The following is a 57,671-nucleotide window of genomic DNA, read 5'->3' as shown; positions in this document are numbered from 1 at the left end:
AGTACTGATTCCAGACGTCTTTCAGCTGGCTGGCGTAGACGCTCACAGTCCAGTTGTCGTTGATCGAGTAGTCACCGCCACCGTAACCGATCCATGGCGAGTTGACCGGGCCGCCGTAGAACGTCACGAAGTTGTCGTTCAGGTTGCTTGAGACCGGCTGGCTCATCGCATGCAGACGACCACCCTGCAGGGTGAGGCCTTGGATGCTGGTGTTCTCAACGGTCACGCCGCGGAAGCTTTCTGGCAGCAGGCGAGAGTCGCCGGATGCAACGACCGGAGTCGATGGGAAAACATCACCTACTTTCACGATGGTATCGAACAAGCGGACTTTGGCTGCGCCGCCGACCTTGGTGTATTCGTCGCGAGCTTCGCCCTTGTTATCAACGGGTAGCACGTCGAAGGAGCTACGGCCGCCGTTGCGCCCATCACCGGTGTCGAGCTTGAGGCCGATCATGGCGAAGGCATCAACGCCAAAGCCAACGGTTCCCTGGGTAAACCCAGAGTTGAATTTGCTGATGATCGCGTGCGCCCAGGCTTCGGAGTAGCCGTTGGTGTTGCCCTTGCCACTGTTATAAGTGGGGGCAGTGCTGTCGCGGTTATCACGGTTGAAGTAGAAGTTACGGTTCAGCACTGTAAGGCTGCTGCCTTCAATGAAGCCTTCTGGCTTGTCTTCTGCCTGTGCCGAAATAGCATAGCTTCCAGACAGCGCAGAAACTGCCGCCAAATACAGTGGTACTTTGATTTTCATCCGATGCTCCTTTGATTCACGGCAGTTTTTATTATGTTTACCGGCGCGGGTGTCGTTAATTGTTCTGACCAGGCGGCGCGCCTAGCGTAGCGCGAGCTCATATTTGCAGGCCGAAGATAACGGGGGGGTGATAGGAAAATTACAATTTCGTCATCTACCTGTTGTTCGGGCCTTCGCACCGCGTGTTTGCCATCTCCGTTGCTTGTAACGAAATCATCGTGTCGGGTTTGGTTTCCCAGTATTTTCGGGCATTACAGGACATTCTTACGGAATTGTAATTTTCTAGCCACCCCTCTGATAGCTACCGCTCATTAGAGTGCCATCACCTAATCAAGTGGGGCTTGGCAGCTGTTTCGGCGTTCTCGCCAAGCTTTATCGAAGTTTGTGCACGAGGACCATCAAAGTGCCCCGGTATAACCGCAATGTCTTACCCAAGACCCCCGTCTCGCCCTGGAAGATCGCTGCACTCTGTGCAGTCATCTCTGGGTTGATGGCGCCTGCAGCCCTTGCCCAAAGCATCAGCTTGCCCCAGGCGCTTTCGACGGCCATGGATGCCAACCCAGACCTGGCCGCGGCCAGGCAAGAAATTGGGATCGCTGATGGTGCTCGCAAGCAGGCCGGGCTTATCCCCAACCCCACAATCTCGTATGACGTGGAAGACACCCGTCGTAACACCAGCCAGACGACTGTCTCTCTCAGCCAGACCCTTGAGCTGGGCGGTAAGCGGGGGGCTCGTGTTGACGTCGCCACATACGGGCAGACCGCCGCACAGCTTGAGTTAGACCGTCGCGTTAACGGCCTGCGTGCAGATGTCGTCCAAGCCTTTTACGCCGCGTTGCGGGCCCAGACAGGTCTCGACCTGGCCAAGCAATCTCTCGAACTGACTGAGCGCGGTCTTCGCATCGTCGATGGCCGTGTTCGCGCAGGTAAGTCGTCCCCAGTGGAGGCGACCCGCGCTCAAGTGCAACTGGCCGAAGCCCAGCTGCAAGTTCGACGTGCAGAAACGGAAAAAGCGACCGCTTACCAACAGCTCGCTCAAATTACCGGGAGCTCAGTCACCGTGTTTGATCGACTCGAATCGCCAACCCTCTCCCCGGGCTTGCCACCTCGCACTGAAGATCTGCTGGCTAAGCTCGACCAAACAGCAGAAATGCGTCAGGCCGTGGTGCAGATAGACAAGAGCGATGCCTCGCTCGGCTCAGAGAAAGCTCAGCGTATCCCGAACCTTACTGTCAGTGTAGGTAGCCAGTACGACCGCTCTGTGCGCGAGCGGGTCAACACTGTGGGCCTGTCTATGCCTTTGCCGCTGTTCGATCGTAACCAGGGCAACATTCTTTCCGCTTCTCGTCGTGCAGATCAGGCCCGGGACCAGCGCAATGCTGTTGAGCTGCGCCTGCGCACCGAAACCCAAACCGCGTTGAACCAATGGTCCACCGCCATGCAGGAGGTCGAGTCCTACGACAAGACCATTCTGCCTTCAGCCCAACAAGCCGTAGAGACCGCAACCCGCGGCTTCGAGATGGGCAAATTCGGTTTCATCGAAGTGCTGGATGCCCAGCGCACCTTGATCGTCGCTCGTGGCCAATACCTCGAATCGTTGGCAGCGGCGACCAATGCGCGTGCGCAGGTGGAAAGGGTTTATGGCGAAGTCGGCTCAACCGCCGGCACTCGCTGAACGGGCCAAACATTTTCTTCGGCACACAGCCTTGAACAAGCCGGTGCCTACGATCAGCAGGAGTAGCAATGGATAACAAACGCAAGATCGCCCTCGCGGTAGCCGCTGTGGCAGCCCTCGGATTTGGCAGCCTTGCCTGGAACAACAGTTCCGGACAGCAGGCCGCCAGTACTGCCGAGCATGGCGCTAACGATGGCCATGGCGACGAAAAGAAAGCCGCATCTGCCGCCAAAGAGGAAGGTGATGAGGGCCATGGTGAAGAAGGCCACAGCGAAGAGGGCGGTGAAGAAGAGGGCAAGCTGACGCTCAGCGCTGAACAGATCAAGGCCGCTGGTGTTGCCCTGGAAGCTGCAGCGCCTCGTGACCTCGGTACCGTCGTGAGCTTCCCTGGCGAAATTCGCTTCGACGAAGATCGTACTGCCCACGTGGTTCCTCGTGTTCCTGGCGTTGTTGAGGCTGTCCAGGCCAACCTGGGCGAGACGGTCAAGAAAGGGCAAGTCCTCGCGGTAATCGCCAGCCAGCAGATCTCTGACCTGCGCAGCGAACAACAGGCCGCACAGCGTCGCGTCGAACTGGCGCGTGTGACCTTCGAACGTGAGAAGCAACTGTGGCAGGACAAGATCTCTGCAGAGCAAGACTACCTCCAAGCACGCCAAGCGCTGCAAGAAGCGGAGATCTCCTTGGCCAACGCCAAGCAGAAGGTCGGCGCAATCGGTGCCTCGGTTAACTCCGTTGGCGGTAATCGTTACGAGCTCCGCGCTCCCTTCGACGCCGTGGTAGTGGAGAAACACCTGACCGTCGGCGAAGTCGTCAGCGAGGCGACCAACGCCTTCATCCTTTCCGACCTGAATCAGGTCTGGGCGACCTTCGCAGTTCCGCCGACAGATCTGGGCAAGGTCACGACTGGCCGTGCAGTGAAAGTCTCTTCGCCTGACATGAACGTCGAGGTCGAAGGGAAGGTGGGTTATGTCGGCAGCCTGCTGGGCGAGCAAAACCGTGCAGCTACTGTCCGCGTCACCTTGACCAACCCCAACGGCGCCTGGCGTCCAGGCCTGTTCGTAAACATTGCGGTCACCTCCCAGACCGATCGAGTTGCCGTAGCGGTCCCTGAGCACGCTGTGCAGACCGTTGAAGACAAACCTTCGGTATTCGTACGCACCCCAGATGGCTTTGACACCCGCCCGGTAAAACTGGGTCGCCGCGACAATGGGTACGTGGAAATCATCGACGGTATTGAAGCCGGCGCCCAGGTAGCAACCAGTGGCAGCTTCACACTCAAGTCCGAGCTCGGCAAAGCTTCTGCCGAACACGGTCACTGATGCGAACTGACAGGATGATTTCTCATGTTTGAACGTATCATCAGATTCGCCATCGAGCAGCGCATCGTAGTAATGATCGCCGTTCTGATCATGGCGGGTATCGGTATCTACAGCTATCAAAAGCTGCCCATCGATGCGGTACCCGATATCACCAACGTCCAGGTGCAGATCAACACTGCAGCGCCTGGTTACTCGCCCTTGGAAACCGAACAACGGATCACGTTTCCAGTTGAAACGGCCATGGCCGGTCTCCCGGGCCTTCAGCAGACCCGTTCCCTGTCTCGCTCTGGCCTGTCTCAGGTCACCGTGATCTTCAAGGATGGCACTGACATCTTCTTTGCCCGCCAGTTGATCAACGAGCGGCTGCAGGTTGCGAAGGAACAGCTGCCAGAAGGTGTAGAGGCCGTCATGGGTCCGGTATCTACCGGCCTCGGCGAGATCTTCCTGTGGACTGTTGAAGCCGAAGATGGCGCGGTCAAAGAGGACGGTACGCCGTACACCCCGACCGACCTGCGCGTGATCCAGGACTGGATCATCAAGCCTCAGCTGCGTAACGTCCCGGGTGTGGCCGAGATCAATACCATCGGCGGTTATGCCAAGCAGTTCCTGGTTGCGCCGGATCCAAAGCGCCTGGCTACCTACAAGCTGACACTCAATGACCTGGTCGCAGCGTTGGAAAGTAACAACGCCAACGTCGGTGCCGGCTACATCGAGCGTAATGGTGAACAGTTGCTCATCCGTGCACCGGGTCAGGTAGGCAATATCGAAGACATCGCCAACATCGTGATCACCAGTGTGGATGGTGCACCGATTCGCATCAGCAGCGTTGCTGACGTCAGCATCGGTAAAGAGCTCCGTACAGGTGCTGCTACTGAGAACGGCCGCGAAGTCGTGCTCGGTACCGTGTTCATGCTGATTGGTGAAAACAGCCGCACCGTATCTCAAGCTGTCGCCGCCAAATTGGCGGACATCAACCGCACCCTGCCAAAGGGCGTGGTGGCTGTGACTGTTTACGACCGTACCAACCTGGTTGAAAAAGCCATCGCGACGGTGAAGAAGAACCTGGTGGAAGGCGCGATCCTGGTTATCGCCATTCTGTTCCTGTTCCTCGGCAACATCCGTGCGGCTCTGATCACCGCGATGGTGATTCCGCTGTCCATGCTGTTCACCTTCACAGGCATGTTCAACAACAAGGTCAGTGCCAACTTAATGAGTTTGGGGGCACTCGACTTCGGCATCATCGTCGACGGTGCCGTGGTTATTGTAGAAAACGCGATCCGTCGACTGGCTCATGCGCAACATAAGCATGGCCGCATGCTCACCAAAACCGAACGCTTCCACGAGGTCTTTGCCGCGGCGCGAGAAGCTCGCCGGCCGCTGATCTTCGGTCAGCTGATCATCATGGTGGTGTACCTGCCGATCTTCGCCCTCACCGGCGTCGAAGGCAAAATGTTCCACCCGATGGCCTTCACCGTTGTGATGGCGCTGCTGGGTGCAATGGTCCTGTCCGTTACCTTTGTTCCTGCAGCTATTGCCATGTTCGTCACTGGCAAGGTGAAGGAAGAGGAAGGCGTGGTCATGCGCACAGCTCGACTGCGCTATGAACCGGTTCTGCAATGGGTGCTGGGACATCGGAACATCGCTTTCTCGGCCGCAGTAGCCTTGGTCGTGCTCAGTGGTTTGCTGGCAAGTCGTATGGGTAGCGAGTTCATCCCAAGCCTCAGTGAGGGTGACTTTGCGATGCAGGCCATGCGTGTGCCTGGAACGAGCCTCACTCAATCTGTCGAGATGCAGCAGCGTCTGGAGAAAGCGGTGATTGCGCAGGTGCCTGAAGTTGAGCGGATGTTCGCACGCTCGGGTACCGCAGAAATTGCATCTGACCCGATGCCGCCGAACGCCTCTGACGCCTACATCATGCTCAAGCCTCAGGATCAGTGGCCTAACCCGAAGAAGCCTCGTGATGAGCTGATTGCTGAAGTGCAGAAGGCCGCAGCGGGTGTTCCAGGAAGCAACTACGAGTTGTCGCAGCCAATCCAACTGCGTTTCAACGAGCTGATTTCGGGCGTGCGTAGTGACGTCGCTGTGAAAGTCTTCGGCGATGACATGGACGTGCTCAACAACACCGCCAACAAGATCGCGGCAGCGCTCAAAGCGGTCCCGGGCTCATCGGAAGTGAAAGTTGAGCAGACATCCGGCCTGCCGGTGCTGACCATCAACATTGACCGCGAAAAAGCAGCACGCTACGGCCTGAACATCGCGGATGTTCAGAACTCGATCGCTATCGCCGTGGGTGGCCGTCAGGCCGGCACGCTGTATGAGGGCGACCGTCGGTTCGACATGGTAGTACGCCTACCAGAGACCGTTCGCACCGACGTAGCGGGTATGTCCAGCTTGCTGATCCCGGTACCTGCCAATGCGGCACAGGGTGCCAATCAGATCGGCTTCATCCCGCTGTCCCAGGTCGCCAATCTGGACCTGCAACTGGGCCCGAACCAAATCAGCCGCGAGAACGGCAAACGTCTGGTTATCGTCAGCGCCAACGTTCGAGGCCGCGATCTGGGGTCCTTCGTTGAGGAGGCGACCGCATCGCTGGACAAGAAGGTGCAAATCCCTGCGGGCTACTGGACGACTTGGGGGGGCCAGTTCGAGCAGCTGCAGTCGGCTGCCAAACGCCTGCAGATCGTTGTTCCAGTCGCCTTGCTGCTGGTCATGACCTTGTTGTTCCTGATGTTCAACAACCTGAAGGACGGCATGCTGGTCTTCACCGGTATTCCATTCGCACTCACCGGTGGTGTTGTGGCGTTGTGGCTGCGGGACATCCCACTGTCGATCTCGGCAGGTGTCGGCTTCATTGCACTGTCCGGCGTTGCAGTACTGAACGGCCTGGTGATGATTGCCTTCATCCGCGGGCTAAGGGAGGAGGGACGAACGCTCAGACAGGCAGTCGATGAAGGTGCATTGACCCGTCTGCGACCTGTTCTGATGACAGCCTTGGTAGCGTCCCTGGGCTTCATCCCGATGGCTTTGGCCACCGGCACCGGTGCCGAAGTTCAGCGGCCATTGGCGACGGTGGTGATTGGCGGGATCCTGTCCTCCACCGCACTGACCTTGCTGGTACTGCCTGCCCTGTATCACTGGGCACACCGCAAGGATGAAGACGGCGACGAGGCCGAAGTGGTTAGCTAACAGCCTCCGCTAAAGAGAAGCCCACAACACGTGTTGTGGGCTTTTTTGTTTAAAGTGAAGTAGATGCACTTACCTTTCAAAATTGTAAGTTTCTCGTCATGCCGGTGATGCCTATGCATTGCTAAGGTTACGCCCGAGAAGTTTTGAAATTGAGAGGGTTTTATGAAAAAGCTAATTATCGCTGCTGCACTTGTTGTTTTCTCGGTGGCTTCGCAGGCCAACACTTTCTCCGAGAGCAAGCAGCTTCAATACACCAAGGAACACCAGACCGCAGTGGCCAAGTACGCGGAGAAAAATGGCAAGCCAATGCCAGAGATTCAGGATTACAAATATGGCATGAAGATAGACGTTGCGAAATTCGTACGTCAGTCGCAGGACCCCCGTACCTGCCAGGTCTATCCACGGTTGATGACCTTCGAGGACTCCCAGGGCACGCTCAAGACTGTTCGTTACTCGATGTATTCGCAATGCATCAACAACAAGTAGTAAACGATTTGAACAGAACAATTAGAGAATTCATAAATGCCAGGCAGTGCCTGGCATTTTTTATTACGCCCGATACCCCATAGCTTCGAAATGTTAACGCCTGGGCTCGGGCAAACCGTGCAATAGATCTTAGCCAACCAACAGAGACGGCTCCCCAACTGCAGAGGGCAATTGGAAGCCTTGACCCCAGAAGGGACGAGTTATGAAGAGTTTGCTTGAACGCCCTGATGACCAAGCCGGGCATGAAGGTCATAGCCATGAGCATGGCGGCATTTTTGGAATGAACACAGAGCTGATTTTCGCGCTGATCTGTGGTGCTCTCCTGGGTGCCGGAGCTCTCGCAGGAAAACTTGGCCTGATTGATCGTCTGCCTCTGATTCTGTACGTGTCGGCCTACGTGTTCGGTGGATGGTTCACCACTAAGGAAGCGGTTACCAACATCCGTCAGAAACGCTTCGAGATCGACTCGCTGATGCTTCTCGCCGCAGTCGGTGCCGCGAGCATCGGCGCCTGGGCGGAGGGGGCTCTGCTGCTGTTCCTGTTCAGTCTGGGGCATTCCCTTGAAAGCTACGCGATGGGGCGGGCCAAGAAAGCGATTGAGGCACTGTCCAAGCTCGCACCAGCCACCGCGATCGTACGCAGAGCAAATGGCACGGTGGAGATGCCCGTGGAGCTGCTGGTTCCCGGTGACGTTGTCATCGTGCGCCCCAATGACCGCCTGCCGGCCGATGGTTTTGTAGTCGTAGGCTCCTCAAGTATCAACCAGGCGCCAGTAACCGGTGAGAGCGTCCCCGTGGACAAGCAACCTGTTCCTGATGCCGAACTCGCACGCAGCAAGCCAGATGCAGTGGATGCAGCCTCGAAAGTCTTCGCCGGTACCATCAATGGCGAAACGCTCATCGAGGTTGAGGTAACACGGCGCTCTACGGAGAGTACCTTGGCGCGGGTCATCAAGATGGTCAGTGAAGCCGAAGTCAGGAAGTCACCGACCCAGCGATTCACGGACCGCTTCCAACGCATATTCGTCCCGTTGGTTTTACTGCTGGTAGTCGGGCTGCTATTTGCCGGCATTTTCCTTGACGAGCCGTTCCGTGACTCGTTCTACCGGGCGATGGCCGTACTGGTTGCAGCCAGCCCCTGCGCGCTCGCGATCGCTACACCAAGCGCCATTCTCTCTGGCATCGCCAGGGCAGCCCGAGGTGGCGTGCTGATCAAGGGCGGTGCGCCACTTGAAGAGCTTGGATCATTGAATGCCATGGCATTCGACAAGACCGGTACCCTGACCGAAGGGCGCCCACGTATCACCGATGTAATACCCATAGGCGGCACGCAGATCGAGGATCTGCTAAACGTCGCCATCGCTGTGGAGTCGATGAGCGACCATCCGCTGGCTGCGGCAATTGTGCGTGACGGTGAAGAGATGATTGGCACACGGCGCCGATTCCAAGCCAAGAACATGAGCAACATGATTGGCCGCGGCGTGCGTGCTGAGCTTGATGGGCAGTTCGTCTGGATTGGCAAGGTCGAGATGTTCGGTACCAATGGTATTCCCGCACTCAGCAAGGCAGCCCTGGAGGCTGCGGAGCGTCTACGTCAGTCAGGCCGTACCACCATGGTGGTACGGCGTGCTGACAAGGATCTGGGCGCTATCGGGCTATTGGACACACCCCGGGAGGGGGCCAAAGAGGCACTCCAGAAGCTTAGAGAGATGGGCATCGAACGCATGGTCATGATTTCTGGAGACCACAACCGCGTTGCAGAGGCTGTAGCCAAACAAGTTGGCTTAGATGAAGCGTGGGGAGACCTGATGCCGGAAGACAAGGTCAAGGCCATCAAAAACCTGCGCCTTAGCGCCAAGGTGGCCATGGTGGGTGACGGCGTCAATGATGCCCCTGCCATGGCCAGTTCGAGCGTTGGTATCGCAATGGGGGCTGCTGGATCTGATGTTGCCCTGGAAACGGCTGATATCGCGCTTATGGCTGACGACATCAGGCAACTCCCATTTGCGGTGGGGCTGAGCCGTCACACGCGATCGATCATCCACCAGAATCTGTTCGTCAGCTTGGGGATTGTGGCCATCCTGGTTCCGTCCACCATCATGGGCTTGAGCATTGGTGCCGCTGTTGCGATCCATGAGGGCTCCACACTGTTGGTCGTCTTCAACGCCTTGCGCCTGTTGGCCTACCGCAGAAGCACCTGATCCCTGAGCTTCAATCATGAAGCTAAGCAGGGAAATGACCTGAAGTAGAAGTACGGGTCGTGCGCGATCAGCGCACGACCCGTACTTTTCTCTCACTCGTCGATCCCGATGCGCTTGAGGCTTTCAAGGGCCTTTCCGCACTCAGGTGAGCCATGCCGTAAGCCGCAGGCCAATGCAGCTTTGAGGCTCATGACACCGGCTACGAAACCGACTTGATTGCCGACTCCGTGTCCGTCCGCAAATCCCTGATCATACGCAATCTCGACAAGCGCATTGATCGCCGCCAGGGTGTCCTGTTTGTTTTTACTCTTTTGCATATCTACTCCGCGAGCATTCAGCTCATATCGCTCGGTTAGGTGGCGGCGCCTTCAGGTTTGGGGTGAGCGAATCCCGCTCCCATAGCCAATCCCTAACGGGGGGCTCAGCCCGCCACCGTAAGGAAAATCAGCTATTGAGAGCAGATGACTCGTTTTGGTCACCCGTGCTGCTCGCCTCACCGCATTGGCACTGAGTGGGTACATCCGGGTAGTCGCTGTGATTCTCAATGAACAGCGTTCGGCAGGTTTCGCACCCATAGATCCGGGGCAGGGATTTAAGGCCGCTCGGAAGCACGTCACTCAGAGGCTCGTTATGCCAAGGAGCCCCGTCAAGGATTCTTGAACGCAGGATGTTTCCCAGGCGCCAGGTGTCACTTTGTGCGCGCCAGGACCACATCGGCGCAGAAAGCGAATACTGGATGAAGGTCTCTTGTGACTGCCTGGATAGCGGGTACTTGGGGCGGGTCCAGCCGGAATCGATGATGCTGAACCCCATGCCCATTTCTGCGCTCGGGTGGGTCTTTTCACCAAAGAAACGGTCATGCGTCGCTGGAGCCGTCGCATGATGGTCAGTCGGTGGGAATACCCACAGATAACACTCATCCCGGTTGACCATGCTGATGAGCTCGCTTGGCCCCCGCATGGGGGAATTTGCAGCCAGGGCGAAGCGATCCTTCCACGACATTTTGGGAGGCGGCGCAATACCAGCAGCGATGGCCAACGTGGCAGTCTTGGGGACGAAGCGATCGCCTAGCTCGTTCAGATCCAGGTTCTTGCAGAGAGCCTTGAAGGCCTTTTTGCGAGTCTTCGAGCTGAAGGAGGGGTCAAGGAGCAGGCGAACCTGGTTCACGCCGATTCCCGCAGTTCGTAGCACCTCAATGACTTCTTCAGCCACACCGACTGCTTGAAGATCGGTCAATCCTAAGCACGTTTTCGCCCGCTCGACCGCCGCGTAGAGGTTGTACTGCCGTGTCTCGTTGTCACGACAGACCTGAATTGGCAGCTTGTCTTGGATGGCAACTTGCGGTGCAACGGAGCCGATGGCCGCGTGGAACAGCTGGTGGAGGTGCAGATGAGAGTACGGGCGGCCAGAAGCCGAGAACGAGGCGTGCAGCTGAGCAGCGAGAGGTTGAAGCAGCTTTTTTGCAGACATGACTATCCCCTAATGAGCGACGTTGGGGTAGCTGCGCTTGTAGGGCCGTTAGACGCGAAGCTGGACGTCGAATCAGGTTCAATCATGAATAGGAGTCAGGTTTGATTTGCTTGCACGGCCACCATGCAAAGCCCGACGCGGCAATCACATCAGATTCGCCGAGCTTTGGCAAGAGCGGTCATCGGTAAGCGAAAGCAGGTAGGAGGAGGGCGCTCCATGCTTGATCACCTCCAGAAACAGGAAAGCCGGAAGCACGTTGAGCGCTTCCGGCTTTCTCACGTCAGACTGATGAGAGGGATCAGAAGACGTATTGCAGGCGGGTCACGATGGCATTGCCGCTGTCGTCGCCCACGGTGTTCTCGTTGTTGTCGGTGCGCACGTTGATGTAGTTGGCACTGACTTTCACCGCCTCGTTGACGTACCAGTTCACACCCACCGTGTGGCTCTTGGCCTTGCGCTCGTTCGATTGGTCCGCCGCGGTGACCAGGTTGCCGTCTTCGACCTTGATATCGTCAAAGCGGTAGAAGACTTCCCAGGCCCCCAGTTCCTTGTTCTCTGGTTTGATAGTGTCGAACTTGGCACCATCGAGCTTGTAGATACGCGGCTCGCCGGTCAGGGTGTAAGCCATCTGGGCGTAGTAACCGGAGGCCTTCATGTCGTTGTTGGCCTGGTCAGCTTTCAGCTTGCGGCGAAGGTATTCCGCTTGAACCGAGAACGGGCCGGTGGCCCAGGCACCTTCGAGACCCCAGACCGAGTCGTCCTTCCACAGGCCATCTTGTGCAGCAGCACCGCCAAACAGCATGCGGTTGCCGTTGGTGCCGGCATCGCCGCCGCCATTGGTATCTACACCGCGGACGCCCAGACGCGAACGAATCCGGGTATCGACCGCACTGTTTTTGAGGTCGCGGTAAGCGTACTGAGCACCGACGTGCAGGACGTTGCCATCACTGTGCAGCGGTGCGAACACGCCACGTACGTTGTAGCGCTTGGTGCTGTCGCCATCCGAGTTGTTATTGGTTTCGCTGAAAACGCTACCGGAAACATAAGCCATGTCAGCGATGGTGCTGGTGGCTTGAACACCCATGCCGGCGTTGTCGTTGATCCAGTCCGCCAGGTCGTACGAGAGGTTCCGCTCCATGGCGGTGGTCCACTTCGAACTGGTGGCTTTCTCAAGACCGAAGTCGGTGTAGAAACGGCCAAAGCGCAGTTGCACCGGCTTGAAACCCGTGTAGGTCAGGCTGGCTTCGTCGAAGTAGCCGTCGGAGTCGTTGCCCGTGTTGCGGGAAAGGTCGTAGTTGAGCTGATACTTCCAGTCGCGGTACAGCACGCCACCGAGCTCAAGGTAGGCGCGACGGAAGTAGCCTGCGTCAGCGGTATCGCCATTCTTGGTGAAGACACCATCGAAACGGCCGTAGTCGGCCTGAACTCGGCCGCCCAGTTTGAAACTGAATTCCTTGTCAGAAGTCGATACTTCAAGACCGCCCTTGGTCTTCAGAACGATGTCAGCTCCGTCAGTGGTTACTGTTCCGGAGAATGCTTGCGAGGAAAATGTGCCTATTATTGCGGCAGCCAACAGCTTTTCCCGCATGTTCGAAGAACGGATCATTGCTTGCCTCTCGTATGTTAAGTGCTTAGCTACCGACGTTATATTTCGCCCTGCGCCGGCCTAAATTTATCTTGCAGATGGGAGCAGGCCACGGTTGTCACCCGCTGTAACAAGATGCCTTTGTTCTAAGCACTCTGACTAGGTTGCAAGCGAATATGACAGTTGTGTTTCTGTAGTGTTAACGGAGGAGTTTGAAACCTAACAAAACTGTTACCGAACAAGCCAGTCCTTCTTATCAAAGAAGCTCTTCTTGATCAATCTTCGAATTTCCAAAACCTGCGGATTGCGGACAAGCTTCGTTTTGATAACAAGATAGACATCTTTCTCCTCCAGGTCGTCCAGGAAACCCGGCACGGGTAGGATATTTCTCTCCAGTTTTCGGCTGTAGTCGGGCAGCACTCCAATACACGCACCGCCAACGACAAGGCCTCGTGATAGGTTGTAGCTCTTGACCCGAGTGGTACCGCCCTGATGCTCAGCCATTATCGATGCCCACTTTCGTGAGCCCGCCAAGATCTCTTCATCCCAAGGGACAACGAGCATGAAGTTGTGCAAATCCAAGCTCTCCACTGGAAGGGTGACGCTTCTTGAATAGCGGCTGGAAATGAACAGGGCGTGCCCAATCCGGCCAAGCCTTTCAAACCTATACGTAGGATGGCGATCAAGCGCGCCTTTATCATCTGGGCTCACCAAAGCGATACCCACATCGACTTCACACTCAGAAAGCATCTGCGTTGTGCATTCTGAATGGATTTCCAGCTGCATTTCGGCATGATCACGCACGTAGGCGACTAGATCGCGGTTTACGATGTCGTTCAGCACTGGCTCTGTGATCGCGATGGTAAGCCTGGGGACTTCCTTTTCACCGGACTTGCCAAGGCCGTCTGGGCCGAAGAGCTGGCACAGGTAATGGCTGACCCTCTCGCCTGTGCGGGTCAGGGCAAGCTTGTTGTGTTTGTAGACAAACACGGGAGCACCAATGTGCTCTTCCAGTTTCTCCAAGCGTTTCCGCAGGCCTACCACTGGCACATTGAGCCCTCGGGCAGCCTGTTTGAAACTGGCACAACGTGCTGTTGCGAAAAACTCTACGGCCAGCTGATCATCAATTGGCAAATCATCCAATATGTCAGGGCTGTAAGGAACAACGCTGCTTGTATATGTTTCATTTTGTGTAACCATTAGGTCCCCCTTAATTCGGGGAATCTATCTCAATGCCACCCGGTGTTTCCTTATCTTGTCAACATTGTAATCCACGGGTCATGCATGCGTTATCGGAAGGCTTTTATTTCGAAAGCGTAATTTTCAGGCAATCCCTCTGATATTGTAGCGTGCTAGCCTAGTGCGCCGACTTGTTACTTACCATATATAGATTCGGCTAATTACGCATTTACATTTAGTTCACTATTTTTTCACCTTTGCCTCCATAGGCTTTGGGCATGGAAAATCAAACCCCACCTCTTACTACCTTACTGATTCGTTATCTGGGGATCGGCTTCATAGCAACGGGAGTCCATTATGCGGTGTTCCTATTGCTGGTTACGACAGAATTCGTTACTCCGTTACTGGCCAGTATCTGTGGCGGCATGGTTGGCGCAATCGCGAGCTTCATTGGAAATAGGGCGCTCTGTTTTGTGGCAGATGGCTCTCGTAAGTTTCAGCCTGTCAGGTTTGCACTGGTCGCGTTAACCACAAACTTCGGCAATGGCGTGGGTATGTGGTTCCTCATCAAGTCGAATCTGTCACCGCTCATCTCCCAAGTCGTAGTGACCTTAAGCCTCACTGCACTTGGATTCATTGCACATCGTTTTTGGACATTCAATCATGCAGACATTACATCGCTTTCCCGAGCGCCCTGATCCCTTGTTAACCATCGTGGTCCCTTGCTTCCAGGAAGAGGAAACCATCCCCGAGTTCCACCAGCGAATCACCCGCGTGGTGAAGCGCTTACCCGTCTCCTGCGAAATCCTCTATGTCGACGACGGCAGTAATGACCGGACGGCCGACATTCTTCGCCACTATCAGGATGGGTCATCTGTACGTTGCCTGTCCCTGAGTCGCAACTTCGGCAAAGAGGCTGCACTGAGCGCCGGGATAGACCATGCCCGTGGCAGTGCGCTGATCTTCATTGATGTCGACCTGCAGGATCCACCAGAGCTCATCGCGGCCATGGTGGACTACTGGCAACGCGGCTACGACGTGGTGAACATGCAGCGCAACCTGAGAATCGGTGATTCGTGGTTCAAGCGCATGAGTGCCCGGGCTTACTACTGGGTCATGCAGCGCCTGGTGGAGAAGGTGGACATGCCGGCCGATGTCAGCGATTTCCGATTGATTGGGCCTGCGCCGCTGGCAGCCCTGCGGGCCCTGGATGAACGCTCCAGGATTCTCAAAGGCATGATCGGCTGGGTAGGCTTTCGTACCATCGAACTGCCCTACAATCGCACTGTTCGCCATGCCGGGAGCACCAAATGGAATGCAGCTGGCCTGTTCAATCTGGCCATCGAGAGCATCGTCAGCTTCTCTCGCAAACCACTGCGCATTTTCAGCCTCATCAGTTTCGGTCTTTTCGTCTCCAGCATCTGCTACATGCTTGCGTCGCTTGTGGCAGGCAGTTTCGACATCCATCACCTGATCGTCGGAATGGCTTCATTCATGTGCGTCGGTGTCGCCATGGTGGGGGAGTACCTGGGCGTGACACTCGCGGAAGTGAAGCGCCGGCCTCTCTATTTCCTGAAGCACAGCAACAAGGCAGATCCCGTGTCACTCCACCCTTCGATGGCTTCGATCGAGGGTAAGAAATGCTGAACCTGAAGAACGAGAGGACGCTGTGGTGGGTCCTGGGTTCGATTTTGCTATTGCGTTTGGTGGGGCTGGGCATCTACCCGCTGATGGACACATCTGAGGCCCGTTACGCTGAAATGGCTCGCAAGATGGTCGAGTTGAATGACTGGATCACGCCCATGTTCGACTACGGGGTACCGTTCTGGGGCAAGCCTCCGTTGTCCTTCTGGACCCAGGCCGCGAGCATGACGGTCTTCGGCGTTAACGAGTTCGCTGCGCGCTTCCCAGCGTGGCTACTCCACCTGGCAAGCTGTTTCATCATCATCAAACTCGGCACGCAGCAGATTTCTCGTAACGCCGGCATCTGGGCTGCCATTATTTTTTCCAGCACCACACTTGGCCTGGTCTCCAGCGGTGTTGTGCTGACTGACCCTGTTTTGTCGTTCTCGATTCTGCTGGCCAGCTACGGTTTCTGGCGTTGGATGAAGTGCGCCAGCAAGGCGGATGCCTACCTGATGTTCGCAGGTCTCGGGCTGGGCTTGCTTGCCAAAGGGCCGCTGACCCTGGTGCTTATGGGGGCGCCGGCATTCGCCTGGTTCGTTATCTACAAGGAATGGGGACGGGTACTGAGGCTTCCCTGGATTAGCGGCCTTGTACTCATGTTCGGTATATCCGTGCCATGGTATGTCGCGGCCGAGATGAAAACGCCCGGCTTCATGGAGTACTTCTTCGTTGGTGAGCACTGGAGCCGCTACGTCGTCAGTAACTGGGCAGGGGACCTCTATGGTAGTGCTCATGCCAAGCCGTACGGCAGCATCTGGATCCAGCTCGGATTGTCGCTACTGCCATGGGCCTTGTTTCTACCACTGTTGATCCGCAAGCGTGGATCGATGCAGCGCTTCAAAGCCTACCTCTGGCTGTGGGCCTTGGCGACACCGGTCTTCTTCACATTTGCAGGCAACATTCTGTGGACCTACCTGCTACCCGCGCTGCCAGCGTGGGCATTGCTGCTGTCTGCACGGGTCAGCGAAGTTGGCCCGAAGACCACCTGGGCTGCCGCTGCGAGCGCATTGGTGTTGCCAATCATCGGTGCGGGCATCATCTACGCCGGGGTACTAGAGGAGCGCCCTCAGAATCAGCGGGATGTGGTTCAAGCCTGGCTCAATGTGCAGTCTGCTCATTCCGCTCCCCTGATCTATCCTGGCCGCCGCTCATACTCGTCGGAGTTTTACAGCAGCGGGAAGTCCGAGAACATCAAGGATCCTGCCAAGTGGCCGCGGGATGGCTCGTTCTATCTGTCCAGGCGCTTGCGAGACAGCAAGGATGGTCTGCCCGCTGATCTAGCTTGCACATCGATCACCGAAGCGAACGCCAGCCAGCTCCTGCTGTGCCATTGGAAACGCCCCGCACAAGGTGCCGAGGGTCTGGCCGGAGAAAGCAATGCGGAAACGCCTCGCAAGAACGAAGGCTAAATTCCAAGCACAAAAAAGCCAGGTTTTACCCTGGCTTTTTTGTCGATTTCTTTCGTCATTTGAAGTCCTATTTAACCGCCGATTAATTGTCGGCTTGTTCCTTACCATCCTTGCTTTCTTTCTTTTGCTCTTGAGCGACTTGTTGTTTGTTCTGGTCCGAAGAGTCATCGCTCCATAGGCGAGCCTGTTCGGTTCGGAAGTTCTCGTTGAACTGTTTCGTTCGCTCGAAGCCGCCTTCAGCGTAAGCGGTACCCATGAGACCCAGCAGCAGGCTGCCAATAGCGATAGATTTGACAAATTTCATTGTGAACCTCGGTTCATACTAGGCCAACCTGATTAGCGGCCTTTGTTGGTTTGTAGTTTAGGAACGCGAAGCTAACGACAAGGTGAGTCAATAATTACAATTCCGTAATTTTGGCTGCAGATAGGATGCGTTAAATCTTCAAATCTGGAAGGATCATGTCTATCTCGGCACTGTCGAGGGCGACTTCGAATTTTCTCTTAAATTACAATTTTGATATCTAGCGCGTTAATTCAGCGCGGCGTTGTTGGCCGCCCTAGGAGATAGCCATGAATGACATAGAGCCCTGGGCAGTTGCTATCGGTGACTTTCGCCGCTGCACTGAAAAACTCACTGTCCAGCTCGATGAGCTGACCTCGCAGACGCGCACCTCCAGCGCTGTTCTGGAGAGGTCGAACGAACTGGTGGAGCAGGTGGACGCTGTCGGCCGGCAGATTCAGGAGGAGGTGCGAAAGGCGGAGAAGGCTTGGTCGAACGCGGAGGAGGTTGCCTTGCGCGCCGCTGCATCAGCGTATTCAGCTGCATGCCGCGGAGTCGACACCGCCATCCAGCCACTGATCTCGGAGCTTACAGCAGCGACAAAGGCGGCGGACGCCTCTATCCAGGAGCTCAAGCGGGCACCGGTGCTGGCCAAGCGTTATGTGATGGTGGTCGCCACGGCGTTCTTCATTCTGGCGCTGATCTGTGTCTACTCGACCATGCGCCTGATCGATGCCGCCGGCAGCGTAAGTGCTCAAGAGAAAGTGAATGCTCAGTACTTCTCACACCTGTGGAAAAACGCCAATCCTGACGAACAGAAGATTATTAAGTCGGTGATTCTGCGGTCGCCCATGGACCCTGTGGTCCTTCGGCACTGATGCATTGAGGCAAACAAAAGGCCCGTCGATTGACGGGCCTAATCGTGTCTGCGCAATTTAAGCGGCGGTCATTGCCGGCTGCATTTGCTGGGCTTCCGGAAAGTGAAGGTGGAACCAGGTGAAGTTTTCTTCGGTCACCTCCACGCTCGCCGATCCCTGGTGCAGACTCATGATCGACTGCACAATGGCCAAGCCAAGACCGGTACCGCCTTCGCTCCGTGCTCGGCTCTTGTCCACACGGTAGAACCGCTCAAACAAGTGCGCGTGGTGTTCCTTGGCAATACCACGGCCGGGGTTGCCGACACTCAACGTCGTACCGCTCGCACTATGCTGCACCTTAACGTAGACCGTGCGGCCGCGAGGGCAGTAACGGATCGCGTTCGAGACCAGATTCGAGACGGCACGTTGAACCATCAGGCGATTCCCGCGCACCACGTCATCACTGCCGGAGATCTGCAGCTGAATCTCGCCTTCTTCTGCTGAAATGCTGAAGAGCTCGCACACTCGCTGAACCTCGTCGACCAAGGAGACGGATTCGAACTCCACCATTGATGCTGGATGACTGACCTGGGCCAAGAACAGCATGTCGGAAACCATGCGGCTCATGCGGTCCAGCTCTTCTGTGCACGACTCCAGAACCTCCCGGTACTCGGAAAGCGATCGTTCTCTGGTCAAGGCAACCTGGGCCTTGCCCATCAGGTTGGAAAGCGGTGCTCGAAGTTCGTGAGCAAGGTCGTCAGAAAACTGCGAGAGCTGCTGAACCCCATCATCCAGGCGAGCCAGCATGATGTTGATGCCGTCGGCGAGCATTTTGAGTTCTGCCGGCATCCCATCAGTTGGAAGGCGATGGTCGAGGCTCTCGGTTGAGATTTTCGAGGCGATCTTGAGGAACTTGGTCAGTGGTAGCAGGCCTCTGCGCACAGTCCACCAGCCAATGGCCAAGATCAGTGCGAGGATGACGGGGGACATCATCAAGGCCCAGGTCAGCAACGCATCGAGCAGCGCCTCACTGGATGACTGGTCCATGGTCATATAGACGCTGACCTCTGTTCCATCGCCCAAACGCATGATTCGAGAAGCACTCAGCAGAGGACGGTCCTGCGTATCACGCCATTCGTGCTCTTTGGGCTGGGCCGCCGGCTGAAACTTGTGCACCTCCAGATTGACCTGTTTCGAGCCAATCGAGAGCAGGGGAGTCTGATTCTGTGAGGTATCGAATATGCTCACATACAGGTTGTTGTGGCCCATGACCAAATCGACAAGCTGATGCGCATCCGCGTTGACGCCGGAGATGTCCGGGATGGTGGACAGGTTGTGAGCCATCCCCGCCATCTTTACTTCCAGGTCTGCTCTGGCATTTCTTTCCAGAGCCTTGCCTACCATCAGATAGCCAAAGGTGGCGAACAGAAGCAGCAACGCTGCGCTCATCAACCCAACTTTTAACCCTAGCTTTGCAGCCAGGCTGAATGGCCTCATGCGCGTTCCTCAAAAACGTACCCAACGCCACGAAGCGTGTGAATGAGCTTGGTTTCAAACGGCTCATCGATCTTCGAGCGCAAGCGCCGGATGGCTACATCGATGACATTGGTGTCGCAATCGAAATTCATATCCCAGACCAACGAGATGATCTGAGAGCGAGTCAGCGCTTCGCCCGTTCGGCTCATGAGCAGGTGCAGAAGCGCAAATTCCTTGGTGGTGAGATCGATGCGTGTGCCACCGCGGAAGACGCGATGGCGGACGGAGTCGAGTTCCAGATCGGCAATTTTCAGCGAGCTCTTCTCGACTAACTCATCACCACGGCGTTGCAGCGAACGGATGCGAGCAAGCAGCTCAGGGAATTCGAATGGCTTCACAAGGTAGTCATCCGCGCCGCCGTCCAAGCCCTTGAGCTTGTCATTGATGCGTCCGCGGGCGGTCAGCATGATGATGCGGACCCGGCTGGTCTTACGGATGGTTTCCAGCAGGTCCCAGCCGTCGATACCCGGGAGGTTCACGTCCAGGAGGACCAACGAATAGACATTAGTGTTGAACAAGTGCAGAGCATCTACACCGTTGTGCACGATATCTACGACATACCCGCTTTCGGATAGGCCCTGCTGAAGATATTCGGCAGTTTTAATTTCGTCTTCCACAACTAGAACGCGCATAACTTATCTCAAGGTGTGAGGAAGGAGTTGGCCTAATCCGCCAAGATTATGGTTGCAGGCTGTTCGAAAGTTTGGCTGAGGGTATGGCATGTGGTAGTCGCTACCTCTGTCCATACGCCGGGTCACCTGAGGACGCTTGAATCTTAACGCGAAGAAGCTGGCCGCGGCGAAATCCTACAAATTTGTAATGTAGCCGCAAGATTTCTGACAGTCATGCAGGCTCCACCCCTAAGCATAGCGGATTCTGGGGCCTGCGGCGGTGTATGACAGATTCGCCTGGCAGGTGGAATCGGCCAGGACAGGCAGCATTTCGGTCGTTAGCTTGCAAGGACTGGTACTGGCCTTGGATCGAGGGCGCCACGCAGGCAGACCCCATGCACGGCCGCAAACCGCAGCGCCTTTCTGCAAATTAGTTCACGTGGCGGCTCGATATTCTCTCGAATAATTATCTTACAATCTATTACATGTCCAAATTGTAATTGCCCGATCATCTTGGTGTTAGCCTCCTTTGCTAGTTTAAGGGCAGCGGAAGAGGCATCGCTGCTTTGGAAATTGTCTCATTTCAAAGCAGCTTGGCAAGAGCACCGAGCAGTTGTTCGCGCCAGTGCATTCACCTGTAAACCATACGCTCCTTTGGTAGGTGAATTTTAGCGCCCCCCTACGGGCGCTTTTTTATTAAGGGACTTCTTATGAACACTACTGTATCAGCGATCGCCGTGTTTTTGCTCTTTACATCACTAACAGCCAATGCCCAAAGCGGTATGGAGATCAATAAACGCATCGAGCGTACTGCTAGAGAGGCTACAGCGGATTATGCTCAACGCGTAAAAAAGCCCATGCCTCAACTAGAAGACTACGCCTATGGCATGGACCTGGACGTTGGTAAGTTGGTGTATGTATCACCCAGTGTGCGGTACTGCGGTAATGTAAGAAGCATGATGACCTACGAAGACTCGAAAGGCGAACTGCACATGGTTCGCTACCTGGTGAAGGGCGAGTGTGTTAATAGCCGTTAAGACTCATCAAGATGATCCCTGCGGCCACCGGATCATAGAAGCTCAATGCCGAACCGGCGCAGCAGTATGGCGAAGCCTCCGAAGCTGGCCATTGTGATGAGGATGCTGCTGATCAGTGTCGGCCAAAAGCCGAGCTTAGGTAGCAGCAATGGAAAAGCAATAAACATCGGTAGGGTCGGAAGCACGTACCAGAACGTGTACCAAGCATGGTTGGAGATCTTCTCCATGCTCTGGTTCTCTAAATAGAGCCAGACCAACGTCACGACCGTGACCAAGGGTAGGGCGGCGACCAAGCCGCCCAGCTTGTCGCTGCGTTTCGCCAGCTCTGACACGAGAATCACTATACCGGCAGTGAGTAGGTACTTCGTGATGATCCAGGCCATCGCTGAGCCTTCTGGAGGTTGTTGACGAGGGCAGGCGAAGCCATTCACCAACCCCCTTGAAGCGCTCCTGCCGTTTACGGCATCCCTCACCGCATTTTTTTTGCAACATCACCCTCAGCCAGGAGGGTGATGTGTTTGCATGGTGTTTACCGATCGGTCAGTGCGAGGGTGAGGGAACGCTCTCGTGGAAAGCTGCCCGCTCGATCTGGATGGTGCAGTGATGGATTTCGAATGCATCGCTGACAGCATCCACGACGGCCGCCAACACAGCATCCCCATCTGCAGAATCCCGAACCACTACGTGCGACGTCATCACGTTACTGCCACTGCTGACAGCCCACACGTGCAAGTCATGAACGTCCGTCACGCCATCTACTCCGAGGATGGTGGCCTCGATTGCCGTAACGTCGAGCCCCCTCGGGACACCCTCCATGAGGATCCCCAGGCTTTCGCGAAGCAACTGCCACGTCCGCGGCAGAACCCAAAGGCCGATCGCCACAGCGACAATCGTGTCGACCCAGGTCCAGCCGGTGAAGCGGATGATAAGTGCCGCGATGATTACGCCAAGCGAGCCGAGCATGTCGCTCCAAACTTCGAGGTAGGCTCCTTTGACGTTGAGGCTTTCGTTGCTCGCAGATGCCAGAAGGCGCATCGAAATTAGGTTGATGATCAGGCCGGCGATTGCGATCCACATCATCGCTCCGGTAGCGATCTCCGCCGGCATGAAGAAGCGCTGGTAGGCCTCATACAAGATGTACATCGCCACCAGGAAGAGCAGCACGGCGTTGAACGTCGAAGCCAGAATTTCCAGGCGCGCATAGCCGAAGGTTCTTTTCTGATCCGCCGGCCGCTTGGCTATCTGAAGTGCAATCAGTGAGATCGCCAAGGCGGCAGTATCTGTGAACATGTGAGATGCGTCCGACAGCAGCGCCAGGCTGCCGGTAATCCACGCACCGATCACTTCTGCAATCATGAAGCTGCCAGTCAAGCCGAGCGCCATGATTAGCTTCTTCTGATGCCCCTCGCGTACTGCAGCGCTGCCATGGTCATGATTTGAACCCACGTATTTCTCCTTGCGCAGGGTTGTGGTCTCGTTGGCCTTCCTGTCTACCTAGCCTTAGAGCGTCGCTTGGCCACAGTGACTGCAAAATCTTGCTCCTGCACTCAGCAGCGAGCCGCAGGCGGTGCAACCACTCGATAGCGGTGTTCCGCAGTTTAGACAAAAGCGTGCTGACGGATCGTTGGCCGTCCGGCACTGCCTGCAGCCCTGCAGATCTTTGATGGGGGCAGGAGTGGGAGGGCGCCCGCCGTCATACACCTGATTACCGCCGTCGCAGCCCTGCTGCCGGCCATGGCGATCATATTGCTCGGCCCCATGTCCCCCGCTGTGGTGCTTGCCTCCACCGTGGTTTCCACGGCCATGGTGCCCGCCCAGGATGTTTTTGAAAAAGCTCATGGTATTCGCCCCTCATTGATGGGTGACATATTAACGAGCAAAAGTTGAAAATAATATTCTGCTCGCGAGAAAGACTTGTAAGTTGAATTGAAAGTTCAAAATTAGCCTACGACAAAACGAAACCGTTTTGTTTGTGAAATTAAATTTATCTAGCTGAGCGGAGCATTGCTTTTGGTGGGTAGTATCCCCCTAATTTTGATCATAGCGTGATCAATGACAATCAAAACAGCAGTAATTGGATTTCTGTCAGCATTGTAATCCCGAGGTCATCGTGTCGTTATCAGGTCCCGGAAATAATGCGCTCAGCGAGATTCATTTCTCTTTTTATCCCTATGCCTCACACATACTAAGCGTCCCCAACGCCTAGGGGCCTAAGGCCTCTGACGCTCCGCACATTGCGCAATCGCTCAGCATCTGTCGACGGTTTGCCTTGTAGCTCCCGCTAACTCCATAGCTACCGCCATGGATAAGCAGCTTCCAGAGTTTGATAATGACACCTTCCAAATCCATTGTTCACACCCTGTTAAGCAAATGGATCTTTGCTATTCGCAATGCGCGGCAGAAAGGCATCAGTACTAATTTGCTAATCGGCCTGGTGACTTTTTGGTTACTGCTATTCGCGAACGCTGAGCTCTGGAACGTGCTCTGGAAGCTGGTATTCAAAACCGATGAAGTGAACTGGCAGCTAGCGGCTAGCCTCCCAGTCATAGTATTCGCATGGGTGTTTACCGTTCTGAGCTTGCTGTCATGGGGGCGGCTGGCCAAACCCATACTGTGCCTGGTACTGATCAGCGCGTCTTTTGCGAGTTACTTCATGAATGCCTACGGCATCGTGATCGATTACACAATGTTCACCAACGTTGTGGAGACCGACGTCGCTGAGGCAACCGAGCTGCTGAATTGGAAGCTCGGTCTTTGGGTCGCAATGGTTGGGGTGTTGCCCGTCTACCTGATTGCCCGGGTTCCCCTCCGGCGCAAGCCTTGGGCCAAAGCTTTGGTCAGCAGGTTCATTGCTCTGTCGCTCGCTCTGTTGACCTTATCTGGCATCGCGTTGAGTCAGTACCAGTCGTATGCCTCCTTGCTGCGCAACAATCGGGAGATCCGGCTGATTCTGGTACCTACCAACTTGTTTGCGGCTGGCCATGGGTACCTGAAGCGTCAGCTGGCCTCACCTAAAACGCTGACGGCCATTGGTACTGATGCGGTAGTTAATCGACAGGGTGCGGCTCGTAAACCCAGGCTGCTGGTACTGGCAGTAGGAGAGACCGCTCGCTCCGCCAACTTCTCCCTCAACGGCTACTCCCGTGAAACGAATCCGGAACTAGAAAAGCGAAATGTCATTAGCTTCACGAACGTGAGCTCCTGCGGTACCGCTACCGCGGTCTCGCTGCCATGCATGTTCCTGGACGTGGGTAAGGCCCAGTACAAAGATGGCTTGGCCAAGAGCCGAGAAGGGCTGCTCGACGTGCTTCAACGCGCTGGCATCAGTGTCATGTGGACTGACAACAACTCGGGGTGCAAAGGGGTCTGCGACAGGGTTCCCAACCACAAGGCTGCCTCTCACGCGGATTCCCAACTGTGCACCAGCGAGGAGTGTAAGGACGGGGTGCTGCTCACGGAGATGCAAGACTTCATCAAGCGCCAGGAAGGCGATGCTGTCCTGGTGCTCCACTACAAAGGCAGTCACGGCCCGGCCTACTACAAGCGCTACCCCTCGCAATTCAAGAAATTCGCACCGGTGTGCGAGACCAACGAGCTCGACAAATGTAAGCAGGAGGAGGTGGTCAATGCCTACGACAACTCAATCCTCTACACCGATTATGTGACTGCAAATCTCATCGATATCCTGGCGGCCAACACCAAGTTCGACACTGCGCTGATGTACGTTTCGGACCACGGCGAATCGCTGGGGGAGGGTGGGCTCTATCTACACGGGCTGCCTTACGCGATGGCTCCTGACGAGCAAACAAAGGTGCCGTTGGTACTTTGGATGTCTGACTCGCTCGCGAAGAGCGAAAAGGTCAACGTGGGTTGTTTGAAAGCTCAAACCACGTCACCGCTGAGCCACGACAACCTGTTCCACACCGTGCTCGGCATGATGAACGTCCAGACGTCTTCGTATCGCTCAGCGCTGGATTTCACTGCCCCTTGTAAGCCCTTTGTCGGAGGCTCTTATTCTGGCCTCTGAATGTTCGATGTGGACCGGATCATCGGCCAGGCGGTTCTGCACCAGCCTGCTTTGACAGCTGAGAGAAGCTGGACTAATTACATAGCTGCATTCAACAACCCAAGCGGAAAAGGAAGTTTTGCATGAGCATCAAGCCAGGCCCAAAGCGCACCAATGAAGATGGCACTCCGGACAAAAGGCAGCGAGTCACCCCTGAAAAGCAGAAGGACCATCCGGACCTGAAACCCCACAAGCACAAAAAGGGGGAGTAAGAAAAAAGCAGCTCTCGGGAGCTGCTTTTTTTTTGGGGCTGTGTGCAAACCCTCCCGACCGTCTCGCTGATCAATCGGACCGCGTCGTGAGTCTTCCGCTTGGCTTGATGGATTCTGAAGCTACCTCCGGATCGGTTATCCCTTCAGTGCGGACGACGAGACTGATATCCCAGAGCGTTGAGCTGATACTCGCTGACAGCCCGAAATTGTGATTCTGCGATTTGACGCAGGCGCTCAACCTCTTCGGCAGATGAGCCAGAAGCCTGCGCCTCGTGGTATTGCTTCATCGCATCCACTGCGTCGGTATACATGGGGTGGTCGGGGAGAAGAGCTGGTATCTTTTTCGTCATGTAGCGGCAGGTCCTCACTGGATAGTCGACGGTGGTTTACCTGCTTTGAGGAGCTGAAAATCAATGACCGCCTGATAGAGCGAATCTGCCAATAGGTGAAGACGCTGTACCTCAAGGTCTGGCAATCCAGCAGCCTCCGCTTCGTGGGCCTGTCGGATAGCTTCAAGCGCTTGCCTCATCAGTGGCTCACCAGCCTCGACCATTCCAATGAATGTGCGCTTCACAACATTTTGCTCCATTCAGCTGAAGATGAATTATAGGACACCGCGGCGTGGCAAGGCCCCGAGCAGCACAGGTGTTCGACGTCCGGCTGAACGAACCAATGAGGAGCGCGCTGGCCTGGGGAGTGGCCAGGGCGCGTGTCATAGCTACGTTGTAAACCACTTTTTTCACTGTAAACCACTGTGGTTTACAGTGAAAAAAAGTGGTTTACAGCAGGCCTCCTCAGGCCTGAGTCAGCTCCAGCAGATCGCCCAGTTCCTCCCGGGCCATCTTCACTCTGAATCGCCCCTGGTTTCGTAGACACCTCCAAGCCTCATAATGAGGCCCAAATAGGAGGTGCCATGAGTCGTCAGCGTTACCCCGAAGAATTCAAGATCGAAGCGGTCAAGCAAGTGACCGAGAAAGGCAAACCTGTCGCCGATGTCGCCCAGCGCCTGGGCATGTCCGTGCACAGTCTTTACGCCTGGATCAAGGTCTACAGCAAGCCCCAAGAGCAGCGTCAGCAAGACGACGATCAGCAGGCCGAACTGCGCAAGCTACGCGCTGAACTCAAGCGCGTGACGGAAGAGCGAGACATCTTAAAAAAGGCCGCCGCGTACTTTGCCAAGGAGTGCGGCTGAAGTACGCCTTCATCAAGAAGCACTCGACTGATTACCCGGTGCGGCGCCTTTGCCAAACCCTCAAGGTGCACCCCAGCGGCTATTACGCCTGGCTGGCCGAGCCTCAATCTGCCCGAGCAAAAGAAGATCAACGTCTGCTTGGCTTGATCAAACACGCTTGGCTGGAAAGCGGAGGTGTATACGGCTACCGCAAAATTCACGATGACCTGCGTGAGCTGGGAGAGGAATGCGGCCGAAATCGAGTCAGGCGCTTGATGCAGGCGGAGGGACTGCGTTCTCAAACGGGCTATCGGCGGCGTCCAGGGTTCTATGGTGGAAAACCAACAGTGGCCTCGCCCAACCACCTCGCGCGGCAGTTCAAGGTAAGTGAGCCGAACAAGGTCTGGGTGACAGATATCACTTACATCCGCACCTATGAAGGGTGGCTCTACCTCGCGGTAGTGCTGGATCTGTTCTCACGCCAAGTAATTGGTTGGTCAATGAAGCCAAGGATGTGCAGCGACCTGGCTATCGACGCGATGTTGATGGCTGTTTGGCGACGCAAGCCTCAGCAGCAAGTTATGATTCACTCAGATCAAGGCAGTCAGTTCAGTAGCTCGGATTGGAAAAGCTTTTTGAAGGCCAACAATGTAATCAGCAGCATGAGCCGGCGGGGAAACTGCCACGACAATGCCGTAGCCGAGAGCTTTTTCCAGCTTTTGAAGCGAGAGCGAATCCGACGAAAGATCTACACAACCCGTGAAGAAGCCCGAAGTGATATTTTCGATTACATCGAGATGTTCTATAACCCTAAACGCCGACACAGCAGTGCTATGCAGCTGTCTCCAGTAGAGTATGAGAAACGCTATTTCCTGAGCTTGGAGAGTGTCTAGAAAACCAGGGGCGATTCAACTCACAGTCCCCGTCCTCACCTAAAAAGCCGAAGTAGCATTGTTGCCGCTGACCGAAAACTGACCCAGTTTCGCCCGTTGTGCTGACTGAAAACTGACCCAGGTGTTCCACTGCACCTGCTCAATTTTTGAGCAGGAGAACACAGGGTGATCAGCATGGAAATGATGGGCAAAATTCGGCGGATGTATTTCCGCGACAAGCTGTCGTTGCATGAGATAGCCAAGCGCACCGGACTGTCGCGCAACACCATCCGAAAATGGGTCAGAGCGCCGGAGTCCAAACAGCCGGTTTATCAGCGTCGAGCCGTGTTCAACAAGCTCAGTCCCTTTCACGAGATGTTGGAGCAAGCGCTGCGGGCTGATGCCTTAAGGGCCAAGCAACATCGTCGCAGTGCCAAGGCGCTGCTGGCCATGATCCGCGCTGAAGGCTATGACGGCGGCTACAGCCAGCTCACTGCCTTCGTTCGTCATTGGCGCGGAGAGCAAGGCAAGGCGGTACGGGCATTTGTGCCGTTGGCATTCGCCTTGGGCGAGGCCTTCCAGTTCGATTGGAGCGAGGAAGGCCTGCTGGTTGGCGGTGTTTTCAGGCGCGTCCAGGTCGCGCACATGAAGCTATGTGCCAGCCGAGCTTTCTGGCTAGTGGCCTATCCCAGCCAAGGGCATGAAATGCTGTTCGATGCCCATACCCGCTCATTCGCCGCCTTAGGTGGCGTGCCGCGTCGCGGCATCTACGACAACATGAAAACTGCGGTCGACAAGGTCTCCAAGGGTAAAGGCCGCACGGTCAATGCTCGCTTCATGGTGATGTGCTCGCACTACCTGTTCGACCCGGACTTCTGCAACGTAGCGTCCGGCTGGGAAAAAGGTATCGTCGAAAAGAATGTCCAAGACAGTCGGCGCCGCATCTGGCTGTCCGCCCGCGACAATACTTTCCATAGCTTCGAAGAGTTGAATGCCTGGCTTGCCCAGCGCTGCCGGGCTCTCTGGCATGAGCTGATTCATCCGCAGTACAACGGCCTTACCGTCGCAGAAGTCTTGGAATTGGAGCGCGTCGAAATGATGCCGATGCCGACGCCTTTCGACGGATATGTAGAACGCACGGTTCGCGTTTCCAGCACCTGTCTGATCAACGTGGCTCGCAACCGCTATTCAGTACCCTGTGAGCGTGTTGGCCAGTGGGTCAGCAGTCGGCTCTATCCCTCGCGAATCGTCGTGATTGCCGATGAGGGTGTGATTGCTAGCCATGAGCGCCTGTTTGATCGCGATCAGGTCAGCTACGACTGGCAACACTACATCCCCCTCATTGAACGCAAACCGGGGGCCCTACGCAATGGTGCCCCGTTTGCCGATCTGCCTAAGCCACTACGCCTGCTCAGGCGCGGGCTGCTGCGGAATCTACAGGGTGACCGGGTTATGACCCAGGTCTTGGCCGCCGTGCCCATCGCTGGCCTGGATGCTGTTCTCGTAGCGGTTGAGCTGGTTTTGGAGTCTGGCAGCCTGAGCGCTGACCACATCCTCAACATCGTGGCCCGTCTGACCGCTCGTGAAGCACCACCCTCGGTCGAAACCAACCTGCAACTGAACGTTACCCCTGTTGCCAATACCGCACGCTATGACCGGTTGCGCAGCACGGATGAGGAGGTGCGCAATGCGTGATCTCACAGAGGAACTCAAAGACTTACGCCTGCACGGCATGGCCGATGCCTGGGCAGAGCTGGCCGCACAAGGCGAATCTTCCACTGCGTCATCGAAATGGCTGATCGAGCATCTCCTTGATCAAGAGCACGCCGACCGAGCAGTACGCTCGGTGCATCATCAGATGAGCATGGCGAAACTGCCCATGCACCGTGACCTGGCTGGCTTCGACTTCGGTGTATCCAGCGCCGATGTCCGATTGATCAGGGAACTGTCCACTCTGGCCTTCACCGACACAGCGCAAAATGTGGTGTTCATCGGTGGCCCTGGCACCGGTAAAACGCACCTCGCTACTGCCTTGGCAGTGGCCGGCATCACCCAACATAACAAGCGTGTGCGTTTTCACTCCACAGTCGATCTGGTCAACCTGCTGGAGCGTGAAAAACATGAGGGCAAGACAGGGCGTATCGCCCGAGGACTACTGCGTGCAGATCTGGTAATCCTTGATGAGCTTGGCTACCTACCTTTCAGTCAGAGCGGCGGAGCCCTGCTGTTCCACCTGCTTTCGAAGCTTTACGAGCACACCAGCGTGATCATCACCACCAACCTCAGCTTCGCCGAGTGGTCGAGCGTATTTGGCGACGCCAAGATGACCACGGCCTTGCTCGACCGATTGACACACCACTGCCACATCGTCGAGACGGGGAATGAATCATACCGCCTGCAAAACAGCACCTTGGTGGCCAAGACCAAGATCCAGGCGAGGGAGCGCAGACGGCAGGATGTCGAGGAATCGGAGGACGACCCGTTTTGACCTCTTTGGGCTGGCCTTGCTGAGTGCAGGGTCAGCACTTTCACGACGCTGTCGACTGCTAGGCTTATCCACAATTGCCGGGGTCTAAATCGGCAAGCAGCCCTGGGTCATTTTTCAATCGGCAGGGTGGGTCAGTTTTCAATCAGCGCCGACACAGTAGCTTCTTCATCGGGTTACTCCTGTTTGGGGGTTATCGTGTACAGCGAGTCCGCGGCGCCTGACGAGCCAGTAAGCCGCAGGGATTACAAATAGTGAGAGCAAAGGCGCGGTGAGCATGCCGCCGACCATGGGTACAGCGATCCGGCTCATGACTTCGCTGCCGGTACCGCTACTCCAGAGGATTGGCATCAAGCCTGCGACGATCACTGCTACGGTCATGGCTTTGGGGCGGATGCGCTGCACGGCCCCTTCGCGGATAGCATCCAGAAGCGCAGGTTGCCCCTGCGTACCGTTGCCGTTTCGTTCAGTCCAGGCATTGTTGAGGTAGATCAGCATGATGACTCCAAACTCTGCTGCGACCCCAGCCAAGGCGATAAAACCGACACCCGTGGCCACCGACAGGTTGTAGCCCATCATGTACAGCAGCCATACGCCGCCGGTTAGCGCAAATGGCAAGGTAGCCATGATCAGCAGCGCTTCACCGAGGCGGCCAAACGTGAGGTAGAGAAGGACGAAAATAATGGCCAGCGTCGCCGGTACTACCCATGCTAAGCGCGCATTGGCGCGCTCCAGGTATTCGAACTGCCCGGAATAGCTCAAGCTTATGCCAGGATCGAGCTTCACCTGCTGATCGACTAGCCGGCGCAGGTCGGCAACGACGGAGGACAGGTCCCGTCTCCGCACGTCGATATACACCCAGCCCGAGGGGCGCGCGTTTTCACTCTTGAGCATGGGTGGACCGTCCGCAATACGCACCCGTGCCACGGTTCCCAGTGTGATTCGCCCCCCTTGGCTGGTGTAAATCGGTAGCTGCCGCAGGGCATCAACAGAGTCACGCCACTCCCGTGGGTACCGAACACTGATGGGATATCGCGCCAGGCCTTCTACGGTTTCGCCGATGTTTTCGCCCCCAACGGCGCCGGCAACAATCGCTTGGACATCAGCAATGTTCAGGCCGTAACGCGCTGCGAATTGGCGGTCGATATCCAGATCGATGTAGCGTCCACCGGTTAATCGCTCGGCGAGGGCGGAAGTCACCCCTGGAACCGTTTTGGCCACCTTCTCGATAGCCAGAGTCACCCGGTCGATCTCATTCAAATTGCTGCCGGCAACCTTTACGCCGATCGGGCTTTTGATACCGGTTGCGAGCATGTCGATACGGTTTCGAATCGGTGGGATCCAGATATTGGTTAGCCCAGGTACCTGCACGGTACGGTCCAGCTCTTCGATCAGCTTCTCAGTGGTCATCCCTGCTCGCCACTGATCCTTCGGTTTAAGTCGGACAGTCGTCTCGAACATCTCCAGCGGGGCCGGGTCGGTCGCTGATTCAGCCCGGCCCGCTTTACCGAAGACACTGGCGACCTCCGGTACCGTTCGGATCAGCCGGTCCGTACGTTGCAAAAGCTCAGAGGCTTTCTGCGCCGAAAGACCTGGCAGGGCAGTCGGCATGTACAGCAAATCGCCTTCATCCAGTGGCGGCAAGAATTCGCCGCCGAGCTGGCTCAGGGGCCAGACACTGCTGAGCAAAATCAACAGTGCACCCGCCAACGTGAGCTTTGGCCGGCGTAGAACGATCTCCAATGCTGGGCGATAGAGCCGTATCAGGGTTCGATTGAGTGGGTTGCGCTCTTCTGCCGGTAAACGACCCCGAATCCAGTACCCCATCAGCACGGGTACCAGGGTAACCGAAAGGCCCGCTGCTGCTGCCATTGCATAAGTCTTGGTGAATGCGAGGGGCGCAAACAGCCTTCCCTCCTGAGCCTGCAAGGTGAATACCGGTATGAAGGACAGCGTAATGATCATGAGGCTGAAGAACAGCGCAGGCCCGACCTCGACTGCTGCCTCAGTCATCACTTTCCAATGATCTTCGCCACGCAACGACTTTCCAGGGTGCCACGTATGCCAAGCCTCAACCCGTTTGTGCGCGTTCTCAATCATCACCACAGCGGCGTCCACCATCGCACCGATTGCAATGGCTATGCCCCCAAGCGACATGATGTTGGCGTTGATGCCCTGGTGGCGCATGACGATCAGGGCAATGAGGACACCAACCGGAAGCGAGACGATGGCGACCAACGATGAGCGCAGATGCCAAAGAAATGCAGCGCACACCAGTGCGACCACGATGAACTCTTCAATCAGCTTCTGGCTCAGATTTTCCACAGCACGATCGATCAACTGGCTACGGTCGTAGGTAGTGACCAGCTCGACCCCGGCAGGCAGGCTTTTTTCCAGCGATTCAAGCTTGGATTTGACGTGAGCGATGGCATCTTTCGCATTCTTGCCACTGCGCAGAATTACTACGCCGCCCACCGCTTCGCCCTGTCCATCAAGCTCGCCGATGCCGCGACGTGCCTCAGGGCCCAGCTGTACAGTGGCTACATCGCCCAGTGTTACGGGTATACCCTTCGCAGCCAGGCGCAGGGGAATGGCTCGGAAATCATCGAGTGACTTCAGATAGCCGGAAGCCCTTACCATGAACTCAGCTTCGCCTTGTTCGAGCACGCCGCCACCGGTTTCCTGATTGGCCTTGGCGATGGCGTCCGAAACCTCAACTTGAGTGATTCCCAAGCTGGCCATGCGCAGCGGATCGAGCACTACCTGGTACTGCTTGACCATCCCGCCTATCGTCGCCACTTCGGCAACGTCCGGAAGAGTTTTCAACTCGAAGCGCAGGAACCAGTCCTGAAGGCTGCGCAGCTGTGCCAGGTCATGGGTACCACTGCGGTCCACCAGCGCATACTGGTAGATCCAGCCTACACCAGTGGCATCGGGTCCGAGCACTGGCTTAGCGGACGCCGGTAATCGAGACTGAACCTGGCTTAGGTATTCGAGCACCCTGGACCGCGCCCAATAGAGATCTGTGCCGTCCTCAAACAACACATATACGAAGCTGTCTCCAAATGCTGAAAAGCCCCGCACTGTCTTGGCTCCGGGTACGGAAAGCATTGTGGTGGTCAGGGGATATGTCACCTGATTTTCCACGATCTGCGGTGCCTGCCCTGGGTAGGAGGTGCGGATAATCACCTGCACATCTGACAGGTCAGGCAACGCGTCGATCGGCAAACTGCGCAGAGAGAAAACGCCCCAAGCTACGGCAAACAGTGTTGCCAGCAGGACCAGGACGCGGTTGCCAACCGACCAACGAATCAGGTTCGCGATCATGGCTGGTTCTCCTGCTGGGTTATTTGCTCGATGACCATGCCTTCATCGCGCTCGCGCACTCCAAACCGGATGCGTTCGCCAACCTTGAGTCCGGCAATCAAGCGGGGATCTGCCACAGGGAAAGTCATCGTCATACCAGGCATGCCCAGCGTCACGAACGGTCCATGAGCGATGGTCAGCTGATTACCTTCTATTTGAACGATGCGCCCATTGGCCTGATGTAGAGCCGGCTGTACAGGTTGCGCAAGTGGAGCATCGCCAGCAGTAACGGCCTCGATACCTTTCAAGCTCGCTTCGGAGTCCAGCAGAAACTGCCCGGACGCCACAACGCGCTGGCCCGCCTGAAGGCCTCGCAGCACGACCACCTGGCCAGCACTTTCCTGGCCGAGCACTACTTCCACCGGCCGGAATCGACCTCCGTCTTCTGACACCATTACGAGATCGCGTTTCCCCGTCCGAATGATCGCCTCGGCTGGCACCAGTAGGCTGTCATCCTGTTGCCCGGACGGATGGAGGGAAACCTGCGCGGTCATGCCTGGGCGCAACCGGCCGCCGGGGTTGGGCAGTTCTATACGAAGCCGCAAGGTGCGGCTTTGCAGATCCGCATCAGCCAGCAATGCGGTCAGCTTGCCGGGAACAGGTTCGCCTGGGAACGCTGCCAGATTCGCCTGCACTGCCTGTCCTTCCTGTAGGCCTTGGGCTTGCGCTTCAGGTACTGCGGCCTCAAGCCAGACGTTCGCGATACCATTGATCTTCGCCAACGTTGCACCCGGTGTCATTGTCATGCCTGGCCGCAATTCCAGAGCCTGAAGGACGCCTGCTGTTGGGGCCAAGAGCGTTACCGAATTCTGGACCCTTCCCGTACGGTCAATCCGGTTGATAAGATCGGCAGGCATACCCGCCAGCAGTAGTCGTTGCCGAGCTGCAGCGCGCAATTCATTGTCCCCAGATCGCTGAAGCGCCAGGTACTCTTCCTGCAAGCCCGCCCATTCAGGCGTCAACACATCTGCCAATGGGGCGCCCTTGGCAACCACGTCGCCTGTAGCGCGGCCATAGGTGCGTTCGACGTAGCCACCGGTACGAGCCTGCAGAACGCTAAAATCCCGCTCATCGAAGGTAAGCACGCCGCTCACCTGGAGGGTTCGAGCAAGCTGCCCTTTCGCTACGGTAGCCAGACGGACCCCCAGGTTTTGTTGGAGCCCCTGTGAAACTTGAACTGCGGGGCTCACCTCAGCAGCGGTGCTTTCCTGGTACTTCGGCACCAGTGGCATGTCCATGAAGGGCGACTTGCCCGGTGCTGGAAAGTGCTGCTGGGGGTACATCGGGTCATACCAATACAGCACCTTCTGTAGCGTTTCAGGGGAGGCAGTGGACACCTGCCCACGCTTTGCTAGCTGATAGCCAACGCCACCGCCGATAGCCAACGCGGCCAATACCACAAGGCTGATAGTTGAATTTCTCATGCGCGCACCTCTCCATACGCGAAGTGCAGCCGTGCAGCTGTCGCGGCCAACTGTCCTTGCAGATCGATGTCTTGCAGTCGTGTTTCAACCCGCTGACGTCGAGCGGTGAGAACCTCACTTAAGGGTGATTTACCGGCTCGATAGTCAGCAAGGGCGAGGCGGACTCGATCCTCCGCTAGCGGTAACAATGTTTCACGGCTGCGCTGCACTGCTCGCTGCAATCGCTGGTAATCCGCAAGATCTGTCTCCAGCTGCGCTTTATGCTCACGCAATGCCGCTTCCTGTTCGTCCTCCAGTTGCCGGACTTGTGCGCGACGTGCCGCGATCATCGGGTCCTGCCGTGAGCCAGCGAACAAGGGCAGTTGGAAACTTACCTGCAGGCTCACCATATTGCTGAATTCAGGCCCGCGCCGCTGGTAATCCACCTGCCACCCCCAGTCCGACTTCTTTTCTGCCAAGGCTTGGTGCACTTGAGCTTGTGCTTCCCGCGTAAGGGCGTTGTAGGTCGCCAATTCTGGATGTGCATGTATAGCGTGTAGATAGTCCGGCGCGCTCACTGGCCAGCGCGGAAATGCTTGAGCTTGCGGATCAGCATCCTCTCCAATCCATCGCTTGAGTGCAGCCCGTGCCTGAGCGGCCTGTGTGAGCAGAACATCTTTTTGCTCATCGAGTTGCGCAGCTTCCTGGTCAGGAGCAAGTGCGTCGGCCGTCGCGCCGGTACCGCCGGCCAGGCGTGCGCGGATTGCTGCGGCCAACAGACGGTTTTCTTTGTAGAAGTCCTCAAACTGCTGCAGTTTCCGTTGAACGGTGTACGCCGCGACCCAAGCTTGGGCTGTGGCAGCACGCACTTTTAAGCGCTCGAACACCGCCTCTGCATCGGCTCGCTCAACGCTCGCTCGTGCCGTCTCAACTCGTGCCTCCCGCTTGTCCCGGTTTGGTACTTCCTGGGAGAGGCCGACAACCTGCATCGTCATGAAATCGCGGTTCATGCTCCAACGATCACTGCCGTCAACAGGAAGGTTCTGCACTCCTAGGTTGAGACGTGGATCAGGCAGCTCGCCTGCTGGGATCACAGCGTGTCGAGCGGCCGTCATTTGCTCTTGCCTGGCCTGGAGGATGGGGGCATTGCGTTCGGCAAGTTGAAGCGCTTCCTCCAGAGACAACGGTGTAGCCTGAGCCGGTAACGTCGACAACAGGCTGATCAGAGCGGCCAGACATGCCATCCCTAATCGGTAACGTGGGGGAGTCATGGAAATGATTCCTCAAAAAATCAGCGCGCAAGCGCATGCCATCATCCGGCTGCAAAACAGGACGATGGGGTGAATTTAAGAGGTAATCAGGCGCGGGGTGGCCGCCAAGGGTCAGGAGGCGCCCTGTTTACGAGGCTCACCGCATAGGTATCTACTGGCCTAGGCGCAGAATAGGTGAGCGTGGGGTTAATTATTTCGACCTGAACTGTGCTCGCGGTTCTACACTCCTGGCCCACTTTGCAGGCTTTGGAGTGGTCGGCAGCTGATCCTGGATCAGTATCCTGGCAACAATCGTGATCCATCCCCGCCATCATCTCCATCCCCATGGTTTGCATGGGGCATGGTTCAATGGCTGAGTCGACTCCCGCCATGCCGTTGAGAGGAAGCGATGCGATTAGAAGCAGGATGGTGAACAGTCGTAGGAGCCGGTTCATGATGGCCGAGTATAGGTTACACGCATGAAATGAGCATTAAGCCGTTTGAGGCTTGGAAGTGGATTGTTTGGCGTGCGGCAGAGCGATGTGAAAACTCGTCACGCCGTCAGCGGAGGTACACCAAATTCGCCCACCATGAGCCTCGATGATCGAACGCGTTATGGCCAGACCCAAGCCGGCGTTGCTTGGGCTTCCTTCCCGCCTTGCAGGGTCAGCGCGATAGAACCGGTCGAAGATTTTGTTGATATGTTCCGGATCAATCGTGGCCCCATTGTTCTGGACGGACAGGTTCACTTGATCAGCCGCCTCGACAATCCGGACGGCGATATCGTGGCCTTCGGGGGTATAGCGCAAAGCGTTGGATAGAATGTTGGAAACCGCCCGGTCAATCATTAGCCGGTCACCACGGATCGTACCTTCGCCTTGAAGGGCAAGCCGAATGCTTCGGTCTTCGGCTGCAAGCTGGTAGTACTCAATCAGTCTGGACACTAGCCCGACCAGATCGATATCAACCTGCTCGGGGATGATCAAGCCGTTATCAGCTTTTGCCAGGAACAGCATGTCATCGATCATGCGCGACATGCGCTTGAGGTCTTCAAGATTGGAGTAGAGGTTGTCTTCGTAGGCATCGAGGTCGCGTTTTTTGGTCAGAACGACTTCGGTATGCGTCAGAAGATTACTTACCGGAGTCCGCAGCTCATGTGCGATGTCGGCTGAGAAGTTTGATAGCCGGACGAACGCGTCTTCCAGGCGTGCAAGCATTCCGTTGAAGGAGAGGATCAGCTCCTGCAATTCAAGCGGCACGGGCTCCAATGGAATTCGCTCGCGAAGGGACCGGGCAGACATGGATGTCGCCACCTTGGTGATCTGCCCAACCGGCCGAAGACCGCTCTTGGCCACGATCCACCCCAATCCTGCACTAACCAGAGCGCTGATGACCAAGCCAATGCCGAACCACCATTGCAGCGTCTTGAAAAAGTGGGCATGGCTGGTGACATCCAGCATCAACATGACTGTTACCGGCGCCTGCGCCTGCGCTATAGCCAGTTGAGAGGTAATCCCCCGGAAGTTCCGCGAGTCGATTTGCCAGTCCCAAACGGCGCCAGAAGAGGCCTGCTTAAAGCGCTCAGGGATGCGGGATGCCTTGGAGTCCGAGAACAGGACAGTACCGTCAGCATCAAGAATCTCCGCAGAAAGGTCCTGATGAGCCCCCAACAAAGCACGCAGTTGAGGCTCCTGATCCTCAAGTTCATCACGTGCTGCTGAAAGTGAAAGGATGTGCCGGGTGGATTCGAGTTTCTCGGCCAGGGCTTGCTCATCCAGCATCTGGAAATGGTGCTGACTGAGCATGTAGAAGCTCACGCCGGCAACGACCAATACGGCGATGACCGCGAACATGAACATGAGGGTAAGGCGTTTAACGAGCGACGATTGGGCGCGCATTACTCGGGAACATCCATCAGATAGCCCATGCCACGAACTGTATGTATGAGCTTGGGGGCGAAATCGTCATCAATCTTGGCCCGCAACCTACGAACAGCAACCTCGATCACGTTAGTGTCGCTGTCGAAGTTCATATCCCACACCTGCGATGCGATCAGGGACTTCGGCAGTACCTCGCCGCGTCGGCGCATGAGTAGTTCCAGTAAGGAGAACTCCTTGGCTGTGAGGTCGATCCGCTTGCCATTTCGGGTGGCCCGGCGCTTAAGCAGGTCTACCTCCAGGTCAGCCATCTTCATAGTGGTCTGAGCATAGCCACTGCTGCCTCTTCGCAGCAAAGTGCGCACACGCGCTAGCAGTTCCGAGAATGCAAAGGGTTTGACCAGGTAATCGTCAGCCCCGAGTTCTAACCCTTTCACGCGATCGTCCACGCCATCACGGGCCGTCAAAAACAAGACTGGGACCTCTTTCCCTGCCGCACGTACCATCCGCAGCACCTCCCAGCCGTCTAGCCCCGGCATCATTACATCAAGAATCAGCAGGTCATACGCCTCGCTCAAAGCGTATTGCAGCGCGTCGGTCCCTGTGACCACACGATCGACGGTAAAGCCTGCCTCCGTCAGCCCTTGCTGCAGGTAGGCCCCGATTTTTGGCTCATCTTCGGCTACGAGTAATTTCATCTGCTGCGCCCCCTTGGATGCCCTTCAGTGTGCAGCAAAAAAGGCACCCAACCAGAAGCTGACGGAAAAGTAATGTCGGGCTCAGCTTGCTGACAGTGCCGGGTAGCTAGCTTGAGCACTGTGAACGGCGCCAATCAGGCGAAACTGACCCTTAGAGGAAACGCAAATGAACATGATCAAAGCGATTGTGATGGTAGTCACCTTCGGCATGGCGAGCCTCGCCCTGGCTGAAGGCGGCGCGGATCGCACCTTCGCCAGGATGGAAGCTGCACGTGCATCTTCCATGCAGGCTTACCAGGTTGCTCAGGAGAAAAAAGCAGAGGCTCCTGTTACCGCCCAAAGCCAAAAGCACCCCGGCCACGAGAGCTGCTGAGCTTAGCTTACAGAAATGTAATCACCCCGGAATCTGAACTATGTCAGCTTTCGGGGTATTGCCTCCCGCAATCCTTGTGCTTTGGCGAAAGTCTACGAGGCTTGGGGGAGCTCAATTGAAACCAGATGGCTGCGGATCCCGCAGTCTGGATATCAGCGATCTACCTGATTGGACGCAACGGCATGCAAAGCAAAACCACGAGACGTTCATTCGTCAAAGGCCTGGCTGCTACCGGACTACTGGGTGGGCTGGGCATGTGGCGCGCGCCGGTCTGGGCCGTAACCAGCCCTGGCCAGCCTAACGTACTGACCGGCACCGATTTTGACCTGTACATCGGGGAGCTCCCGGTGAACATTACCGGGGCAGCTCGAACGGCGATGGCCATCAACGGTTCGCTGCCAGGACCAATACTCCGTTGGCGCGAAGGCGACACGGTCACGCTACGGGTTCGCAACCGCTTGAAGCAGGACACGTCCATCCACTGGCACGGCATCATCCTGCCGGCGAATATGGACGGCGTGCCGGGTCTAAGCTTCCATGGCATCGCTCCCGACGGCATGTACGAGTACAAGTTCAAGGTCCACCAGAACGGCACCTACTGGTACCACAGCCATTCGGGCTTCCAGGAGCAGGTCGGTGTTTACGGTGCGCTGGTGATTGATGCCAAGGATCCAGAGCCTTTCACCTACGATCGTGACTATGTCGTCATGCTGAGTGATTGGACCGACGAAGACCCGGCGCGGGTTATGTCCAAGCTCAAAAAACAGTCGGACTATTACAACTTCCACAAGCGCACCGTTGGCGACTTCGTCGACGACGTGAGCGAGAAAGGTTGGTCTGCTGCTGTGGCCGATCGAAAGATGTGGGCCGAGATGAAGATGAGCCCAACCGATCTCGCTGACGTGAGCGGGCACACCTACACCTACCTCATGAACGGCCAGGCGCCAAATGGGAACTGGACGGGAATCTTCAAGCCAGGGGAGAAAATCCGGCTTCGCTTTATCAATGGCTCGGCGATGACCTATTTCGACGTGCGGATCCCCGGCTTGAAAATGACGGTTGTCGCAGCCGACGGTCAGTACGTTAAGCCAGTGTCGATCGATGAATTCCGGATTGCCGTTGCTGAAACCTACGATGTCATTGTCGAGCCTGAAAACGAGCAGGCTTACACCATCTTTGCTCAATCCATGGATCGCACCGGCTATTCAAGGGGTACCTTGGCTGTCCGTGAGGGCCTGCAGGCACCGGTGCCGGCTGTAGATCCAAGGCCTCTCATCTCCATGAGTGATATGGGGATGGACCACGGCAGCATGGGTGGCATGGATCACGGCAGCATGGCCGGTATGGACCACAGCAAGATGGCTGGCATGGACCACGGCAGCATGGCCGGTATGGACCATAGCAAGATGGCTGGCATGGACCACGGCAGCATGGCCGGTATGGACCATAGCAAGATGGCTGGCATGGACCACGGCAGCATGGCCGGTATGGACCATAGCAAGATGGCTGGCATGGACCACGGCAGCATGGCCGGTATGGACCATAGCAAGATGGCTGGCATGGACCACGGCAACATGACCGGTATGGACCAAAGCAATATGGCCGCCAGCGGTGCCATGCAGAACCATCCCGCCTCCGAAACAAACAACCCTCTGGTCGATATGCAGACCATGACCCCTACGCCAAAGCTGAGCGATCCGGGGATCGGGCTTCGCGATAACGGGCGTCGGGTTCTCACGTATTCGGATTTGCGTAGCACCTTCATCGACCCTGACGGCCGGGAACCTGGCCGGACAATCGAACTGCACCTTACCGGGCATATGGAAAAGTTCGCTTGGTCCTTCGATGGGATCAAGTTTTCTGACGCAGAGCCGCTGCGGCTCAAGTACGGCGAGCGCCTGCGTATTACCTTGGTCAACGACACCATGATGACTCACCCCATCCATCTGCACGGCATGTGGAGTGACCTGGAGGATGAGGACGGCAATTTCATGGTGCGAAAACACACGATCGATATGCCGCCTGGCTCGAAACGAAGCTATCGCGTAACCGCAGATGCACTCGGGCGCTGGGCCTATCACTGTCACCTCATGTACCACATGGAGATGGGCATGTTCCGAGAAGTCCGCGTGGACGAATGAACTGGAGATACGAGATGAGCAAACCAATGAAACGAAGCGCCTTTTTCCTCTCTGCCGCGATGGTTGGCCTGCTCGCGGTGTACGCCCCGTCTTCCTGGTCCAGTGACAACCATGATCAGCACTCTCAAAAGTCGTCCAACGCGGCGCAATCGAACGGCTCGAAGAGCAAGCAAGCCCAGGGCATGAACCATGAAGGCATGGATCACGGCTCCATGAAAGGCATGGATCATGGCTCTATGGAGGGCATGGATCATGGTTCCATGGAAGGAATGGATCACAGCAAAATGATGGAATCGCATGGCAGCGACAAAGCTAAGGCAGGGAAAAATGGCCAATAGCGTTGCACGACCATCGCTGCTGGCATTCGCCGTTTCTTTAGGTGTGCTGGGCGTTTCGCCCAGCTTCGCCGCTGAAATGGATCATTCCGGAATGGACCACTCGGCAATGGGCCACGGTGCCATGCAGATGGACCACGCCTCATCACAGGCTGCGATGCCGGGCATGGACCACAGCCAGATGGGCGCGAGCAAGCAACCCACGCAACCTGCACCCGTTGATCACAGCAAAATGGGCCATGGCCAGCCCAAAGCGAAACCCGCCTCGATGGACCACAGCAAGATGGACCATGGAAGCATGAAAGGCATGGATCACGGGTCCATGGAAGGCATGGATCATGGCGCGATGGGTCATTCCACGATGGGAAACGGGAACGCTGATTCGCCGACCCCGACCAGCCGTACGCCAATCCCGGTGCTGACTGATGCCGACCGGCAGGCTGCCTTCCCCCCGCTTGACGGGCACAAAATGGATGACAGCGGGTTCAACAGCTTTTTCTTGCTAGACCAACTGGAATACCAAGATGCCGATGAAGGTAGCACGCTTGCTTGGGATGCATCCGGCTGGGTGGGCGGCGATATCAATAGGCTCTGGATTCGCTCGGAAGGTGAACGAACCAATGGTGTGACTGAAGATGCTGAGCTGCAGCTCCTCTATGGCCGCTCGGTAAGCCCGTGGTGGGATGTTGTCGCCGGCGTCCGGCAGGATTTCAAACCGGAGGATCCGCAGACCTGGGCTGCGTTCGGTATTCAGGGCCTGGCCCTGTATGACTTCGAAGCTGAAGCCACCGCCTTTATCGGCGAGAACGGTCAAACCGCTGCCCGTCTGGAGGGCGAGTACGACATCTTGCTAACCAATCGTTTAATTCTTCAGCCAACCGCTGAGGCCAACTTTTATGGCAAGAACGACCCGGAACGCGGCGTCGGCTCTGGCCTGGCAAACACCGAAGTCGGGCTGCGGTTACGGTACGAGATTGTTCGCCAGTTCGCGCCATACATAGGTGTCACCTGGAGCCGTTCCTACGGCAAAACCGCCGATTTCATTCGGGATGAAGGCGGGGACGTGGACGAAGCTCGTTTTGTGGCCGGTATTCGGATGTGGTTTTGAGAACTCAACATGAAAAAAACAATTACAACGCTGGTGGCGGCAGGTGCTGTTACTAGCGCAGCAGTGCTAGGTGCTGCTTACTTCGGTCTCGTGAACGTTGGTGCGGACGACCCACACTTCCCCGCTGTGCATGCGTTTTTGGCCATGGCGCGGGATCGCTCGATTGAAGTCCGAGCAAGCGACATTGAGGTGCCAAACCTTAAAGATCCTGCTCTCATCCAAGCAGGGGCAGGCAACTACAACGCCATGTGTATCGGTTGCCACCTCGCGCCAGGGGTGGAGAAAACTGAACTCAGCCAAGCCCTATACCCATCCCCACCAAACCTCACCGAGATAGGTGTAAGCGGTGACCCTGCTGCTGCGTTTTGGACCATCAAGCACGGTATCAAAGCGACAGGCATGCCAGCCTGGGGTAAGAGCATGGACGACCAGTACATCTGGGGAATCGTCGCGTTCCTGGACCAGCTACCGCAACTCAATGCTGAGCAGTACCAGATGATGGTCGCTTCCAGTGGTGGTCACCAACATGGCGGTGGCGAAAGCGATATGCATAACCATGAAGGCCAACACGGTGGTGCGAAATCAGGTCATGGAAATCATGATGATTCCGCAGCAAACGGCGTGGCTGAGGAAAGTCATGATCATGGCAGTTCGCATTCGGAGTCTTCATCAGTAGCGGAGCACCACGGTGAACACGAGTCCGGCGAGGCGCACTCGGACCACCACACAGGTTCTACTCCCAAAACCCATGTGCACAAAGACGGGAAGGAGCACACTCATGACAAGTAAGCGCCGCTTCCTCGGTTTAAGTACCGCAGCGTCACTTCTAATCGCCTCAGCCGCCTTTGCTGCGGAGCCCCTGACTATCGATGTGCACCGGGACGCTAATTGCGGTTGCTGTAAGAAATGGATAGCGCACTTGGAGGCAAACGGCTTCAAGGTCGTCGACCACGTTGAAACGGACATGAGGGCGGTGAAGCAAGAGCTAGGAGTAGCTCCGAGGCTGGCTTCGTGTCACACCGCGGTTATCGATGGCAAGTTTGTGGAAGGTCACGTCCCCGCAGCCCAGGTGCAGGAGCTCATAAAGCGCAACGACCTGGCAGGCGTCGCGGTACCTGGCATGCCCGCTGGCTCACCAGGTATGGAGGTTGATGGCATGAAACACGCCTATCAAGTCATCGGCCTCACCAAGAGTGGGGACGATCAAGTAGTTGCCAGTTATCCTGACACGTAATGCAAGATGCCCCGGGGGAAGGGCTTCTGCCGGCCAGCCGACCAGCTGCAGCGCTGGTCGTGGTCAGCTTACTCCAAGACTTACCCTGTCCCTTCGGTCAGTTTTGACCTCTACAGTTAATTCCAGCAGAGCGATATTCGAGGATTTTCAACTCACCTGTTGAGTCCTCGTAATTCATCTGTGTCGGCATCACGTCGCAGCTACCTTTGAGCGAAGTCATACTGATAACTCTCGCCACATCCAGTTTCATTCCGTAGCGATAATGGATCACTTCAGGTGGTTTTTTTCCATTGGCAGCGGCGTAGGCACGCATTGCTTGCTCATTTGCCTGAATCATCTTTCCGTGTAAGCGATCAGATCCTCCTTCAGCTAAAGCGGATGAGGAGGCGATTACGAGCATGAGGGCGGCAATGCTTTTAGCGGTGTTCATTTCTGTTACTCCATGAAGACATGAGTGAAGCTTACCGACTGGGAGCTGTCATCCACGTGATCCAGGAATTACATGTTTGTAAGCAGGCTATCGATAATGATGGCTCTGAATACACGTGAAAGCCGCGTCGTTTCAGGCTGCGACAGTTTTAATTCTCTAGCGAATCAGTCTGAACCGGCGTTTTGGGTGATTGCGACAGTTTTGCGTTTCCTCTCCAAATGGCTGCAGGCCGCGAAAGACGGGACCCTCTAGCGACAGTTTTAATTCTCTAAATCCACCACCCGCAGAAAATTTCGTCACGCCCCAGAATGGGAATTTGCATTCGGGGCGCACCACGATTCATCTCGTGCCAGAAGCCGCCTGCAGTGCAATCAATTGGCGAGCCAAGACTCGACTACCTCAGCGCCATACTCGTTTTTCCAGGCCTTAAGCGTACGCTGATTACCACCCTTGGTCTCAACAACCTCTCCGCTGTGTGGATTCTTGTAGACCTTCACTTCGCGTGGTTTCCGAGAGGTTTTTGGGGCCATATCAGTGGAAGCCACCGCTTGCGGATCGAGGATCAGCACCACTTGGCGCAGGCCGTAGCCATACTCGTTGAGCAAACTGCGCAGCTTCGTTTCAAATTCCATTTCCTGCTTCAGGGCAGAGTCATTTTTCAGCGCTTCCAGCTCCGCCAGTTGGGCTGCGAGCTGTTGTTCGAGCAGGCGGAATTCAGCGAGACGGGACATAAGATTCTCCAAAATGGGTTCGATGATTTTAGCAATCAAGAAAGAAAGCGTGCTAACTATCTTGATCCCACATGCCTGAATCGGCAATCACGAGGCTGAGCGATCGGTGTGGATAAAAACGTGATGGCTTCAGGATCGTCGATCTGGGCGGCTTCACTTGCGAGGTAATCGATCAGCTTTTTGCTTCTTACCCAAACGTACTGCCGGCAAGCCGCGTTTGGAATGGATGGCCCCGCAACGGGGCGAAACCTGGCCTCCCAAAGGTGCTTGAACGCCTCCCTGGTCGACTTCCCCAAATACACCGCAATCTCCGGTCCCAAGATATAGCCACGCCTGAATCTGTCGATGGCTTGAGGCTTAACCATCAATTGCGTACGCCGGCCTCGTTCGACAGCAGTGCTCCATAGCAGACCCAGTCGAACGAACGCGTATGCGCATTGTTCTTTGACGCCTAACAGCGCAGCAGCCTTGACTACCGACAGGCCGGGAAAGACCGGACTCTTGTTCTCAGCTCGGGCTTGTTGCCACGCTGCAAAATCTTGCGGCTTGAGTAACCACGCCCCTACCGCAACCGAGCCATTCTCAGCTGGGCCGTAAGCGCGAAGTTCACCTGCACGTATTGCCTGAACCAACTCGACCAACCCACCCCCCTTGGGCAGAGAATGCTTGGCCAAGTAGTTGATCGACACCAGGCTCTGGTCAGAGCTGGTAGGCAGCTTCTCATCAATCAATTCGTTGATCGAGCGGCAGTCAATCAGCCACCTTTCGCCTGGGCGCGGTTCTCCACCAAAGAACTGGAGGGTACCACCAGCTAGCAGCTGCCTAACCCGATTGCGACAGAGGCTTAGCAAAGTCGAGGTTTCTTTCATATCAGCCACGCCCTGGAGATGCTGCGAGATTGCCTTCAAATGATCCAGGTCCACGACCGTAAAGACTCGATCTTCATGGACCTTCTCCCGATAGGCGATTTGTCCCTCCTGATGAAGGCGTTTTATGACTGATACCCCGAGACCACAAGCTTCAGCAGCAGAATCGAACGACACCCAACGATGTCTCTCAATCGTCTCCTCACTCAAATTGCGATTTCGCTTCGCTAACGGTGCTTCCCACGCATGCTGCAGAAATGATTCGAACTCTCGACGAAGAAAGTCAAAACAAGAGTCATCCAGATCACGGTGGATGTCGTGGTATATCGGGCCGAACGATCTGCTGAGCGTCCAATGTTCGTTATCGGAATGGACTGCCTTGAGGCCACTCAGCAGTTCTCTGAATGCGAGAGGCCAGTTCATGAGAACCACGCCCGCCGCGTTTGCCATAAGCCGCGATATCTCTAGCGAACCCGAATCAGCAACCTTCAGCGGCTGGGTTCTTTCCGTAGGCAAACTTCTGACAGCGAGACGCGATGACAACTCGTGAAACTGTTCGTAGGTGAGGGCCGCCAATCCCGCGTCAGCTGGCAACGAGTCGGCGTAAAACCTATCTTCAAAGCCAGAGGTGAGCCAGGCGGCCGTATCACTCGCCGGCGCGATCTCAAAATTGGTCCCACTCAATGAGGTGCCACACGCTTGGCAACTATTCGCACTCATTGCGCTTGGATCGGTTTCCTTCAGACAGTTGGGGCACCGCCCGTGGAGTTCAGTGCCGTGGACAGAACACGTCGTAACCAGGGTCAAGCCCCAGCTTTCTCTCCAATAACCGGCTTCGCCCAAACAGATCGGACAGTAACGAGCGTGATGAGTCGTCCATAACTTGACCCCCTTGGGCCTTGGATCACGAAACTCAGCAGATACCGCAGGCCAGCTCAGTGGTCCTTCCATCATCTGCAGCCAGTCCGCAACATCGGTCTCGTCGGCTCGTGCAAAGGCGGTGAGCAGTTCCTTTCTGGGTAATCCGTTGGCTTTCGCCAGGCGCTGCAGGTACCCCAAAAGACTTTCGTCTTGGTGTGGTCGTGGGTTGATTAAAAGACCAAACATTCCTACACATCCATGAAATCGAAGACATAAAAATCAGGGGAGTAGAGCCGGGCCGATAAGCCCGGCCCTTGGCCGTCAGGTACTGCTCTCTTCGAACGTCTCAAACGGCTCCCGCTTCCCGAACAGAGGCTGGAAATTGAAGCTCGCACTGAAGGGGTTTCGATCCTCGGTGGCGTAGCTCCAAACCTCGTCTTCAAAAGCCTGGGCCAGCACAGGAAGTTCAATCCCGACAAGGTCCTGGACTTGAACCAGCCAAACAGCCCTGTCCACAATCTTGATGAGGTAGTCGATCAATCCATAGGAAGCCAGGTAGAAGCGTTTAATCATCGCTGGCTCTACAAAACTGATGGTTTGAACAGGCAGTTCGCCCTCGATTGCCTGCAACAACATCACGAAATGAAGAGACGTATTAGCGGAGAAGGTGAAGCGATCGTATGCCACCGTGGCCGAAAACCTGCGTCGCAGTTGCTCGTTTGCTAGCAGGAGATTTTCGGTGCGCTTCAGCCCAATCAGAACAAACGCGATACTGGTTTCATTCATCAGACTCTTGATCCAGTCTGCTGCCTCATACGCACCATTACGACGATAATCGACCAGGTGCTGCGCCTCATCGAGGACCAACATCTCCACGCCAAGGTTCTTCAGCAGCAGGACTACTCGCGCAAATTTAACCTCTGCCGAATGTCCTCGTGCCTCTGCGAAGGGATCCTTCAGCTCTGCCAAAATGGCTGCTGCCAGGTTCTTTTTGGTTGGAGACGAAGGCATCTCGACGAACAGAACTGTCCGCTTCTGTGGGTCATGGCTCTCCAATTCCTCCAATGACCGAATGTACTCCTTGACCAATGTGCTCTTGCCCACTCCGCTTGGACCTTGGATCAGCAACCCTTTACTTGCTCTGGTACGCCGACTATCGCCGTGGATATCGCCTAGTCGCGTCAACGCTCGCTCGACTTGAGGGCTGTGAATAAAACGATCGCGGAGCGTAAAGCTGTATTCACCATGCTCGTAGCATTCGTACAGATTGATGGCGTTCATGGCTTAGAACTCCCAGCAGGGCGACGAACCGAGACCTTGAAGGCTGCTGGCGGAATGTTAGGAATAGAGTCACCGGTCCATTCCACTTCAGCGAGTACCTTGGGTGGAGGCGTGCTTTCGGTCACTCGACCCTCCTTGTCGATTTTCGCTATGGCAGCTGCGCGTCGTTTTCTGAGCGTCTGCGAACGGCGGGCCTCGTCTGCATCTTCCATAATTTCCTGGTAGCACCTGTGCGTAGCCTCGAAGCTAGGCTGCTCATTATATTTTTCTCGCAGCGCTTTCTCGGCAGCCTTCCACACCTCCCTGCTCTTACCGGCCATTCGCTCATCTTTGGCGGGCACTTTGAAGAACAAGTTTCTGAAGCGGTCGTGAACCCAAACGTGCCCGGCTTCGTCTCGATAGCGGACGTTTACCTTTTCTCCGTCTGCCAAACGCATACGGAGCTCAGCAAGTTCCGTAGAGTGGTAGCCCACTTTGGCAACCTCGATGCCGTAATGGTGAACCTTCACCGAGGCCCGCTTGGCCAGAATGCACTCCAACGAGTCCAGGTCGACGGGAAGGCTGATGACATGGTTCGCCTCGCTAGTCCCCCAGACTTGAGCCGGTGTTCTGTTGTCCAGCCCCCGATGAGGAGTCTGGTGGTAACCATCGACGATCCATTTCACTACCACCGCCTCCAATTGAGGGAGCGTGAAACATGCATTCTTCTCCGAGTCGTAATCGCCACGCTGCTGGATATTCGAGAAGGTGGTACCCGGGAGGTTGTGGATAAGCCCCAGGTTCTGTGTGCTGAAAAAGCGTTCGACGGCACCTTTCCTTTGAGGGGCCCTTGAAGCGGGATACATGATCTCGATACCCAACTCGTTGAATCCCATGATGAGATCGCCCGCGTGAAATTCCGCTGCGTTGTCTGGGACTATTCGAGCCGGCAGCCCACGTGCCCACCATTCATTTCTCACTTTCGGAAAGCGCTTCAGCAATTCGGCTTTTGGACGGATTGAGCGTTCGATCACACGAAGCACGGTTTCCGTATTTGGCGCCGACAGGTGGAGCAAATATCCCATCACCATTCGAGAGAAGCGGTCGAGGACGATCGTCAGATAGGGGCGCCCAATGCACAGCCCCGAGGTTTCATCCACAAGCTGGACGTCCAACAAGGTGTGATCAATTTCCCAACGTTCCAAAATCTCATGGACACGTAGGACACCCGCCGCAACACGGTGTTTCTTGTCTGCTGCGTGTTTTCCGAGCCTCTCCTTATCCACAAGGTACGGATCCAGCTTGGCGATGTACCTTCGGACAGTCATTCCGCTTGGGATCTTGAGCTGATCCGAAGGCAAACGACTTTTGTTCCTCTCTTTTATCTGATCCTCGAATTCTGAAACGACCACGCTGACCGCTGGAATCGTATCCTGCAGGTAGGTTTTATTAATCACCCCTTCAAGAATAACTTCGAGCTCTCCCTGTATCGCGGCAGCCCGACCCTTTTTGGCATGCTGAGGGATAAGCTTTACTACGTTCTGGCCAATGTATTTGGCTGCCCAACGTCGAATAGTGGAAACCGAGGGTGCGCACGCATCCCCAATCTTTTTGGCGATATCTCTAAGCTTCTTGATCATGTCTTCGTCACCCGGTAGCTTGTATTTACCGCGCTTAGTTAGGTCGTCCAGATACTTGCGTCGACGCAATGCCTCATCTCCATGTTTTTTGGGGAAGCATGAAATATCTGGAGGGACGTTCCGCACATACGGAACCCTCCCAAGGTATGGCTGATCAGCGGAGATCTCGATCTCGCGCTTCTCGTAGGCCTCATAGAACTCCTTCTCGGATAGCTTCGTGGGCTCACCAAGCTCATCGAAAAAGAGCAGCTTCCGGTCAATAAGCCTCTTCTCAAGCACCATCAGTACGCCACGAACGATGACGACCAATTTCACCCTAAGGGAAAAGGTTTGCATGACGGTGCCCCCCTTGCAGGAAGACCGGGGAGTCAGTGTCAATTGACCTATCAAGGTCAATGCCCACCACCCCAAGGCCTAACAAGCGCCAGGCTTTCCCCTCACCAACCACGTAGAGCAGATCTGCAACGGTCATAGGCGGCCATTCGTTGAAGGTCGCCATTACCTCCTCCAACGCCTGATGCGAAAGCTCTGGACCGCGCCGGTGATACATCAGCCTTCTAAGATTGGTAGCCAGGGGTTCAGCTTCAATTAACTTTTCAGTGATCACCGAAAAGTTACGGGCAGTGGCGTTGAAGTAGCGCTCAGCGGCATCCAGTCGCTGCCTGACGCTGGCAATCTTCAGTCGGTCGTGAGGCTTCACTTCAAACCACCACTCGCGCCCATCCGCGAGGAAAACCTGTACGTCTGGGTAATATTTGAAATAGCCCTGGAGCGATGGAACACGTTCCTCACTGGGCTGCGGGACGTAGCCGATGACCGCAGGAGACAGCTCAAGAAGCCGAAAAAGAGCGCCTTCGAGCTGGGACTCCCAGGGCACAGGCTTTTTATTTTTGAGCGATGGGAAGTAGCCGCGGTAATGGTTGGACCGCCGCGTGACCACCTTTCGTACTGTCATGAAACACCTCCGAAAATCTCGAAACGAGCGCCGACGCTGCGCCAAAAAATCAAGGCGCAGGGCGGGCGAAGTGAGGCCTTTCGACAGGCAACACTGTGCCGTCGAGTAACCTCGCTAAGGTCGAAAAAATGGGAGAGGATTGACAGTCGCTTCGAAAAAGCAGACATTGCGGGTTCTGAGGACGCAAGTCTGCTTCGCTAAGCGCGGTCAGTCCTCTCGGGATTGATCGCGTTTTTCTACATTTTCAGGTCTCCTTTTCTCTCATTGGTCATGACTCTCATGACTGATCAGAATCTAAAGCAATCGGCTTGCTCTCTTTATTTCTAAACGGCCACTTCGTGATCGCTGGAGCAATTTGGATCAGGTCTGAAGCTCTCGCTTCAAACAGCTGATTTGGCTGAAAATCTTCAGTGCAAAGCGGAAAAGTTGGTCATAGATCTTATTCCAACATCCCTTCGAAATCTACAAAAAATCCAAAATGGCAACTTCCACCAAATTCCATTTCCATACTAAATTGTTCAAATTAATACTTAACACGTACGCTTAATTAACTATTAAGGTGTTCAAATATTAGTTTTAAAGTCCTCTCAATCTCTCTGCTGCTCAGATCCGCCCGCCGACCCTCTCAGCACTTCCAGCGCCCCATCAAATCACTTCCTCAAATCCCCCCATCTGCATCATTTTCCAATGAGCGGAGTAGGGCGCCCCGGCAGGAATTCCAGGCAAAAAAAAGCCCGCGAAGGCGGGCTTGATGGTGACCGACAGGGGCCATGGTTGAAGCCCGGCCGGTCATCTATTTGTGAAAGCGTGCAGCTTTTCTGTGAACCTACAGCTGCTGCAACCCAATCAGAAGTCCAGGTTCGATACCGACAGCGCATTGCTTTCGATGAAGTCACGGCGTGGCTCCACCGCGTCGCCCATCAGGGTATTGAAGATCTGGTCGGCGGCAATCGCGTCTTCGATGGTGACCTTGAGCATGCGGCGGACGGTTGGGTCCATCGTGGTTTCCCACAGCTGCTCCGGGTTCATCTCACCCAGACCTTTGTATCGCTGGATGGTGTGGCGCTTGGTGCTTTCGTTCATCAGCCAGTCGAGGGCTTCCTTGAACTCAGTAATTGCCTTGCGACGTTCACCGCGCTGCACGTAGGCACCTTCGCCGAGTAGGGTAGACAGCTTGGCACCCAGGGTCACCACCGAGCGGTAGTCGTTGCTGCCAAAGAAGTCACGGTTGAAGGTGACGTAGCTGGCCAGACCGTGGGAGGTAACTTCCACTTCCGGCAGCCAGACATTGCGCTCCTTGTCTTCGCGCAGGCTGGCCTGATAGACCAGGCCCGACTTCTGGCAGTTGCTCAGACGCTCCTGGAACTTCACCAGCCAGGCTTGCATCACGGCGTGGTCGCCCAGTTGCTCCAAAGTGACTTCCGGCAGGTAGATGAAGTGTTCGGTGAGGTCTTCCGGGTACAAGCGCGACAGGCGCTTGAGGGTCTTCATCACCGCGCGGAATTCATTCACCAGGGTTTCCAGCTGTACGCCGGAAACGGCTGGCGCCGATTCGTCCAGGTGCAGGCTGGCATCTTCCAGGGCCGATTGGGTCATGTATTCTTCCATGGCCTCGTCGTCCTTGATGTACTGCTCCTGCTTGCCCTTCTTGACCTTGTACAGCGGCGGCTGGGCGATGTAGATGTAGCCGCGCTCGACCAGCTCCGGCAGCTGACGGAAGAAGAAAGTCAGCAGCAGGGTACGGATGTGCGAACCGTCGACGTCAGCATCGGTCATGATGATGATGTTGTGATAACGCAGCTTGTCGATGTTGTACTCTTCGCGGCCGATACCGCAGCCCAGTGCAGTGATGAGCGTGCCCACTTCCTGGGAGGAGATCATCTTGTCGAAGCGCGCTTTCTCGACGTTGAGGATCTTACCCTTCAGTGGCAGGATCGCCTGGGTACGACGGTTACGGCCTTGCTTGGCCGAGCCGCCTGCGGAGTCACCCTCCACAAGGTACAGTTCGGAGAGGGCAGGGTCCTTCTCCTGGCAGTCGGCCAGTTTTCCCGGCAGGCCGGCGATATCCAGCGCGCCTTTGCGGCGAGTCATTTCACGGGCTTTACGCGCCGCTTCACGAGCACGGGCAGCGTCGATCATCTTGCCGACCACGGCCTTGGCTTCGTTCGGGTTTTCCAGCAGGAAGTCCGCGAAGTACTTGTTCATCTCTTGTTCCACGGCGGTTTTCACCTCCGAGGAGACCAGCTTGTCCTTGGTCTGCGAGCTGAACTTAGGATCCGGCACCTTCACCGAAATGATCGCGGTCAGGCCTTCACGGGCATCGTCACCGGTGGTGGCGACCTTGTTCTTCTTGGCCAGGCCTTCCTGCTCGATGTAGCTGTTCAGGCTACGGGTCAGCGAGGAGCGGAAACCGACCAGGTGAGTACCGCCGTCACGCTGTGGAATGTTGTTGGTGAAGCACAGCAGGTTTTCGTTGAAGCTGTCGTTCCACTGAAGGGCAATCTCGACACCCACGCCATCGTCACGCTGGATGTTGAAGTGGAAGACCTGCGAGTTGACCGGGGTCTTGTTGGTGTTGAGGTATTCAACGAATGCCTTCAAACCACCTTCGTACTTGAAGAACTCTTCCTTGCCCGAGCGCTCGTCCTTCAGCAGGATGCCGACACCCGAGTTGAGGAACGACAGCTCGCGAATCCGCTTTGCCAGGATGTCCCAGCTAAAGTGGATGTTCTTGAAGGTTTCAGCCGAAGGCTTGAAATGGATGTGGGTACCGGTGGTTTCGCTGTCACCGACGACGGCCATCGGCGCCTGAGGAACACCGTGAACGTAGGTCTGTTCCCAGATCTTGCCGCTGCGGCGAACAGTCAGCACCAGCTTCTCGGACAGGGCGTTAACTACCGAAACACCTACACCGTGCAGACCGCCGGATACCTTGTAGGAGTTGTCGTCGAATTTACCGCCGGCGTGCAGCACGGTCATGATGACCTCGGCTGCGGAAACGCCTTCTTCTTTATGCACGTCGACCGGAATGCCGCGACCGTTGTCGCGCACGCTGATGGATTCGTCCGTGTGGATGATGACGGTGATGTCATCGCAGTGACCGGCGAGGGCTTCGTCGATCGAGTTGTCGACCACCTCGAAGACCATGTGGTGCAGGCCGCTACCATCATCGGTGTCGCCAATGTACATGCCGGGACGCTTGCGTACGGCATCCAAACCTTTCAGCACTTTGATGCTGGAGGAGTCGTACGTTTGATTTTCGCTCATGCCTTCACTCCCGATGGTCGTGGGTCTGGGTGATACGGCCTTGTTCCACGTGGAACAAGGCAACTGGCGTTTCCGTTTGCCAGCCTTCCCTCAGTAATTCGTGATCTACACAGGTGATGAACACCTGGCAGCGTAATTCTTCAAGCAAGCGGCACAGCGCGCGGCGATGCTGGTCATCCAGCTCGGACGGCAGGTCGTCAACGAGATAAATACAGTGGCCCCGACGAGCCTGGCTGACGAGATGACCCTGGGCAATGCGCAGTGCGCACACCACCAGCTTTTGCTGACCACGCGACAAGATGTCGGCAGCGTTATTGGCAGCCAGACGAAGACGTAGATCAGCACGCTGCGGGCCGGCCTGGGTATGGCCCATCTGCTGATCGCGAAGGAGAGAGGAGGCGAGTACTTCTTGCAGTTCCCGGTCCTTGTCCCAGCCTCGGTAGTAGCTCAGGGTCAACCCGTCCAGCTCGACCAGCTCGCTCAGGGTTTGCTCGAAGACGGGCTTCAAGGCCTTGATGTAGTTGCGACGGTATTCATCTATTTCCGCGCTGGCCAGGCATAACTCCCGGTCCCAGGCGGCTTGCGAAGCTGGGTCAAGTGTACCATGCCGCAACCATGAGTTCCGCTGCCGCAGCGCCTTCTGCAGACGTTGCCAGGCCGGCAGGAACCGAGGTTCCACGTGAAACACACCCCAATCGAGAAACTGCCGGCGGATTTTCGGTGCGCCTTCCAGCAACCTAAAACTGTCCGGGTTGATCAGTTGCAGCGGCAACAGTTCAGCCAGTTGAGCGGCGCTCTTGGCATTCTGTCCGTCGATGCGGATAGTGAATTCGCCCGCCCGCTCCCTGGAGACGCCCAGATTACTCGTACCACCTTCAGCCAACTGAACTTCGCCAAATACGGTGCAGGCAGGCTGCTCATACTGTATGACCGGGTTCAGCCGCGTGCTGCGGAATGACCGAGCGAGGCCGAGAAGGTGCACGGCTTCGAGCACACTGGTCTTGCCGCTGCCGTTGGCGCCGTAGAGGATATTGATGCGGGGGGAAGGTGAGAGAGTCACCGGGTGCAGATTGCGCACCGCGGTGACCATGATACGTCGAAGGGACATTTCGCCTGCTACGGATTAGAGGCGCATCGGCATGACAACGTAGGAAGAATCGTCATTGCCAGCTTCCTGCAGCAGCGCACTGCTGTTGGAGTCAGACAGAATCAGACGAACTTGCTCGGTAGTCATAACGCCCAACACGTCCAGCAGATAGCTGACGTTGAAGCCGATCTCCAGCGAGCTACCTTCGTAGTCCACGCTGATCTCTTCTTCAGCTTCTTCCTGCTCAGGGTTGTTGGCCTGGATTTTCAGCTGGCCGGCGGCCAACTGCAGGCGAATACCGCGGTATTTCTCGTTGGAAAGAATAGCGGTACGGCTGAACGCTTCACGCAGCGCCTGGCGGTCACCGACGACCAGCTTGTCACCCCCTTTCGGCAGTACGCGTTCGTAGTCCGGGAACTTGCCGTCGACCAGTTTGGAGGTGAAGGTGAACTCACCAGTGGTCGCTCGGATGTGGTGCTGACCGAGCACGATGCTGACCATGCCTTCCGGATCAGTGAGCAGGCGCGCCAGCTCAAGAATACCTTTACGTGGAACGATGACCTGATGGCGATCATCCTGCTCGATCGGTGCGCTCATCGAGCACAGTGCAAGGCGGTGACCGTCGGTGGAAACCGCACGCAGGGTGTTGCGCGACACTTCCAGCAGCATACCGTTGAGGTAGTAACGCACGTCCTGCTGAGCCATGGCGAAGCTGGTGCGCTCGATCAGGCGGCGCAGTTTGCTCTGCTCCAGGTTGCAGGTCAGCGAACCCGGGCCTTCTTCAACGGTCGGGAAATCGTTGGCTGGCAGGGTCGACAAGGTGAAGCGACTACGGCCGGCTTTGACCAGGAGCTTCTGCTCATCGACCTTGATATCGATCAGAACGTCGTTCGGCAGGCTCTTGCAGATGTCCATCAGCTTGCGCGCAGGGACAGTGATCTCGCCTGGCTCGGCCGGCTCTTCCAGTTGCACGCGGCCAACCAGTTCGACTTCCAGGTCGGTACCGGTCAACGACAGCTGCTGGCCTTGCACGACCAGCAGGACGTTGGACAGCACCGGCAAGGTCTGGCGGCGCTCGACGACACCGGCGACCAGTTGCAGGGGTTTCAACAGGGCTTCGCGTTGAATGGTGAAATGCATGGTCTAGTCCCTTGCCTTCAATTAGCTGCGCTGACGACCATCAAGTCGTCAACGTCCGCAGCAGGTTCTTGTAGTCCTCGCGGATGTCCGCGTCGGATTCCTTCAATTCGTTGATCTTGCGGCAGGCGTGCAGCACGGTGGTGTGGTCGCGACCACCAAACATGTCGCCGATTTCCGGCAGACTGTGGTTGGTCAGCTCCTTCGACAGTGCCATGGCTACCTGACGCGGGCGCGCAACGGAGCGCGAACGGCGTTTGGACAACAGATCGGCGATCTTGATCTTGTAGTACTCGGCCACGGTGCGCTGAATGTTATCCACACTCACCAGCTTGTCCTGAAGCGCCAGCAGGTCCTTCAACGACTCGCGAATCAGCTCGATGGTGATGTCACGGCCCATGAAGTGCGAGTGAGCAATCACCCGCTTCAGGGCGCCTTCGAGTTCACGTACGTTGGAGCGAATGCGCTGGGCGATGAAAAACGCAGCATCATGCGGCAGCTCGACCTTGGCCTGGTCGGCCTTCTTCATCAGGATCGCCACGCGGGTTTCCAGTTCCGGTGGCTCGACAGCTACCGTCAGGCCCCAGCCGAAGCGCGACTTCAGGCGTTCTTCCAGGCCTTCGATCTCCTTCGGGTAACGGTCGCTGGTGAGAATCACCTGCTGGCCGCCCTCGAGCAAGGCGTTGAAGGTGTGGAAGAACTCTTCCTGTGAACGCTCTTTACGGGCGAAGAACTGGATGTCGTCGATCAGCAGCGCATCGACCGAGCGGTAGAAGCGCTTGAATTCATTGATTGCGTTGAGCTGCAGCGCCTTGACCATGTCCGCGACGAAGCGCTCGGAATGCAGGTACACGACCTTGGCATTCGGGTTCTTCTTCAGCAGGTGGTTACCCACAGCATGCATCAGGTGGGTCTTACCCAGGCCCACGCCACCATAAAGGAACAGCGGGTTGTAACCATGCTTCGGGTTGTCGGCGACCTGCCAGGCCGCAGCGCGGGCCAGTTGGTTCGACTTACCTTCGACAAAGGTCTCGAAGGTAAAGGTGCGGTTCAGATAGCTGGTGTGCTTGAGCGCGCCTTCCACCTGGACCGTGCGCTGCTCGGTGCGGCTGCCAGCAACCGGAGCCGAACTGCTGTCGCCCATGCCATCGAAGCTGTCACGCGAAGCCGGCTCAGCAGCTTCATTCACCTGCGCCGGTTCAGCTACTGGCGCCTGAACCGGCTCGGCAACGGCAACGGCCGCAGGCGCAGTGGCCTGTTGGGTCTGGCTGTGTGCAAGCGAAGCCGCGACTGCAGCACTGACTGGGGCATTGGGTGCAGCACGTGGCGCAGAGCTGCGACGGCTGCCTATTAACAAGGAAAGGGCTGGCGCCATGCCGCTGCCGTTTTCACCCAACAGTTCGAGCAGACGGCCAAGGTACTTTTCATTCACCCAATCGAGCACGAAACGGTTAGGCGCATAGACGCGCAACTCGTCGCCTTCGGCTTCGACCTGTAGCGGACGGATCCAGGTGTTGAATTGCTGGGCAGGCAGTTCATCGCGCAGAAGCTCCACGCACTGCTGCCAAAGTTCCACTGACAC

General features: G+C 56.3%; 49 protein-coding genes (1 of these 49 running past the window's edge). 21 read left to right on the top strand and 28 right to left on the bottom strand.

The genetic code is table 11. The features are described 5' to 3' along the window. On the bottom strand, window positions 1-748 hold the 5' portion of the coding sequence (locus tag ACOKS3_RS00245; RefSeq protein ID WP_003253422.1) for an OprD family porin. Its footprint begins 596 nt before the window's first position; the window shows 748 of its 1,344 coding nt (coding positions 1-748); the start codon lies at window positions 746-748; its stop codon lies beyond the left edge, outside the window. Between the two features lie 403 nt (window positions 749-1,151). On the opposite strand from ACOKS3_RS00245, the gene ACOKS3_RS00240 reads away from it, so the two are divergent. From ACOKS3_RS00240 to ACOKS3_RS00220, 5 genes are all read left to right on the top strand, one after another. Beyond that, window positions 1,152-2,423 (top strand): TolC family protein, encoded by a 1,272-nt coding sequence (locus ACOKS3_RS00240; protein WP_010951456.1) that lies wholly within the window; start codon window positions 1,152-1,154, stop codon window positions 2,421-2,423. A 68-nt stretch (window positions 2,424-2,491) separates the two neighbouring features. After that, window positions 2,492-3,742: an efflux RND transporter periplasmic adaptor subunit gene (locus ACOKS3_RS00235; protein ID WP_010951455.1), complete on the top strand. Its 1,251-nt coding sequence runs from the start codon at window positions 2,492-2,494 to the stop codon at window positions 3,740-3,742. A 24-nt stretch (window positions 3,743-3,766) separates the two neighbouring features. After that, on the top strand, window positions 3,767-6,928 hold the full coding sequence (locus tag ACOKS3_RS00230) for a CusA/CzcA family heavy metal efflux RND transporter (protein ID WP_010951454.1): 3,162 nt from the start codon (window positions 3,767-3,769) through the stop codon (window positions 6,926-6,928). Window positions 6,929-7,090: 162 nt separating this feature from the next. Next, the gene (locus tag ACOKS3_RS00225) at window positions 7,091-7,414 is read left to right on the top strand and encodes a DUF2790 domain-containing protein (protein WP_003253432.1); all 324 of its coding nucleotides are present in this window, start codon (window positions 7,091-7,093) and stop codon (window positions 7,412-7,414) included. Between the two features lie 202 nt (window positions 7,415-7,616). Beyond that, window positions 7,617-9,614, top strand: a complete 1,998-nt coding sequence (locus tag ACOKS3_RS00220; RefSeq protein ID WP_010951452.1) for a heavy metal translocating P-type ATPase — start codon at window positions 7,617-7,619, stop codon at window positions 9,612-9,614. Between the two features lie 92 nt (window positions 9,615-9,706). Here ACOKS3_RS00220 and ACOKS3_RS00215 read toward each other — a convergent pair whose 3' ends face one another. The 4 genes from ACOKS3_RS00215 to ACOKS3_RS00200 form a co-directional block, all read right to left on the bottom strand. Continuing rightward, window positions 9,707-9,931, bottom strand: coding sequence for a hypothetical protein (locus ACOKS3_RS00215; RefSeq protein WP_010951451.1), 225 nt, complete (start codon window positions 9,929-9,931; stop codon window positions 9,707-9,709). A 127-nt stretch (window positions 9,932-10,058) separates the two neighbouring features. Beyond that, the gene (locus ACOKS3_RS00210) at window positions 10,059-11,084 is read right to left on the bottom strand and encodes a hypothetical protein (protein ID WP_011953109.1); all 1,026 of its coding nucleotides are present in this window, start codon (window positions 11,082-11,084) and stop codon (window positions 10,059-10,061) included. 298 nt (window positions 11,085-11,382) lie between these two features. Continuing rightward, window positions 11,383-12,690, bottom strand: coding sequence for an OprO/OprP family phosphate-selective porin (locus ACOKS3_RS00205; RefSeq protein ID WP_009395904.1), 1,308 nt, complete (start codon window positions 12,688-12,690; stop codon window positions 11,383-11,385). Window positions 12,691-12,900: 210 nt separating this feature from the next. Next, window positions 12,901-13,869 (bottom strand): LysR family transcriptional regulator, encoded by a 969-nt coding sequence (locus ACOKS3_RS00200; protein WP_011953108.1) that lies wholly within the window; start codon window positions 13,867-13,869, stop codon window positions 12,901-12,903. A 257-nt stretch (window positions 13,870-14,126) separates the two neighbouring features. On the opposite strand from ACOKS3_RS00200, the gene ACOKS3_RS00195 reads away from it, so the two are divergent. From ACOKS3_RS00195 to ACOKS3_RS00185, 3 genes are read left to right on the top strand one after another with little or no spacing between them, the layout of a single operon-like run. Continuing rightward, window positions 14,127-14,546, top strand: a complete 420-nt coding sequence (locus ACOKS3_RS00195) for a GtrA family protein (protein ID WP_010951446.1) — start codon at window positions 14,127-14,129, stop codon at window positions 14,544-14,546. Further along, window positions 14,512-15,495, top strand: a complete 984-nt coding sequence (locus ACOKS3_RS00190; RefSeq protein WP_010951445.1) for a glycosyltransferase family 2 protein — start codon at window positions 14,512-14,514, stop codon at window positions 15,493-15,495. The genes ACOKS3_RS00195 and ACOKS3_RS00190 overlap by 35 nt, the downstream gene beginning before the upstream one ends. Then, on the top strand, window positions 15,489-16,943 hold the full coding sequence (locus tag ACOKS3_RS00185) for a phospholipid carrier-dependent glycosyltransferase (RefSeq protein WP_010951444.1): 1,455 nt from the start codon (window positions 15,489-15,491) through the stop codon (window positions 16,941-16,943). Before ACOKS3_RS00190 ends, ACOKS3_RS00185 begins: the two co-directional genes overlap by 7 nt. Window positions 16,944-17,025: 82 nt before the next feature. Here the strand turns inward: ACOKS3_RS00185 and ACOKS3_RS00180 are convergent, their stop codons facing one another. After that, on the bottom strand, window positions 17,026-17,247 hold the full coding sequence (locus ACOKS3_RS00180) for a hypothetical protein (RefSeq protein ID WP_010951443.1): 222 nt from the start codon (window positions 17,245-17,247) through the stop codon (window positions 17,026-17,028). Window positions 17,248-17,513: 266 nt separating this feature from the next. Between ACOKS3_RS00180 and ACOKS3_RS00175 the strand changes: the two genes are divergently transcribed. Next, entirely contained in the window at window positions 17,514-18,101 is a 588-nt protein-coding gene (locus ACOKS3_RS00175) for a hypothetical protein (RefSeq protein WP_010951442.1), read from the top strand. 57 nt (window positions 18,102-18,158) lie between these two features. Here ACOKS3_RS00175 and ACOKS3_RS00170 read toward each other — a convergent pair whose 3' ends face one another. Together ACOKS3_RS00170 and ACOKS3_RS00165 are read right to left on the bottom strand one after the other, a co-directional pair. Continuing rightward, window positions 18,159-19,577, bottom strand: coding sequence for a heavy metal sensor histidine kinase (locus tag ACOKS3_RS00170; protein WP_011953107.1), 1,419 nt, complete (start codon window positions 19,575-19,577; stop codon window positions 18,159-18,161). Then, entirely contained in the window at window positions 19,574-20,248 is a 675-nt protein-coding gene (locus tag ACOKS3_RS00165; protein WP_015268421.1) for a heavy metal response regulator transcription factor, read from the bottom strand. Before ACOKS3_RS00165 ends, ACOKS3_RS00170 begins: the two co-directional genes overlap by 4 nt. A gap of 689 nt (window positions 20,249-20,937) precedes the next feature. Here ACOKS3_RS00165 and ACOKS3_RS00160 point away from each other — a divergent pair. Next, complete coding sequence (locus ACOKS3_RS00160; RefSeq protein ID WP_011953106.1) at window positions 20,938-21,264, top strand: DUF2790 domain-containing protein; 327 nt, start codon at window positions 20,938-20,940, stop codon at window positions 21,262-21,264. Between the two features lie 32 nt (window positions 21,265-21,296). Here the strand turns inward: ACOKS3_RS00160 and ACOKS3_RS00155 are convergent, their stop codons facing one another. From ACOKS3_RS00155 to ACOKS3_RS00145, 3 genes are all read right to left on the bottom strand, one after another. Continuing rightward, window positions 21,297-21,647 (bottom strand): DUF3147 family protein, encoded by a 351-nt coding sequence (locus tag ACOKS3_RS00155; RefSeq protein WP_011953105.1) that lies wholly within the window; start codon window positions 21,645-21,647, stop codon window positions 21,297-21,299. A 157-nt stretch (window positions 21,648-21,804) separates the two neighbouring features. Next, window positions 21,805-22,710 carry a cation diffusion facilitator family transporter gene (locus tag ACOKS3_RS00150; protein WP_010951438.1) on the bottom strand — a complete coding sequence of 302 codons (906 nt, stop codon included), beginning with the start codon at window positions 22,708-22,710 and terminating at the stop codon, window positions 21,805-21,807. A gap of 54 nt (window positions 22,711-22,764) precedes the next feature. Then, window positions 22,765-23,103, bottom strand: a complete 339-nt coding sequence (locus ACOKS3_RS00145; protein ID WP_071890582.1) for a zinc ribbon domain-containing protein — start codon at window positions 23,101-23,103, stop codon at window positions 22,765-22,767. A gap of 490 nt (window positions 23,104-23,593) precedes the next feature. Between ACOKS3_RS00145 and ACOKS3_RS00140 the strand changes: the two genes are divergently transcribed. Further along, the gene (locus ACOKS3_RS00140) at window positions 23,594-25,291 is read left to right on the top strand and encodes a phosphoethanolamine transferase (protein WP_003298414.1); all 1,698 of its coding nucleotides are present in this window, start codon (window positions 23,594-23,596) and stop codon (window positions 25,289-25,291) included. A 122-nt stretch (window positions 25,292-25,413) separates the two neighbouring features. After that, the gene (locus tag ACOKS3_RS00135; protein ID WP_003253468.1) at window positions 25,414-25,542 is read left to right on the top strand and encodes a hypothetical protein; all 129 of its coding nucleotides are present in this window, start codon (window positions 25,414-25,416) and stop codon (window positions 25,540-25,542) included. Window positions 25,543-25,685: 143 nt separating this feature from the next. Here ACOKS3_RS00135 and ACOKS3_RS00130 read toward each other — a convergent pair whose 3' ends face one another. Both ACOKS3_RS00130 and ACOKS3_RS00125 read right to left on the bottom strand, forming a co-directional pair. Further along, a complete protein-coding gene (locus ACOKS3_RS00130; RefSeq protein WP_011953104.1) occupies window positions 25,686-25,892 on the bottom strand; it encodes a hypothetical protein in 207 nt (68 codons plus the stop codon). Window positions 25,893-25,906: 14 nt separating this feature from the next. Continuing rightward, the gene (locus ACOKS3_RS00125; RefSeq protein WP_011953103.1) at window positions 25,907-26,131 is read right to left on the bottom strand and encodes a hypothetical protein; all 225 of its coding nucleotides are present in this window, start codon (window positions 26,129-26,131) and stop codon (window positions 25,907-25,909) included. 324 nt (window positions 26,132-26,455) lie between these two features. On the opposite strand from ACOKS3_RS00125, the gene ACOKS3_RS00120 reads away from it, so the two are divergent. The 3 genes from ACOKS3_RS00120 to istB all read left to right on the top strand — a co-directional run bounded on the left by ACOKS3_RS00120 (window position 26,456) and on the right by istB (window position 30,073). Continuing rightward, window positions 26,456-27,606, top strand: a protein-coding gene (locus tag ACOKS3_RS00120) for an IS3 family transposase (protein WP_087535084.1) whose coding sequence is annotated in 2 segments (ribosomal slippage) — window positions 26,456-26,690 and window positions 26,690-27,606 — 1,152 coding nt in all. Because the reading frame shifts where the segments join, the coding sequence is not laid out codon by codon here. 174 nt (window positions 27,607-27,780) lie between these two features. Beyond that, window positions 27,781-29,280, top strand: coding sequence for an IS21 family transposase (gene istA / locus ACOKS3_RS00115; RefSeq protein ID WP_169725187.1), 1,500 nt, complete (start codon window positions 27,781-27,783; stop codon window positions 29,278-29,280). Next, entirely contained in the window at window positions 29,273-30,073 is an 801-nt protein-coding gene (gene istB, locus ACOKS3_RS00110) for an IS21-like element helper ATPase IstB (protein ID WP_013970780.1), read from the top strand. Before istA ends, istB begins: the two co-directional genes overlap by 8 nt. A 165-nt stretch (window positions 30,074-30,238) precedes the next feature. Here the strand turns inward: istB and ACOKS3_RS00105 are convergent, their stop codons facing one another. From ACOKS3_RS00105 to ACOKS3_RS00085, 5 genes are all read right to left on the bottom strand, one after another. Next, window positions 30,239-33,397 (bottom strand): efflux RND transporter permease subunit, encoded by a 3,159-nt coding sequence (locus ACOKS3_RS00105; RefSeq protein WP_011953091.1) that lies wholly within the window; start codon window positions 33,395-33,397, stop codon window positions 30,239-30,241. Then, the gene (locus tag ACOKS3_RS00100) at window positions 33,394-34,860 is read right to left on the bottom strand and encodes an efflux RND transporter periplasmic adaptor subunit (protein ID WP_011953090.1); all 1,467 of its coding nucleotides are present in this window, start codon (window positions 34,858-34,860) and stop codon (window positions 33,394-33,396) included. The genes ACOKS3_RS00105 and ACOKS3_RS00100 overlap by 4 nt, the downstream gene beginning before the upstream one ends. Beyond that, a complete protein-coding gene (locus ACOKS3_RS00095) occupies window positions 34,857-36,110 on the bottom strand; it encodes a TolC family protein (RefSeq protein ID WP_011953089.1) in 1,254 nt (417 codons plus the stop codon). Before ACOKS3_RS00095 ends, ACOKS3_RS00100 begins: the two co-directional genes overlap by 4 nt. 470 nt (window positions 36,111-36,580) lie before the next feature. Then, window positions 36,581-37,987, bottom strand: a complete 1,407-nt coding sequence (locus tag ACOKS3_RS00090) for a heavy metal sensor histidine kinase (RefSeq protein WP_011953087.1) — start codon at window positions 37,985-37,987, stop codon at window positions 36,581-36,583. Continuing rightward, window positions 37,987-38,664 (bottom strand): heavy metal response regulator transcription factor, encoded by a 678-nt coding sequence (locus ACOKS3_RS00085; RefSeq protein ID WP_011953086.1) that lies wholly within the window; start codon window positions 38,662-38,664, stop codon window positions 37,987-37,989. Before ACOKS3_RS00085 ends, ACOKS3_RS00090 begins: the two co-directional genes overlap by 1 nt. Window positions 38,665-38,830: 166 nt before the next feature. On the opposite strand from ACOKS3_RS00085, the gene ACOKS3_RS00080 reads away from it, so the two are divergent. The 6 genes from ACOKS3_RS00080 (at window position 38,831) to ACOKS3_RS00055 (ending at window position 43,855) form a co-directional block, all read left to right on the top strand. Further along, complete coding sequence (locus ACOKS3_RS00080; protein ID WP_011953085.1) at window positions 38,831-39,037, top strand: co-regulatory protein PtrA N-terminal domain-containing protein; 207 nt, start codon at window positions 38,831-38,833, stop codon at window positions 39,035-39,037. 182 nt (window positions 39,038-39,219) lie between these two features. Then, window positions 39,220-41,178 (top strand): copper resistance system multicopper oxidase, encoded by a 1,959-nt coding sequence (locus tag ACOKS3_RS00075; RefSeq protein WP_012269846.1) that lies wholly within the window; start codon window positions 39,220-39,222, stop codon window positions 41,176-41,178. Window positions 41,179-41,192: 14 nt separating this feature from the next. Then, complete coding sequence (locus ACOKS3_RS00070; protein ID WP_012269845.1) at window positions 41,193-41,516, top strand: hypothetical protein; 324 nt, start codon at window positions 41,193-41,195, stop codon at window positions 41,514-41,516. Next, on the top strand, window positions 41,506-42,621 hold the full coding sequence (locus ACOKS3_RS00065) for a copper resistance protein B (protein ID WP_011953082.1): 1,116 nt from the start codon (window positions 41,506-41,508) through the stop codon (window positions 42,619-42,621). Before ACOKS3_RS00070 ends, ACOKS3_RS00065 begins: the two co-directional genes overlap by 11 nt. Window positions 42,622-42,630: 9 nt before the next feature. Beyond that, on the top strand, window positions 42,631-43,410 hold the full coding sequence (locus ACOKS3_RS00060; RefSeq protein ID WP_011953081.1) for a c-type cytochrome: 780 nt from the start codon (window positions 42,631-42,633) through the stop codon (window positions 43,408-43,410). After that, complete coding sequence (locus ACOKS3_RS00055) at window positions 43,400-43,855, top strand: DUF411 domain-containing protein (RefSeq protein WP_011953080.1); 456 nt, start codon at window positions 43,400-43,402, stop codon at window positions 43,853-43,855. The genes ACOKS3_RS00060 and ACOKS3_RS00055 overlap by 11 nt, the downstream gene beginning before the upstream one ends. 97 nt (window positions 43,856-43,952) lie before the next feature. Here ACOKS3_RS00055 and ACOKS3_RS00050 read toward each other — a convergent pair whose 3' ends face one another. The 10 genes from ACOKS3_RS00050 to dnaA form a co-directional block, all read right to left on the bottom strand. After that, window positions 43,953-44,285 (bottom strand): DUF2790 domain-containing protein, encoded by a 333-nt coding sequence (locus ACOKS3_RS00050; RefSeq protein ID WP_011953079.1) that lies wholly within the window; start codon window positions 44,283-44,285, stop codon window positions 43,953-43,955. Between the two features lie 371 nt (window positions 44,286-44,656). Beyond that, on the bottom strand, window positions 44,657-45,016 hold the full coding sequence (locus ACOKS3_RS00045; RefSeq protein WP_010951431.1) for a histone-like nucleoid-structuring protein, MvaT/MvaU family: 360 nt from the start codon (window positions 45,014-45,016) through the stop codon (window positions 44,657-44,659). Between the two features lie 56 nt (window positions 45,017-45,072). Next, window positions 45,073-46,989, bottom strand: a complete 1,917-nt coding sequence (locus ACOKS3_RS00040) for a TniQ family protein (RefSeq protein WP_010951430.1) — start codon at window positions 46,987-46,989, stop codon at window positions 45,073-45,075. 75 nt (window positions 46,990-47,064) lie between these two features. Further along, the gene (locus ACOKS3_RS00035) at window positions 47,065-48,024 is read right to left on the bottom strand and encodes a TniB family NTP-binding protein (protein ID WP_010951429.1); all 960 of its coding nucleotides are present in this window, start codon (window positions 48,022-48,024) and stop codon (window positions 47,065-47,067) included. After that, entirely contained in the window at window positions 48,021-49,979 is a 1,959-nt protein-coding gene (locus ACOKS3_RS00030) for a DDE-type integrase/transposase/recombinase (protein WP_011953078.1), read from the bottom strand. The genes ACOKS3_RS00035 and ACOKS3_RS00030 overlap by 4 nt, the downstream gene beginning before the upstream one ends. After that, a complete protein-coding gene (locus tag ACOKS3_RS00025) occupies window positions 49,960-50,598 on the bottom strand; it encodes a TnsA endonuclease N-terminal domain-containing protein (RefSeq protein ID WP_011953077.1) in 639 nt (212 codons plus the stop codon). Before ACOKS3_RS00025 ends, ACOKS3_RS00030 begins: the two co-directional genes overlap by 20 nt. Window positions 50,599-51,444: 846 nt before the next feature. Further along, complete coding sequence (gene gyrB, locus ACOKS3_RS00020; RefSeq protein ID WP_422763601.1) at window positions 51,445-53,865, bottom strand: DNA topoisomerase (ATP-hydrolyzing) subunit B; 2,421 nt, start codon at window positions 53,863-53,865, stop codon at window positions 51,445-51,447. A 4-nt stretch (window positions 53,866-53,869) separates the two neighbouring features. Then, on the bottom strand, window positions 53,870-54,973 hold the full coding sequence (gene recF / locus ACOKS3_RS00015; protein ID WP_103448388.1) for a DNA replication/repair protein RecF: 1,104 nt from the start codon (window positions 54,971-54,973) through the stop codon (window positions 53,870-53,872). Between the two features lie 15 nt (window positions 54,974-54,988). Beyond that, entirely contained in the window at window positions 54,989-56,092 is a 1,104-nt protein-coding gene (dnaN, locus tag ACOKS3_RS00010) for a DNA polymerase III subunit beta (RefSeq protein ID WP_015268408.1), read from the bottom strand. A 40-nt stretch (window positions 56,093-56,132) separates the two neighbouring features. After that, on the bottom strand, window positions 56,133-57,671 hold the full coding sequence (dnaA, locus tag ACOKS3_RS00005) for a chromosomal replication initiator protein DnaA (RefSeq protein ID WP_103448389.1): 1,539 nt from the start codon (window positions 57,669-57,671) through the stop codon (window positions 56,133-56,135).

Origin of the sequence: Pseudomonas sp. HS6-2, assembly GCF_049325675.2 — a bacterium.
GTDB lineage: Bacteria > Pseudomonadota > Gammaproteobacteria > Pseudomonadales > Pseudomonadaceae > Aquipseudomonas > Aquipseudomonas putida_N.
Note: the sequence above shows the minus strand (reverse complement) of the source record. Positions and strands in the feature narration are given on the sequence as shown.

What these genes read in the sequence shown, in the direction of transcription:
- ACOKS3_RS00140 (WP_003298414.1), top strand. Translation starts at nt 23,594, where the DNA reads ATGACACCTTCCAAATCCATTGTTCACACCCTGTTAAGCAAATGGATC.
- ACOKS3_RS00175 (WP_010951442.1), top strand. Translation starts at nt 17,514, where the DNA reads ATGAATGACATAGAGCCCTGGGCAGTTGCTATCGGTGACTTTCGCCGC.
- istB (WP_013970780.1), top strand. Translation starts at nt 29,273, where the DNA reads ATGCGTGATCTCACAGAGGAACTCAAAGACTTACGCCTGCACGGCATG.
- ACOKS3_RS00125 (WP_011953103.1), bottom strand. Translation starts at nt 26,131, where the DNA reads ATGGAGCAAAATGTTGTGAAGCGCACATTCATTGGAATGGTCGAGGCT.
- ACOKS3_RS00040 (WP_010951430.1), bottom strand. Translation starts at nt 46,989, where the DNA reads ATGTTTGGTCTTTTAATCAACCCACGACCACACCAAGACGAAAGTCTT.
- ACOKS3_RS00065 (WP_011953082.1), top strand. Translation starts at nt 41,506, where the DNA reads ATGGCCAATAGCGTTGCACGACCATCGCTGCTGGCATTCGCCGTTTCT.
- ACOKS3_RS00215 (WP_010951451.1), bottom strand. Translation starts at nt 9,931, where the DNA reads ATGCAAAAGAGTAAAAACAAACAGGACACCCTGGCGGCGATCAATGCG.
- ACOKS3_RS00135 (WP_003253468.1), top strand. Translation starts at nt 25,414, where the DNA reads ATGAGCATCAAGCCAGGCCCAAAGCGCACCAATGAAGATGGCACTCCG.
- ACOKS3_RS00230 (WP_010951454.1), top strand. Translation starts at nt 3,767, where the DNA reads ATGTTTGAACGTATCATCAGATTCGCCATCGAGCAGCGCATCGTAGTA.
- ACOKS3_RS00225 (WP_003253432.1), top strand. Translation starts at nt 7,091, where the DNA reads ATGAAAAAGCTAATTATCGCTGCTGCACTTGTTGTTTTCTCGGTGGCT.
- ACOKS3_RS00185 (WP_010951444.1), top strand. Translation starts at nt 15,489, where the DNA reads ATGCTGAACCTGAAGAACGAGAGGACGCTGTGGTGGGTCCTGGGTTCG.
- ACOKS3_RS00170 (WP_011953107.1), bottom strand. Translation starts at nt 19,577, where the DNA reads ATGAGGCCATTCAGCCTGGCTGCAAAGCTAGGGTTAAAAGTTGGGTTG.
- ACOKS3_RS00200 (WP_011953108.1), bottom strand. Translation starts at nt 13,869, where the DNA reads ATGGTTACACAAAATGAAACATATACAAGCAGCGTTGTTCCTTACAGC.
- ACOKS3_RS00030 (WP_011953078.1), bottom strand. Translation starts at nt 49,979, where the DNA reads ATGCAAACCTTTTCCCTTAGGGTGAAATTGGTCGTCATCGTTCGTGGC.
- ACOKS3_RS00075 (WP_012269846.1), top strand. Translation starts at nt 39,220, where the DNA reads ATGCAAAGCAAAACCACGAGACGTTCATTCGTCAAAGGCCTGGCTGCT.
- dnaN (WP_015268408.1), bottom strand. Translation starts at nt 56,092, where the DNA reads ATGCATTTCACCATTCAACGCGAAGCCCTGTTGAAACCCCTGCAACTG.
- gyrB (WP_422763601.1), bottom strand. Translation starts at nt 53,865, where the DNA reads ATGAGCGAAAATCAAACGTACGACTCCTCCAGCATCAAAGTGCTGAAA.
- ACOKS3_RS00060 (WP_011953081.1), top strand. Translation starts at nt 42,631, where the DNA reads ATGAAAAAAACAATTACAACGCTGGTGGCGGCAGGTGCTGTTACTAGC.
- ACOKS3_RS00090 (WP_011953087.1), bottom strand. Translation starts at nt 37,987, where the DNA reads ATGCGCGCCCAATCGTCGCTCGTTAAACGCCTTACCCTCATGTTCATG.
- ACOKS3_RS00130 (WP_011953104.1), bottom strand. Translation starts at nt 25,892, where the DNA reads ATGACGAAAAAGATACCAGCTCTTCTCCCCGACCACCCCATGTATACC.
- ACOKS3_RS00105 (WP_011953091.1), bottom strand. Translation starts at nt 33,397, where the DNA reads ATGATCGCGAACCTGATTCGTTGGTCGGTTGGCAACCGCGTCCTGGTC.
- ACOKS3_RS00190 (WP_010951445.1), top strand. Translation starts at nt 14,512, where the DNA reads ATGCAGACATTACATCGCTTTCCCGAGCGCCCTGATCCCTTGTTAACC.
- ACOKS3_RS00165 (WP_015268421.1), bottom strand. Translation starts at nt 20,248, where the DNA reads ATGCGCGTTCTAGTTGTGGAAGACGAAATTAAAACTGCCGAATATCTT.
- ACOKS3_RS00050 (WP_011953079.1), bottom strand. Translation starts at nt 44,285, where the DNA reads ATGAACACCGCTAAAAGCATTGCCGCCCTCATGCTCGTAATCGCCTCC.
- istA (WP_169725187.1), top strand. Translation starts at nt 27,781, where the DNA reads ATGGAAATGATGGGCAAAATTCGGCGGATGTATTTCCGCGACAAGCTG.
- ACOKS3_RS00070 (WP_012269845.1), top strand. Translation starts at nt 41,193, where the DNA reads ATGAGCAAACCAATGAAACGAAGCGCCTTTTTCCTCTCTGCCGCGATG.
- recF (WP_103448388.1), bottom strand. Translation starts at nt 54,973, where the DNA reads ATGTCCCTTCGACGTATCATGGTCACCGCGGTGCGCAATCTGCACCCG.
- ACOKS3_RS00145 (WP_071890582.1), bottom strand. Translation starts at nt 23,103, where the DNA reads ATGAGCTTTTTCAAAAACATCCTGGGCGGGCACCATGGCCGTGGAAAC.
- ACOKS3_RS00055 (WP_011953080.1), top strand. Translation starts at nt 43,400, where the DNA reads ATGACAAGTAAGCGCCGCTTCCTCGGTTTAAGTACCGCAGCGTCACTT.
- ACOKS3_RS00085 (WP_011953086.1), bottom strand. Translation starts at nt 38,664, where the DNA reads ATGAAATTACTCGTAGCCGAAGATGAGCCAAAAATCGGGGCCTACCTG.
- ACOKS3_RS00220 (WP_010951452.1), top strand. Translation starts at nt 7,617, where the DNA reads ATGAAGAGTTTGCTTGAACGCCCTGATGACCAAGCCGGGCATGAAGGT.
- ACOKS3_RS00095 (WP_011953089.1), bottom strand. Translation starts at nt 36,110, where the DNA reads ATGACTCCCCCACGTTACCGATTAGGGATGGCATGTCTGGCCGCTCTG.
- ACOKS3_RS00195 (WP_010951446.1), top strand. Translation starts at nt 14,127, where the DNA reads ATGGAAAATCAAACCCCACCTCTTACTACCTTACTGATTCGTTATCTG.
- ACOKS3_RS00180 (WP_010951443.1), bottom strand. Translation starts at nt 17,247, where the DNA reads ATGAAATTTGTCAAATCTATCGCTATTGGCAGCCTGCTGCTGGGTCTC.
- ACOKS3_RS00100 (WP_011953090.1), bottom strand. Translation starts at nt 34,860, where the DNA reads ATGAGAAATTCAACTATCAGCCTTGTGGTATTGGCCGCGTTGGCTATC.
- ACOKS3_RS00205 (WP_009395904.1), bottom strand. Translation starts at nt 12,690, where the DNA reads ATGATCCGTTCTTCGAACATGCGGGAAAAGCTGTTGGCTGCCGCAATA.
- ACOKS3_RS00045 (WP_010951431.1), bottom strand. Translation starts at nt 45,016, where the DNA reads ATGTCCCGTCTCGCTGAATTCCGCCTGCTCGAACAACAGCTCGCAGCC.
- ACOKS3_RS00155 (WP_011953105.1), bottom strand. Translation starts at nt 21,647, where the DNA reads ATGGCCTGGATCATCACGAAGTACCTACTCACTGCCGGTATAGTGATT.
- ACOKS3_RS00160 (WP_011953106.1), top strand. Translation starts at nt 20,938, where the DNA reads ATGAACACTACTGTATCAGCGATCGCCGTGTTTTTGCTCTTTACATCA.
- ACOKS3_RS00025 (WP_011953077.1), bottom strand. Translation starts at nt 50,598, where the DNA reads ATGACAGTACGAAAGGTGGTCACGCGGCGGTCCAACCATTACCGCGGC.
- ACOKS3_RS00035 (WP_010951429.1), bottom strand. Translation starts at nt 48,024, where the DNA reads ATGAACGCCATCAATCTGTACGAATGCTACGAGCATGGTGAATACAGC.
- ACOKS3_RS00080 (WP_011953085.1), top strand. Translation starts at nt 38,831, where the DNA reads ATGAACATGATCAAAGCGATTGTGATGGTAGTCACCTTCGGCATGGCG.
- ACOKS3_RS00210 (WP_011953109.1), bottom strand. Translation starts at nt 11,084, where the DNA reads ATGTCTGCAAAAAAGCTGCTTCAACCTCTCGCTGCTCAGCTGCACGCC.
- ACOKS3_RS00235 (WP_010951455.1), top strand. Translation starts at nt 2,492, where the DNA reads ATGGATAACAAACGCAAGATCGCCCTCGCGGTAGCCGCTGTGGCAGCC.